Genomic DNA, 55480 nt, shown 5'->3' with positions numbered 1-55480 from the left:
GCGGGGCGCCAGCTCGCGGCCGCGGACCCGCTCGACGACCTTGCGCAGGTGCTCGGGGGTCGTGCCGCAGCAGCCGCCGACGAGGGAGAGCCCGTAGTCGCGGGTGAAGGCGTCGTGCGCGTCGGCCAGCTCGTCCGGCGTCAGCGGGTAGTAGGCGCCCTCGGCGGTCAGCTGCGGCAGGCCGGCGTTCGGCATGCAGGACAGCCCGATGGTCGCGTGCCGGGCGAGGTAGCGCAGGTGCTCGCTCATCTCGGCGGGGCCGGTCGCGCAGTTGAGGCCGATGAGGTCGAGACCGAGGGGCTCCAGGGCGGTCAGCGCGGCGCCGATCTCCGACCCCATCAGCATCGCGCCGTTCTGCTCGATGGTGACCTGGCCGATCAGCACGGTGTCGAGCCCGGCGGCGGCGATGGCGCGCTTCGCCCCGATCACGGCGGCCTTGACCTGGAGGAGGTCCTGGCAGGTCTCGATCAGGACGGCGTGGACCCCGCCGTCCAGCAGGCCCCGCACGTTCACCTCGTAGGCGTCGCGTAGCTCCGCGAACGGCACGTGCCCGAGGGTCGGCAGCTTCGTGCCGGGGCCGACGGACCCGATGACCCAGCGGGGCCGGTCCGGCGTCGAGTAGGCGTCGGCGACCTCGCGGGCGATGCGGGCGCCCGCCTCGGCGAGCTCGTAGATGCGATCCTGGATGCCGTACTCGCCGAGGTTGCCGAGGTTGGCGCCGAAGGTGTTGGTCTCGACGCAGTCGACGCCGGCGTCGAAGTACGCCTCGTGCACCGACCGGACGATGTCGGGCCGGGTGACGTTCAGGACCTCGTTGCAGCCCTCGTGCCCCTGGAAGTCGTCCAGGGTGGGGCCGGCCTCCTGGAGCATCGTCCCCATGCCCCCGTCGGCCACGACGACGCGTTCTCTCAGGGCCTGACGCAGGGAATGCGATGTGGGAGTGCTCATGGCGCCACAGCTTATCCGCGCGGGCGCGCGCCTCCCCCGCGAGGTCCACATGTCGGACGGGCCGTGTCCCCTGATGGACGCCGCAGAACCGGACAAGGTGTGCGAAGAGACAGTGACGGAAGGGTCGCCGGACCGATAGCGTGCCCGGAAAATACCAACCGGTAAGGAGCGGCATGAGCGCATACCGCATCGTTCTCGTCGGCACCGACGGCTCGGACTCCTCGTTCCGCGCGGTCGACAGGGCCGCGCAGGTGGCCGCCGCCACCGGCGCCACCCTGCTGCTCGCGTCCGCCTACAGCCCGATGCCCGAGCGCGAGCGGCTCAGCGCCGCGGACCGCCTCGGGGACCTCGCCTACAAGGTGCAGGGCTCCACCCCCGCGGACGACGCGCTGCGGGCGGCGAGGGAGCGCGCGATCGCGGCCGGCGCCACCGACATCGAGCAGGTCGCGATCGAGGGCGACGCCGTCGACGTGCTGTCGAAGCTGGCCAAGGAGCGGGGCGTGGAGCTGCTGGTGATCGGGAACCGCGGGCTGAACAGCCTGGCGGGCCGCATCCTCGGGTCCGTGCCGCAGAACCTGTCGCACCGGTCCCCGTGCGACGTTCTGATCGTCCACACGACGGACGGCAAGTGACCGGATCGTGACCCGGTTCCGCCGCGGGCGTACGCGGCGGGAGTCTGGCCGCGAGCGGGCGGGGTACGCCGTATTCAGGACGTAGGCTGGCAGCCACCGATCATGATGCCCGGGGACCCCGCCCCGGGAATTCCGGTCCCCCCGGTGGTGCTGTACGCGACGTCGGAAGGAGACAGCGCGTGGTCGAGCTGGAGAGCGTGCCCGAACTCGTGGATCCGGTGCTCGTGGCCGCCTTCGAAGGCTGGAACGACGCCGGTGAGGCCGCCAGCGGCGTGATCCGCCACCTGGAGACCACCTGGGACGCGGTGCCGATCGCCGAGCTCGACCCCGACGACTACTACGACTTCCAGGTGACCCGCCCGCTCGTCGAGATGGTGGACGGGGAGACCCGCGGCGTCACCTGGCCGACGACCCGCGTCTCGTACGCGCGCCTGCCCACCGGCCGCGACGTCGTGCTGATCCACGGCATCGAGCCGAACATGCGCTGGCGGTCGTTCTGCCGCGAGCTGGTCGGGCTGATGATCGAGCTGGAGGTGCGCAACGTCGTCCTGCTGGGCGCGCTGCTCGCGGACTCGCCGCACACCCGCCCGGTGCCGGTGACGGGCGCGGCCTCGCGGCCCACCGTGGTCGGCACCCTGCACCTCGAGCCCGCGACGTACGAGGGCCCGACCGGGATCCTCGGCGTGCTCCAGGACGCGTGCGGCACCGCGGGGCTCGACACGGTGTCGCTGTGGGCGTCCGTCCCGCATTACGTGTCGGCGCCGCCGTCCCCGAAGGCGACCCTCGCGCTCCTGCGCCGGGTGGAGGACGTCCTGGACGTGACCGTCCCGCTGGGCGAGCTGCCCGAGGAGGCGCGGGCCTGGGAGAACGGCGTCAACGAGCTCGCCGAGGAGGACTCGGAGGTCGCCGAGTACGTCCGCACGCTGGAGGAGCAGAAGGACGCCACGGAGCTGCCCGAGGCCAGCGGAGACGCGATCGCGCGGGAGTTCGAGCGGTACCTGCGCCGCCGCGATCCGGACGACTGACCTCCCTCCTTCCCGGCGGCCCCTCTTGTTGACGCGTGGTCAATAGGTAGTCTGGGGGCGGCGCGAAAGCGGCTGCTCACTCCGTGCCCGACGGAAGGGGTCCCCATGACGTCCACCCTCCACGTCCCCGACCGGACCGTCCTGCGGCGGGTCGCCGCCGAGCCCGCGGTCATGCTCGCCGCCGGCCGGGCGCTCATGCTCCAGGTCGCCCACCCGCGCGTGGCGCAGGGCGTCGCCGACCACAGCGACGTGCGGGAACGCCCCCTGGACCGGCTGTTCGGCACCCTCGACTTCCTCATGATCGTCACGTTCGGCACCCCCGAGGAGGCCGAGCGGATGGGCCGCGCGATCCGGAGGGCGCACGAGCGGATCACCGGCCCCGGTTACTCCGGCAACGACCCCGACCTGCAGGTGTGGGTGAACGCGACGCTGATCGACGCGGCCCTGTTCGTCTACGAGGAGGTCCTGCGCCGCCCCAGCGGGGACCTCGCCGCCGCCTACATCGACCAGGCCCGGTTCATCGCGGACGTCCTCGGCTGCCCGCCGGACCTGCAGCCCGCCGACATCGGCGCGTTCCGCGCCTACATGGACGAGATGATCTCCACGCTGGAGGTCGGCGACGCCGGGCGGGAGGTGGCGGCGGCCGTTCTGCGGCCGAGGAGGCTGCGGCTGCTGTGGCCCGCCCTCTGGCTCAACCGCTTCATCACCACGGGCCTGCTCCCGCCCCGCATCCGCGACCAGTACGGCCTGGAGTGGGGCCCGAGGCGCGACCGGGTCCTGTGGTTCCTGCTCCGCACCGGCGCGTTCGGCTACACGCTCGTGCCGGGCGCGCTCCGCCGCGCCGGCATCCCGGCCGGCCTGTGGGTGACACGCCGCCGGGTGGAGCGCCGCGCGCGGGGTTACGCGTCGCAGCGCACCACCACGCCGGCCGCCTGACGCGTCAGAGGGCGACGCCGAGGAGCGCGTCGGCGAGGGCGGCGACCTGCGCCGGGGCCTCGCCGTCCGCGCCCTCGGCGGCGGCCCAGGCGTCGATCGCCGCGAGGGCGGCCGGGGCGTCCAGGTCGGCGGTGAGGGCGTCGCGGACGGCGCCGGCGACCGGGCCCGCGGGCGGCGCGGCGGGGCGGGCGACGGCGGCGCGCCAGCGGGCGAGCCGGGCGGCCGCGGCGTCGAGCTGCGGGTCCGTCCACTCCCAGTCGGCGCGGTAGTGGTGCGCGAGCAGCGCCAGCCGGATCGCCATCGGGTCGGTGCCCGCCTCCCGGAGCCGGGACACGAACACGAGGTTGCCGCGCGACTTCGACATCTTCTCGCCGCCCAGCCCGACCATGCCGGCGTGGACGTAGGCGTGCGCGTGGGGGTGCTCGCCGGTCGCGACCTGGGCATGGGAGGCGCCCATCTCGTGGTGCGGGAAGGCGAGGTCGGAGCCGCCGCCCTCGACGTCGATCTCCATCCCGAGGTACCGGACGGAGATGGCGGAGCATTCGACGTGCCAGCCGGGGCGGCCCTCGCCGAACGGGGAGTCCCAGCCGGGCTCGTCCGGGCGGCGCGCCATCCAGAGCAGGGCGTCGAGCGGGTCGCGCTTCCCGGGCCGGTCCGGGTCGCCGCCGCGCTCGGCGAACAGCGGGGCCATCTCCGCCCGGGTGAGGCGGCTCACCGAGCCGAAGCCCGGGTCGGCGGAGACCGGGAAGTAGAGGTCGCCGTCCACCTCGTAGGTGGCGTCCTTGGCGCGCAGCTTCTCGATCATCTCGACGATCAGCGGGATCGCCTCGACCGCGCCGACGTACTGGTCGGGCGGGAGGACGCGCAGCGCCGCCATGTCCGCGCGGAACAGCTCGATCTCGCGCTCGGCGAGGGCCTGCCAGTCCACGCCGGTCTGCCGGGCGCGCTCCAGCAGCGGGTCGTCGACGTCGGTGGCGTTCTGGACGTAGTGGACGCGGTGGCCGAGGTCTCGCCACACCCGGTTGACCAGGTCGAACGCCAGGTAGGTGTTGGCGTGCCCGAGGTGCGTCGCGTCATAGGGCGTGATGCCGCAGACGTACATGCGGGCCGTCTCCCCGGGACGCGTCGCGCGCAGGGCGCCGGTCCCGGTGTCGTACAGGCGCAGGGCGCGGTCCGCGCCGGCGGGGAGCCCCGCGTCGGGGAGGCTGGGGACTTCGGAGGCGGGCCACGATCGCATACGGAGAGCTTATCCGCGCCCGGCGTCCGGCTTTCATCCGAGACGAGGCCACATGTCCGGAATGTTGGGGCGGGCGGGGCGGTCAGGCCGGCCGGACCCGCGGGTCCAGGGCGGCGTACGCGACGTCCACGAGCAGGTTCGCCACGATCACGGCCAGGGTCGTCAGCAGCGTCACCCCCATGATCACGGGGGTGTCGCCGAGGGTGATCGCATGGTGCACGAGCTGCCCGACGCCCTGCAGGCCGAACACCTTCTCGATGACGACCGTCGACCCGGCGAGCGCGCCGAGGTCGACGCCGAACTGCGTCACGACGGGCGTCAGCGCGGCCCGCAGCCCGTGCCGGTACACGACGCGGCGGCGCGACAGGCCCTTGGCGCGGGCCGTGCGGACGTAGTCCTCGCCGAGGACGTCCAGCATCGCGCTCCGGGTGAGCCGCGCGTAGGTGGCGACCATCAGGACCGCCAGGGCGAGCCACGGCAGCGTCATCCGGCGGAGGAAGTGCTCCTGCATCGGCGGCCCGGCCTCGAAGAGCGCGGCCCCGGTGCCGAGGACCGACAGCAGGACGAGCGCCAGCACGAACGGCGGCGTGGACAGCCCCGCCAGCACGAGCACGGTCGTCACGCGGTCGGCGGCGCCGCGCGCCCGCGTCGCGCCGAGGACGCCGAGCGCGACCCCGCCCGCGAACCAGAGCACGGCGGCGCCGAGGACCAGCCACAGCGTGGTGGGGAGCCGTTCCGCGATCAGCGCCGCGACCGGCTCCCCGCCGGCGTGGGAGTCACCGAGGTCGCCGCTCGCGAGCCGGGCGAGGAAGCGGCCGTACTGGACGGGGACGGGGTCGTCCAGCCCGAGGTCGGCGCGGATCAGCCGCAGCGTGCCGGCGGTGGCGCGCGGGCCGCCGATGACGCGCTCCGCCGGGACCGGCGACAGGTGCAGGAACGCGAACACCAGCGTGGACACGAGCCACAGGACGGCGACCCCGTACAGCAGCCGGTGGACGGCGAGGCGCAGCACGCTCACCGCCCCCGCTCGGGGCCGAGGGCGTCGCGGACGGCGTCGCCGAGCAGGTTGCAGGCGAGGGTGGTGAGCAGCAGCAGCGTGCCGGGCACCGCGAGCAGCCACCACGCGCTGCGGAACGCCGCGCCGCCCTCGCCGAGCATGGCGCCCCAGCTCGGCATCGGCGGCCGCACCCCGACGCCGAGGAACGACAGCGTCGCCTCGAACACGATCGCGGCCGGGACGAGCAGCGACGTCAGCACGGCGACCTGCGCGGCCACGTTCGGCAGGACGTCCACGACCACGATCCGGGCGGCGGGCGCGCCGGTGGCGCGGGCCGCCTCGATGAACGGCCGCTCCTTCACCACCAGCACCTGGCCGCGCACGACCCGGCCGAGCGCCGCGAACGAGAAGAACGCGATGACGAGGACGGTCAGGGCGAGGCTCCCGGCCGCCGACGTGATCTGGAACGTCGTGGCGATGGTGATCGCGACGAGCAGGTGGGGCAGCGCGAGGGCGGTGTCCATGAGCCGCGCGAGGAGGGCGTCGAGGGCGCCGCCCGCGTACCCGGCGACGGTCCCGGCGGCGGTCCCGGCGAGCGCGGCGAGCAGCGCGGCGAGGACGCCGACGGCCAGGGAGATCCGCGCCCCGTAGGCGGCGCGGACCAGCACGTCCCGGCCGAGCGGGTCGGCTCCGAGCCAGAACTCCCGGGACGGGCCGCGCGGCGTCCCGTCCGCGGCCAGCCCGGTGGCGGGGAACGCGGCGTCGCAGGGGTGCCCGGTCCAGCGCGCCCACAGCGGCGCGAGGAGCGCGAACACCGCGATCAGCAGCAGCGTCGCGGCGGCCCCGGCGGCGGCCCGGTCGCGCCGCAGCCGCGCCCAGGCGGAACCGCTCGTCATGCCCCGGCCTCCGCCCGTCATGGTTCGGCCTCCGGCCGCCGTGATCCGGCCTTCGGCCGTCATGACCCGGCCTCCGGCCCGGCGGGGAGGGCGGCGTGTTCCGGCACGTGGTGGCAGGCGGCCAGATGGGCGGGGGCGCCGGGCCGGGAGATGAGCGGGGGCGGCTCGCGGCGGCAGAGAGGCGTGGCGCGGGGGCAGCGGGGGTGGAAGCCGCAGCCGGGGGGCGGCGCGGCGGGTGACGGCGGCTCGCCCTGGAGGAGGGGCAGCCCGCCGCCGGTGGCGATGGGGCCGGTCTCGGCGGGGTCGGTCGCGGCGGCCGCCGCGAGGAGGGCGGCCGTGTAGGGGTGGCGCGGGCGGGCGTGGAGGTCCTCGGCGGCCGCCAGCTCGACGACGCGGCCGAGGTACATGACGGCCACGCGGTCGCTGACGTAGCGGACGGCGGGCAGGTCGTGCGCGATGAACACGATCGTGAGGCCGAGCTCGTCCCGCAGGTCCCTCAGCAGGTTGAGGATCTGCGCCTGAACGGAGGCGTCCAGCGCCGACACCGGCTCGTCGCAGACCAGCAGCCTTGGGCGGAGGGCGATCGCGCGGGCGATCGCCACGCGCTGGCGCTGGCCGCCGGAGAACTCGGCGGGGAACCGGTCCGCGTGGGACGGGTCGAGGCCGACGAGGTCCATGAGGTCCCGGACGCGCCGCCGCAGCGCCTCGCCGGACGCGACCCGGTGGACGGCGAGGGGGTCGGCGATGATGGACCCGACGCGGCGGCGCGGGTTGAGCGACCCGTACGGGTCCTGGAAGACGATCTGGACGTCGCGGCGGAACGCCTTCCGCCCGGTGCGCGACAGCGCGGCGACGTCGGTGCCCTCGAACAGGACGCGGCCGGCGGTCACCGGCTGCAGCGCGGTCACGCAGCGCGCGAGGGTCGACTTGCCGCAGCCGGACTCCCCCACGATCCCGAGCGTCTCGCCGGCCGCCACGTCCAGGGTGACGCCGTCGAGGGCCCGGACGCGGCCGATCTCCCGGCGGAGGACGCCCCGGGTGAGCGGGAAGTGCACGCGGGCGTCCCGGACCGACAGCAGCGCGGTCACGGGCCGTCCCCCTCGGGGCCGCGGACCAGCCAGCAGGCCGCGAGGTGGGCGGGGTCGCCGGCGACCGGGACGAGCGGCGGGTCCTCGCCGCACCGGGCGAGGGCGTGCGGGCAGCGGGGCCGGAACGCGCAGCCGGGTTGCGGGTCGCGGGGGTCGGGCGGCGGCCCGGGGATCGGCCGCAGCCGCGCCCCGCCCCCGCCGGCGAAGAGCGCGGCGGACGGGACCGACGCCAGCAGCCCGCGCGTGTAGGGATGCTGGGGCCGCCGGTAGAGGGGGTGCCGCCCGCCGCGCTCGGCGGCCTTCCCCCCGTACATCACGAGGACCTCGTCGGCGAGGCCGGCGACGACGCCGAGGTCGTGGCTGATGACGATGAGCGCCATGCCGCGCTCGTCGCGCAGCCGCCGGAGCAGGTCGAGGATCTGGGCGCGGACGGTCGCGTCGAGCGCGGCGGTGGGCTCGTCCGCGATGAGGAGCCGGGGGCCGGGCGCGAGCGCCATCGCGATGAGCGCGCGCTGCCGCAGGCCGCCCGACAGCCGGTGCGGGTACGCGGCGGCGCGGCGGGCGGGGTCGGGGACGCCGGCCAGCGCGAGGAGCTCGATCGCGCGCTCGCGGGCCCGCCGGCGCCCGATGCCGGGATCGTGGGCGCGGACGGCCTCGGCGATCTGCCGGCCGACCGGGTACAGGGGGTGCAGGCCGGCGAGGGGGTCCTGGAAGACCATGCCGATCCGGCCGCCCCTGACGCGGCGCAGCTCCTTCTCGCCCGCCGTGAGGAGGTCGCGTCCGGCGAAGAGGGCGCGCCCGCCCGTCCGGGCGCCGGGAAGCAGGCCGAGGAGGGCCTGCACGCCGGCGCTCTTGCCCGCCCCGGACTCGCCGACGATGCCGAGCGTCCGGCCTTCACCCACGCCGAACGACAGGCCGCGGACGGCGTGCACGACCCCTTGAGGGGTGTCGAAGGAGACCCGGAGGTCGGTCACCTCGAGCAGAGCCATCGACGGTCCAGCACCCCCCTACCGCATCGGGTAGTCACGGTAACACCGTGCGTCACTCCGGCGGGGGCGGATCGCGGAGATCGGCTAGAGGACGCGCGTCCAGCCGTCGGGGTCGCCCGGGACGGCGCGGAAGTCGTAGCGGACGCCGCCCGGCCACAGCGCGACGAGGCTCACCGACGTCGTGCCCCACCGCTCCCCCGCGCCGACGTCGAGCAGCGGGAGCAGCGCCCGGTGGTCCGCGCGGGCGATGCCGCCGCCGTTGACGAGCGGAAGCCATTCGCCCCAGCCGCCGCCGTCGCGGCCGGGCTCGGGCCGGGCCGCGGCGGCGAACCGGGGCCGGAAGTGGGCCAGGCGGGCGCCCATGAAGACGTCCTCGGAGGGGTCGCCGGACGGCGTGTCGCGCCGCCCCTCGCCCTCCAGCCCGCTGTTGACGATCATGTGCAGGCCGGCGCCGAGGTCGCGCTCCACCAGCGCGATCCCGTCCCAGCTCCACAGCCGGACCCCGTCCGGCTCGGCGCCGACGAGGTGAAAGGGGTCGTAGGCGCCCGCGTCGAGGCCGCCGAGCCCGCCGTCGGCGGCGATCCGCAGCGGCAGCTCCCCGCGGGACTCGCGGCGGGCCTCGTCCGCCATCACGCCGCGGCCGTTCAGGATCAGGCCGGCGCGGGGCGCGGCGGGGTCGACGGCGAGCCAGGTGCCGCCGGCGCGCAGGTCGCGGCCACCGACCAGGCCCGGACGGCCGGGCCAGTGCCGGCCGGGCGGCACCCAGTCGCGGGCGAGGAACTCGTCGCGGACGCCGACGACGAGGACGGGCACGCGGGAGGACGGATCAACGCTGATGATCGCCGTGCACATGCCCCCCATTGGAGCATTCGGCGCGAATCGCCCCTACAGCGGGGGCCAGGGGATCGCGGGCCAGTCCTCCGGCGGGTACGGATGCACGCGGTGCCGGAGCATCAGCTCGACACGGCGGCGGGTCGCGTCCACCTCGGCGGCCGTCAGCAGCGCCGCCAGCCGGGCCGCGAGCGGGCCGCCGGCCAGCGCGGCGCCGACCCGGCCGAGAGCCTCCAGGGCCTCGGCGGTCAGCGGCTTGCCGCGCCACTGCCACAGCACGGTCCGCAGCTTGTACTCGGCGGAGAAGCTCACGCCGTGGTCGCAGCCGAACACGTGCCCGTCGCCGGGCGGCAGCAGGTGGCCGATCTTGCGGTCGGCGTTGTTGACGACGGCGTCGAACACCGCCATCCGGCGGATCGCCTCGTCGTCGGACCGGGACAGCGCGACCAGGTCGACGTCGGGGTCGGGCTCCACCCACAGCTGCACCATGCCGGGGCCGTACGGGCCGTCGCGGTGGACGGTCGGAGGCACCACCGCCCAGCCCATCGCCTTCGACACCTCGTAGGCGGCGACCTCCCGCTCGGCGAGCGTCCCGTCCGGGAAGTCCCACAGCGGGCGCTCCCCCGCGACCGGCTTGTAGACGCAGTGCGCCGCGACGCCGTCGTGCTCGATCGAGCAGTACAGGGTGGCGTTGGACGCCTGGACGAGCCGGCCCTCCACGGTCAGCCGGCCGGCGGCCAGCAGGAGCTCGGCGGGCTCGGCGTCATGGGGGGACACCGCGCCGTCCGAGGAGACCGGGCCCTGGGAGGACTGCGTCATGGGTTCATTCTCCCGTCCGCCGTCCGCATGATCCAGGCCGCCATGTCAGCCGAGATGCCCGTTCTGGCGGGGGCAGACGTGCCCCTCGGCGTCCAGCGGCAGCCCGCACAGCGGGCACGGCGGCCGGCCCGCCGCGACGACCCGCAGCGCCCGCTCCGCGAACGCGCGGGCCTCCGCCGCGCCGATCCGGACCCGCAGCACCGCGATCGCGGGGTCGTCCACGCCGAGCTCCGCCTCGGCGTCGCCCTCGGTGACCTCCTGCGCCTCGATGACGACCCGCTCGCGCTCGGCGTCCCAGCCGAGCGCCATGGCGCCGACCCGGAACTCCTCCTCCACCGGCTGGTCGAGGGGGGCGTCGTCGCGGAGCCCGGCGGGGGCGACCGCGGGCACCGGGGCCGTGCCGGTGGCGCGCAGCACCTCGTCCAGCAGCTCCTCCAGCCGCTCGGCGAGCAGCGTCACCTGGAACTTCTCCAGCCCGACGCTGGTGACGCGGCGTCCCGCGCGGGCCTGCAGGAAGAAGGCGCGCTCGCCGGGACGCCCGACGGCGCCGGCGACGAAGCGGTCCGGCGGATCGTAGGAGATGACGGGCATGGCACCGACCCTACGCGCCGCCGCCGACGGCCGCGTCACTCGCCCCGGGCCCGTCCCCGGCCGCGGGCTTCGGCAGCAGGCCCGCGACGTCGCCTCCGGTGTCGTTGAGGCGGGCCACGAACGGCCGCAGCTCCGTGTACCGGACGACGGTGAGGGAGGCGGGGTCGGCCTGGATGCGCTGGAACTGGTCCAGGTGGAGGCCGAGGGCGTCGGCGACGATCGCCTTGATGATGTCGCCGTGGCTGCAGACGAGGTAGGCGGCGTCGGGGCCGTGCTCGGCGGCGATCCGCTCGTTCCAGCCGCGCACCGCCCGGACCGCGCGGTGCTGCGCGTCCGCCATGGCCTCCCCCTCCTCGCCGGGGAACCGCGCGGCGCTGGGATGGGCCTGGACGACGCGCCACAGCGGGTCCTCGGCGAGCTCGGCGAGCGGGCGGCCGGTCCAGGCGCCGTAGCGGACCTCGCCGAACCGGCCGTCGGTCTCGACCTTCCCGGCGGCTCCGGGACGCCGCGCCGCGACCGCCTCGGCGGTCTCGACGCACCGGTCGAGCGGGCTGGACACGACCGCGGCGAGCGGGACGGGGGCGAGCCGGGCGGCGAGGGCGGCGGCCTGCGCCCGGCCGCGCTCGTCCAGCCGGACGCCGGGGGTCCACCCCGCGAGGACGGGACCCGTCATCGCGGTCAGGCCGTGCCGTACGAGGAGGAGGGTGGTCACGCCCGGCAGTCTAGGAGATCGCGGGGTCTCCGGCGGGCGCGAGAAGGCCCGCCCACAGCTGCGACTCGGCGCCGCCCGCCTCCAGCCTGCGGCGCATCCGGTCGACCGTGCCGCGCGTCGGGAGGGCGAGCCACAGCAGCAGCGGGTAGCCGGCCGCGAACCCGGCGAGGAAGACGAGCTCGCTGTGCCCGACCATCGCGAGCGGCAGCCCGGCGAGGATGACGCCCTCGGCCAGGGCGAACCGCAGCAGCAGCGCCTGCCGGAACAGCAGCAGCGCCCGCCGCGCCGCGGCGGCGGGCGGGCCGGGCACGGCCGCGGCCATCGGACGCGGCGCGCGCGGCCCGGCGATCAGGGCGATCGCCGCGAACACGGCGATCGGCACGTAGAACCAGGGCGGGGCGCCCTCGTCGTTGTTCTGCACGATCAGCGGCGTGATCGCCAGGATGAGGACGGGGGCGACGACGAGGACGAGCATCATGGCGCGCAGCCGGCCGAGCACGGTGCCGCCGCGCAGCGACCGGATGTAGCCGGGGTCGTCGGCGGGGCCCGCGCCGGGGACGAGCGCCGTGCCCGGCGGCCCGCCGGCGCCGGGCGTCTTCGGCGAGTACATCGAGAACGGAGGTGGCGCCATGGCTGCGAACTCTAACCCGGCCGGGCGCGCCGGCGACAGGGATCGGCGGCCGGAGATCGCCGGGCCGCGCCGGCCACCGGTCCCGGCGCCGGAACGGGGACGACGCCGGTCACGGCGTCCTCCCGATCCGGGCTCCGCCGCGATCACCGATAGATTGGCGGCCCATGAAGGAGCGTCACCTCGGCCGCAGCGGGCTGCCGGTCTCCCGGCTGGGGCTCGGCACCATGACGTGGGGCCAGGACACCGACCCGTCCGAGGCGGCCGCGCAGCTCGTCGCGTTCGTGGAGGCGGGCGGGACGCTGGTCGACACCGCCGACGTCTACGGCGACGGCGACAGCGAGCGGATCCTCGGGCACCTGATGCGCGAGCTGGTCGACCGGGACGGCCTCGTCGTCGCGACCAAGGCGGCGATCCGGCCGAACGGCCGCTACGACGCGTCCCGCCGGCACCTGCTGCGCGCGCTGGACGCGTCGCTCGACCGGCTGGACCTCGACCACGTCGACCTGTGGCAGCTGCACGTGTACGACCCGGCGACGCCGCTGGAGGAGACGCTGTCGGCGCTGGACGAGGCCGTGGCGTCCGGGCGGGCCCGGTACGTCGGCGTCTCGAACTACGCGGGCTGGCAGGTGGCGAAGGCGGCCGCCTGGCAGCGGGCGTGGCCGGGGCGCGCCCCCATCGTGTCGGCGCAGCTGGAGTACTCGCTGCTGCGGCGCGACATCGAGCGGGAGGCCGTCCCGGCGGCGCTGGACGCGGGGGCGGGGCTGCTGCCCTGGTCGCCGCTCGGGCGGGGCGTCCTGACGGGCAAGTACCGGACGGGCATCCCGGCCGGGTCGCGCGCCGCCGCCGACCGCTACGCCGACTTCGTCCGGCCGTACCTGGACGAGGAGTGCGGGCGGATCGTGGAGTCGGTGGTGACGGCCGCCGAGGGCCTCGGCGTGTCCCCGCTCTCCGTGGCGCTGAGCTGGGTGCGGGACCGGCCGGGGGTCGCCGCGCCGATCGTCGGTGCCCGGACGGCGGCGCAGCTGGAGGCGATACTGGGGAGCGAGGACCTCACGCTCCCGCAGGAGATCCGCGCCGCGCTGGACGACGTGTCGGACATGTCGTCCGCGCACGGCTGAGGCCCGGCCCTTTGACCACCCGACCATCCCCGACGGGAATGCCGTGACCGACTCCCACACCGAAGCCGAGACGGGATCCGACACCGGGTCCGAGACACGGGCTCAGCGCGCGGCGCGCGCCGCCGCGGCCCTCCGCGAGGCGGAGGCCGCCGCCCGCGCGAACGCCGCGTCGCGTCCGGCGGACGCCGCCCCTTCCGCCGGGCGTGCGCCAACACCACCCGGAACCGCCGCTCCCCCCGCCACCGGAACCGCCGCTCCTCCCGCCACCGGGGCCGCGGCGCCGCCGGGCGCGCCCTCCGGCGCGGCACCGCGCGTGGAGCCGCCCGCGGCGGGCGCCCCGGCGCCCCGCAGCGGGGGCGGGCTTCCGGCGCTCACCGGGCTGTTCGAATCCGCGGGCGTCCCGGCGGCCCTCGCGGCGCGGACCCTGGCCCGGCTGGGGCCCGACGCGGCCGGGCTGCTGCGCGACGACCCGTGGCGCCTGCTGGGGGTCCCCGGCGTCCTGCCGCCGCAGGCCGACCACTTCGCCCGGCGCGTCCTCGGCGGGGACGCCCGCCCGGACGACCCGCGCCGGGGCCGCGCCCTCGTCGCGCACCTGCTGACGGAGGCGGCGCGGGAGGGGCACACGGTCACGCCGGCGGCCGACGTGCTGCGGGAACTGGAGCGCATCGGGGTCGCCGACGCGGGCGCCGCCGTGGAGGCGGCGCTGGACGGCGGCGAGGTCCTGGCGCTCGCCGACGAGCCCGGGTTCGACGAGGACGCGCCGGACGGCGACGCCGAGCCGGCCGAGCCGGAGGAGGCGCTCGGCCTGGCGCGCTGGGCGCTGGCCGAGGAGGCCGCCGCGGAGGGGTTCCAGCGGCTGGCGGCCACCGCCGGGCCGCTGCTGGACGACGCCGCCGTGCGGGAGCTGCGCGCCGGGCTCCCCGAGGACCGGTCCCTGCTCGGCACGGCCGCGTTCACGATGGGCGTGACCGTCCTGCGGGGCACCCCGGACGCGGTGGAGGGCGCCGCCGTCGAGCTCGTGCGGGCCGCCGCCGCGCGCGGGCTGCGCTCCGCCGCGGCCGCCCCGACCGCGCGCGCCGCCGCCCGCCTCGGTCCCGACGACCCCCTGGTCACGAGCCTGCACCGGCTGCTGGAACCGGCGGCCGGCCCGGCCGGCACGGTCGTGTTCGGGCGCGGCGAGCAGCACCCGCTCGAGCTCGACCTGCTCGTGGTGACCGACGCGTCCGGCCTCGACATCGAGCTGTGCGCCGTGCTGGCGGAGGCGTGCGCCGACGGGACGCACCTGGTGCTGGGCGGGCCGGAGGGCGCGCCGCCGCCCGCCGGCCCCGGCCGGCCCCTCGACGATCTGGAGGCGTCCGAGACCGCCCCGGTCGTGTCGCTCGACACCGGGCCGCCCGGCCCCGGCGACCCCCTCGGCACGCTGCAGGCCGCCGTGCGCGGCGGGGACCTGCCCGCCGTCGAGGCGCCCGGCCGCGAGGTGGTCGTCGTGCCGGCGGCCGATCCGGCCGAGGCCCTGCACCGCGCCGTCCAGCTCGTCGCGGACTCCATCCCCCGGGCGCTCGGCATCCCGCTCGACGACGTCCAGGTCGTCGCGCCCGCGGCGGGCGGCGAGGCGGGGACGGCCGCGCTGAACGCCGCGCTGAAGGCGCGGGTGAACCCCGGCCCCGGCCGGTTCGCGGGGCTGGACCCGGGCGACCGCGTCGTCGTGGCGGCGCCGCTGCCGCAGGCCGCCGCCGGCGAGGTCGGCACCGTGCTCGGCGGCGGCCCGCACGGGCTGGACGTGGAGTTCGCGGACGGCCCGGTCACGATCGCCCCGCCGGACGCGTCCCGGCTGCGCCACGGCTGGGCGGCGACGGCCGCGCTGGCGCGGGGGACGCGCCGCCCGGCCGTGGTCGCGGTGCTGTCCGCGGACGGGCTGTCGCGGCCGGTGGTCGCGACCGCGTTCGGGCTGGCCCTGCGGCACCTGTCGGTGGTGCAGGCGGCCGGGCCGGCGCTGGCGCGCGCCGTCCGGGACGCCGGTGCACCGGTGCGGCGCACCAGGCTCGCGGGGCTGCTGGCGCGCTGAGGGCCGCCGGGGTCCGAGAAACGGCCGTGCCGGGGTTTACGGACGGACCGCGATGAGGCACGATTCCCCTCGTGGGCGGGGTGTCCCGGCGCCGTGTCCGCATTCGGTCGGACGCGGAGCCGATACCGCGTCGTGAGCAGACGAGGAGCGAGATGCCCCAGCAGCACGCGAGCGGTTCGGCGGGCAGGCGGCTGGTGCGCCTCGGCTCGGCCGGCACGGCGGTCTCCGCCGGCGCCCTGGTCCTGCTGATCGCCGGCGCGCCCGCCGCGGACGCGGCGCAGGAGTGCAAGAAGGGCACCGATCCGGCCAGCACGCTGGAGAACTGGAAGTGCCAGCTCGACAACATCCGCAAGGAGCTGGAGCCGAAGCCGGCGCCCACCCCGACGCCGAAGCCGAACCCCGGGCCGACGAAGCCCGCCGACGACGGCGAGAGCCGCACCGACCCGGTGAAGGAGAAGCCCAAGCCGAAGCCGAAGCCGGTCACGGGCGGCGGCTCCGGCGGGGGCGGCGCGCTTCCCCCGGCCTCCGGCCCGTCCGCGATGAGCGGCCCCGAGGGGCTTCGGCCGTACTCGGGCGCCACCCCGTCCACGGCGCCCGGACTGCCCGGCGTCCTGCCGACGCCCGAGGTCGCCGGGCCGAACGCCGCCCCCGCGTCCGGCGGCGGCGCGGTGGTCCCGCAGACGCGCCTCATCGCGCCCGTGGCCGCCACCCGGCACGAGAACGGCGAGATGCTCTGGGTCGCCGCGGCCGCCGCTGCGGCGGGTGCCGTCGGCGCCCTCCACCTGAGCGTCCTCGGCCGCCGCGTCCGCACCGTCCGCCGGCGCTGACACGGCGCCGGCCCAGCGCGCGAGGGCCCCGTCCGGTGTTCCGGACGGGGCCCTCGCGCGACGGCGGGCGGTCAGTCGGTGTGGGCGCCGATGGCGTGCAGCCCGCCGTCCACATGGACGATCTCGCCCGTCGTGGCGGGGAACCAGTCCGACAGGAGCGCCGCGCAGGCGCGCGCGGTGGACTCGCAGTCCTTGATGTCCCAGCCCAGGGGCGCGGCCTTCGGCCACAGCTCCGTCATGCCCTCGAAGCCGGGGATGCTCTTGGCGGCCATCGTGGCGAGCGGGCCGGCGGCGACCAGGTTGACGCGGATGCCCTGCGGCCCGAGGTACTTGGCGAGGTAGCGGCAGCAGGACTCCAGCCCCGCCTTCGCCACGCCCATCCAGTCGTACACCGGCCACGCCTTCGTCGCGTCGAAGTCGAGACCGACGACGGATCCGCCGTCCTTCATCAGCGGCAGGCACGCCATCGTGAGCGACTTCAGCGAGTACGCCGAGGTGTGCACGGCGGTCGCCACGTCCTCCCACGGGGTCTCGAGGAAGTTGCCGCCGAGCGCGGTCTGCGGCGCGAACCCGATGGCGTGGACGACGCCGTCCAGCCGGTCGAAGCCGAGGCCGCGCAGCTCGTCGGCGAGACCGTCGAGGTGGCCGGTGTCCGTCACGTCCAGCTCCACCACCGGCGGCGGGGAGTCGGGACCGGACGGCAGGCGCTTCGCGGTGCGCGCGGTCAGCGTCGGGCGCGGGTAGGCGGTCAGGACGACCTCGGCCCCCTCCTGCTGCGCGATCCGCGCGACATGGAAGCCGATCGAGGCGTCGGTGAGGACGCCCGTGACCAGGATCCGCTTGCCCTCGAGGATTCCCATGACTGTCAGTGCCCCATTCCCAGGCCGCCGTCGACGGGGATCACGGCCCCGGTGATGTAGGCGGCGTCCTCGCTCGCCACGAACCGGACGGCCTTGGCGACCTCCTCGGGCCGCGCGATCCGGCCGAGCGGGATCGCCCCCGTGATGGCCTTCTGCTGGTCCTCGCTGAGCACGGCCGTCATGTCGGTGTCGACGAAGCCGGGCGCGACGACGTTCACGGTGATGTTGCGGGAGCCGAGCTCCCGGGCGAGCGACCGGGCGAACCCGACCATGCCCGCCTTGGACGCGGCGTAGTTCGCCTGGCCCGGCGAGCCGAGCAGCCCGACGACCGACGAGACCAGCACGATGCGGCCGGTGCGCTTGCGCATCATGCCCTTCACGCCGCGCTTGGCGACGCGGAACGCGCCCGTCAGGTTCGTGTCGAGGACGGACGTGAAGGAGTCCTCGCTCATGATGGCGAGGAGCGTGTCCTTGGTGATGCCGGCGTTGGCGACCAGCACCTCGACCGGCCCCTGCTCGGCCTCCACCTTCGCGAACGCGGCGTCCACGTCCTCGCTGCTCGTGACGTCGCAGCGGACGCCGAACAGGCCCTCGGGCGGCTCGCCGGACCGGTAGGTGACGGCGACCGCGTCGCCGGCGGCGGCCAGCTCCCGGGCGATGGCGAGGCCGATCCCCCGGTTTCCCCCGGTCACGAGGACTGAGCGACTCATCACGACCCTCTCGTCGAGTACGAACAGCGCCTGACATTAGCGGCCCGCAGACGCGAAGAAGATGTGCCGAACCGACAAGATCCCCTCCCCCGGCTTTGTTCGGGGCGGGCGCCGCCCCCGCCGGGTAGGTTGCGGAGGGTGCATGACATCGATCCCGCATTCACCGCGCTTCCCCTGCGCGCGCTGGCCGACGCGGCCTTGAGCCGGGCGAAGGAGCTCGGCGCGGCGCACGCCGACTTCCGCCTGGAGCGGATCCGCAGCCAGACGCTCCGGCTGCACGACGCCGCTCTGGAGACCGCGCTCGACGCCGACGACGTCGGGCTGTCCGTCCGGGTCGTCAAGGACGGCACCTGGGGCTTCGCCGCCGGCATCGACCTGACTGCGCGGGGCGCCGCGCGCGTCGCCGAGCGGGCCGTCGAGGTCGCGGCCGTCGCCCGCCCCGTCAACACCGAGCCGATCGAGCTGGCGCCCGAACCCGTCCACGGGGAGCGGACGTGGGTCTCCTCGTACGAGACCGACCCGTTCACCGTGCCGACCGGCGAGAAGACCGCGCTGCTGGCCGACTGGAGCCGCCGCCTCCTGTCCGACGACCGCGTCGACCACGTCGACGCGTCCCTGCTGCAGGTCAAGGAGAACAAGTTCTTCGCCGACCTCGCCGGGACGGTCACCACGCAGCAGCGGGTCCGGCTGCATCCGGTGCTGGACGCCGTCGGGATCTCCGACGGCCGGTTCGACACGATGCGGACGCTCGCGCCGCCCGCCGGGTACGGGTGGGAATGGCTCACCGGCACGCACTGGGACTGGGACGGCGAGCTCGCCGCCATCCCGGGGCTGCTCGCCGAGAAGCTCGCCGCGCCGACCGTCGAGCCGGGCGGCTACGACGTCGTCATCGACCCGTCCAACCTGTGGCTGACGATCCACGAGTCGATCGGGCACGCCACCGAGCTCGACCGGGCGCTCGGCTACGAGGCCGCCTACGCGGGCACGTCGTTCGCCACGCCCGACCGGCTGGGCTCCCTGCAGTACGGCTCGAAGGTCATGAACGTGACCGGGGACCGCACCGCCGAGCACGGCCTCGCCACCATCGGCTTCGACGACGAGGGCGTCGAGACGCAGACGTTCGACATCGTCTCGGAGGGCCTGTTCACCGGCTACCAGACCGACCGGCGCATCGCCCGCCTCACCGGCGCCCGGCGGTCCAACGGATGCGCGTTCGCGGACGCCGCGTCCAGCATGCCGATCCAGCGGATGGCGAACGTGTCGCTGGCGCCCGCGCCCGGCGGCCCGTCCACCGACGAGCTGATCGCGGGCGTCGACCGGGGCCTGTACATCGTCGGCGACAAGAGCTGGTCGATCGACATGCAGCGGTACAACTTCCAGTTCACCGGGCAGCGCTTCTTCCGGATCGAGAACGGCCGGCTCGCCGGGCAGGTCCGGGACGTCGCCTACCAGGCGACCACGACCGACTTCTGGAACTCGATGGAGGCGGTGGGCGGCCCGCAGACGTACGTTCTGGGCGGGGCGTTCAACTGCGGCAAGGGCCAGCCTGGCCAGGTCGCGCCGGTCAGCCACGGCTGCCCGTCGGCGCTGTTCCGGGGCGTCAACATCCTCAACGCGCTGAAGGAGGCGGGCCAGTGACGATCAGGCCGCAGGAGGCCGTCGAGCGGGCGCTGTCGCTGTCACGCTCCGACGACTGCATCGTCATCGCGGACGAGTCGAGCACCGCGAACCTGCGGTGGGCGGGCAACACGCTCACCACCAACGGCGTCACGCGCTCCAGCCGCCTCACCGTCATCGCGCTGCGGAACACCGGCGACGGCGTCGCCACCGGCGTCGTGTCCCGGTCGGCGGTCGGCGCCGACGCCATCGAGGACCTGGTCCGCGCCGCGGAGGCCGACGCCGCCGCGGCCGAGCCGGCCGAGGACGCCGCGCCGCTGATCGCGGAGCCGGCGGGCGGCGGCGGGTGGGACGACGAGGCGGCCGAGACGGGCATCGGCGTCTACGAGGGCTTCGCGCCCGCGCTCGGCGAGGCGTTCGCCGCCGCCGGGTCCGCCGGGCACCGGCTGTACGGGTTCGCGAACCACATGCTGACGTCGACGTTCGTGGGCGGGTCGACGGGGCTGCGGCTGCGGCACGACCAGCCGACCGGGCTGCTGGAGCTGAACGCCAAGGGCACCGGCGGCTCGGCCTGGGCGGGCGTCCCCACCCGCGACTTCACCGACGTGGACGTCGCGGCGCTGACGGAGGGCCTCGCCACGAGGCTCGCGTGGGGCGAGCGGCGCGTCGACCTGCCCGCGGGCCGGTACGAGACGATCCTGCCGCCGAGCGCCGTCGCCGACCTGATGATCTACCTGTACTGGTCGGCGGGCGCCCAGGACGCGCAGGACGGCCGGACGGTGTTCAGCGCGCCCGGCGGCGGCACCCGGGTAGGGGAGCGGCTCGCGAGCCTGCCCGTGACGCTGTCCAGCGACCCGTCCGCCGCCGGGATGGAGTGCGCCCCATTCGTGATCGCGCACGCGTCGGGCCGCGAGTCGTCGGTGTTCGACAACGGGCTCCCGCTCGCGGCCACCGACTGGATCGCCGACGGCAGCCTCGGCGCGCTCACCCAGACCCGGCACTCGGCGGCGCGCACGGGGCTGCCGTGCACCCCGGCCATCGACAACCTCGCGATGACCGCGCCCGGCGCCGGCGCGACCCTCGACGAGATGGTCGCCCGGACCGAGCGCGGCCTGCTGCTGACCTGCCTGTGGTACATCCGGGAGGTGGATCCGCAGCGGCTGCTGCTCACCGGCCTCACCCGCGACGGCGTCTACCTCGTCGAGAACGGCGAGGTCGTCGGCGCGGTGAACAACTTCCGCTTCAACGAGAGCCCGGTGGACCTCCTCGGCCGGCTGGCCGAGGTCGGCCGCACCGAGCCCACGCTGCCGCGCGAATGGTCCGACTACTTCACCCGGACCGCGATGCCGGCGATCAGGATCGGCGACTTCAACATGTCGACGGTGAGCCGGGCGTCCTGACGGGTCAGTCGTCCTCCAGGCGGAAGCCGATCTTCATGCCCACCTGGAAATGGGCGATCTCACCGTCCTCGATCTGGCCGCGGACCTCCGTCACCTCGAACCAGTCGAGGTGACGGAGTGTCTGCGCGGCGCGGCGGACCCCGTTGCGGACGGCGGCCTCGACGGACTCCGGCGAGGTGCCGACGATCTCCGTCACCCGGTACGTGCGGTCGCTCATGGCGTGCTCCCTTCTCGTGCGGCCCCGGGAGGGCGCAACCTGCTGTCGCGTGCCGGACTCCTTGGGCTTACCGTGGAAACGTGAAGGTCAATCCCCGCCGCGGTCCGGAGGTCCACACGGTCACGGACGCGCCCCTGCCGATGTCGGAGGACATCGGGCACCGGCAGCGCCGCTACCTGGTGTCCATGGGCATCCGGACGGTGTGCTTCGTCGCGGCGGTCCTGACGGCCGCCGCGGGCGCCCCGACGTGGTGCGTGGGCCTGCTGGTCGTCGGGGCGCTCTTCCTGCCCTACATCAGCGTGGTCGTCGCGAACGGCGGGCGGGAGCCGACCGCGTCCGCGAGCTTCACCCCGGCGGCCGAAGACCGGGAACAGAAGCCGATTTCCGGACAGCGACCGGAAATCGGGTCGTGACATTCTCTTGACTTACCGCAGGGGGTTTCGGTGTACGATTTGTACCGGCGCTCTGGTCCCCCGTCGGGGCGCCCGTGCCGGTGTTCCGGGCCCCCGTCGGAACACCGATGACGCGGCGCCGGGTGGATTGCCCCCGTATCCACCCGGCGCCGCTTTTTACTTCCCCGCTGCCTTCCGATGACCTCCGCCCGGACTCCTTTTCAGGTTCTCGCGGCACCGAGCACGGTCAGTGAGAAGCGCAAGACCCATTCGGTGGCCGGGTCCGGCCATGATCCAGGCGGGGCCGAGGCGGCGCTTCTCCGCCGGCTTCCGGACGCGATCCGGCATTCCCTCCCCTGCGGCGCCCTCCGCCGGCCCCCCACGTCTTGACTCTTGACGGAACGTTAGATTCCGTCCCGCCCCGTACGCCCTGCTCGGCACCGACCTGCGCTTGCGGGCCGAATCAGGTTCGGGCTAGGTTAGCGTTCCGCTAGTTGGACGGCGAAAGGGGCAGACGTGCGCCGCACGATCTTCAATGAGGACCATGAGGCGTTCCGGGAGACCATCCGGGACTTCATCGAGGCCGAGGTCGCGCCGGTCTACGACGACTGGGAGCACGCCGGGCACCCGCCGCGCGACTTCTACCACAAGCTGGGCGAGCTCGGCGTCTTCGGCATCCAGGTGCCCGAGGAGTACGGCGGCGCCGGCGAGACCAGCTTCAAGTACCAGGCGGTGATCTCCGAGGAGTGCGCCCGCGCCGCGGTGAGCTTCGGCGGTTACGGCGTCCACGTCAACCTCGTCCTGCCGTACCTGCTCAAGTACGCGAACGAGGAGCAGAAGAAGCGCTGGCTCCCGCCGTTCGTGTCCGGCGAGATGATGACCGCGATCGCGATGACCGAGCCCGGCACCGGCTCCGACCTCGCCGGGATGCAGACCACGGCGAAGCGCGACGGCGACCACTACATCCTGAACGGCGCCAAGACGTTCATCACCGGCGGCGTCCTCGCCGACCGGATGCTCGTCTGCGCCCGCACCTCGCCCGCCACGGCGGAGAACCGGCGCGCCGGCCTGTCGATCTTCGTGGTGGACACCCGGAGCGAGGGCTACACCGTCGGCCGCAAGCTGGAGAAGATCGGGCTGCGCAGCTCCGACACCGCCGAGCTGTCGTTCACCGACGTCCGCGTCCCCGCCGAGGACCTCCTCGGCGAGGAGGGCCGCGGGTTCGAGTACCTCATGCACAACCTCGCGGAGGAGCGGCTCGGCATCGCGACCACCTCCTACGCGTCCGCGGCGGCGGCCGTCGACTTCGCCCGCGCCTACGTTCAGGAGCGGACGGTCTTCGGCAAGACGGTGTCGTCGTTCCAGAACACCAAGTTCGTGCTCGCCGAGTGCGCCACCGAGGTCGAGGCGGCCCGCTCGCTCGTCGACCGCTGCATCGAGGCCCTGGACGCCGGGGAGCTGACGCCCGCCGACGCCGCCGTCGCCAAGCTGTTCTGCACCGAGGTGCAGGGCCGCGTCGTCGACAAGTGCCTGCAGCTGCACGGCGGCTACGGCTACATCCTGGAGTACCCGATCGCCCGCCTCTACACCGACGCCCGCGTGGCCCGGATCTACGGCGGCACCAGCGAGGTCCTGAAGACGATCATCGCCAAGGACATCCGGGTCTGAGGAAGGGCGGAACCGACATGACCGGGAACAGGGTCGCCATCGTCACCGGCGGGGCGCGGGGCATCGGCGCCGCGACCGCCGTCCGGCTCGCCCGCGAGGGGTTCGCCGTCGCGGTCCTCGACCTCGACGAGGCCGCGTGCGCGGGCACCGTCCGGGCGATCGCGGAGGCCGGCGGCACGGCGCTCGCCGCCGGTGTGGACGTCGCGGACGCGGGCCGCGTCACCGCCGCCGTCGAGCGCGTGGCGGCGGAACTCGGCCCGCCGGTGGTGCTGGTGAACAACGCCGGCATCACCCGGGACAACCTGCTGTTCAAGATGTCCGAGGACGACTGGGACTCGGTCATGTCGGTGCACCTGCGGGGCGCGTTCCTCATGACGCGGGCCGTCCAGGCGCACATGACGAAGGCCGGCTGGGGGCGCGTCGTCAACCTGTCGTCGGTGTCGGCGCTCGGCAACCGCGGCCAGGCCAACTACTCCGCCGCGAAGGCGGGCCTGCAGGGGTTCACCAAGACCCTCGCGATCGAGCTCGGGAAGTTCGGCGTGACCGCCAACGCGATCGCGCCCGGTTTCATCGCGACGGAGATGACCGCCGCGACCGCCGCCCGCGTCGGCGCCGACTTCGAGGTGTTCAAGGCGGCGGCGGCCGAGCAGATCCCGGTCCGCCGCGTCGGGGAGCCCGAGGACATCGCGGGCGTCGTCGCGTTCCTGGTGAGCGACGACGCGTCCTTCGTGTCGGGGCAGGTCCTCTACGTGGCGGGCGGTCCGCGCGACTGATGGGCCGTTTCTGATGGGCGGGGAGACACCGGCCGGTCCCACGCGGGACCGGGACGCCACCGAGGAGGCGCTGCGCGCCGCCGCGATCACGCTGCTGCGCCGGGGCGGCGTCCTCGCGGGGCTGAACCTGCGGGAGGTCGCGGACGCGGCGGGCGTCAACCGCGGGCTGGTCTACCAGTACTTCGGGTCGCGGCGCGGGCTGCTGCGCTCGGCGCTGTTCCACCGGTCCCGGCCGAACTCCCTCGACGCGGCCGAGTCGGCGGGGCTGCCGCTGCGCAAGCGGCTGTCCCGGCTGTTCTGGACGAGCCTGCGCAACCCCGAGCCGGTCGTCCTCGCGACGCTGCTCGTCCTCGACGGCGACGACCGGCCCCGCGTGCTCCTCAACCGGGGCGACGGGCGCAAGGCCCTCGCCGAGGACGCGGCGCGCGGCGAGCTGCCCGTCGACGACGTCGAGGCCGTGCAGGCGGCGCTCGCGTCCACCATCTACGGGTACACGCTGCTGCGCGAGCACCTTGCGCGGGAGATCGACGTCCCGGCGGAGGAACTGGACGGCCGGGTCGCGCGCTGCTTCGAGGCGATGTTCACCAGGCCGCCCGCGTCCTAGACGTTCACCAGGCCGCCCGCGTCCTAGATCACCTCGGCCAGCTGACGGGCGAGCACGGCCGGCGCCTCGGCGAGCGAGGGGCCGTACCAGGTGAGGTACCGGCCGTTCACCAGCGCCGCCGCCAGGCCCGGGAACGCCTCCGGGCCGTCCGCCGCGGTGAACCGGTACGGCTCGTCGGGCAGGACGACCAGATCCGCGCCGGCCGCGTTCAGCTCGTCCAGCGGGATCCTCGGGTAGCGCTCGGCGTGATCCGCGTAGACGTTCACCACGCCGAGGCGGCCGAGGACGTCACCGGTGAACGTGCCGCTCCCGACGACCATCCACGGCCGCCGCCACACCGGGACGACCGCGCGGCGCGGCGGGCCGGGCGTGACCGCGGCCCACGCGGCCTCCGCCTCGTCCAGCCAGCCGGGCGCCTCGACGCGGCACGCCTCCGTGAGCATCCGGCGCAGCGAGGCGAAGGCCCCCTGGACGGTGCGGATCTCGGTCATCCAGACGGCGACGCCCGCCGCGCGGAGGGCCTCGACGTCGGCGGGCCGGTTCTCCTCGGTGTTGCCGACGACGACGTCCGGCCGCAGCGCGACGATCTGCTCAACGTCGGGGTTCTTGGTGCCCCGGATGCGCGGGACGTCCAGATCCTCCGGGTGGGTGCACCAGTCGGTGGCGCCCGCCGGCAGTCCCGGCGCCGACACCGCGACCGTCTCCGTCAGGGACGGGACGAGCGACACCACCCGGCGCACCCGCTCCGGGACCGGAACGGGCGCACCGGTGTCGTCCCGCGGGTCCGTCATACGTTGCGGCGGTACTGGCCGCCGACCTCGAAGAACGCGCCGGTGATCTGCTGCAGGCTGCACACCCGCGCCGCGTCCATCAGCACGCCGAACACGTTCTCCCCCGAGCGGGCCGCGTCCTGGAGGCGGGCGAGCGCCGCCTCGGCCTCCCCGCGGTGCGCGTCCTGGAACGCGCGGACGCGCTCCAGCTGCGACCGCTTCTCGTCCTCGGTCGCGCGGGCCAGCTCGATCGTGTCCGGGGTCCCGTCGGCGGCGTCCGGGGCGCGGAACGTGTTCACGCCGATGATCGGCAGGGTTCCGTCGTGCTTGCGCTGCTCGTACAGCATCGACTCGTCCTGGATGCGGCCGCGCTGATAGCCGGTCTCCATCGCGCCGAGGACGCCGCCGCGCTCGCTGATCCGGTCGAACTCGCGCAGCACGGCCTCCTCGACGAGGTCGGTGAGCTCGTCGATGACGAACGACCCCTGGAGCGGGTTCTCGTTCATCGCGAGGCCCCACTCCCGGTTGATGATCATCTGAATCGCCAGGGCGCGCCGCACCGACTCCGCCGTGGGCGTCGTGACGGCCTCGTCGTAGGCGTTGGTGTGGAGGCTGTTGCAGTTGTCGTAGACGGCGATGAGGGCCTGGAGCGTCGTCCGGATGTCGTTGAAGTTCATCTCCTGCGCGTGCAGGGAGCGCCCCGACGTCTGGACGTGGTACTTCAGCTTCTGGCTGCGCTCGTTGGCGCCGAACCGGTCCCGCATGGCGACGGCCCAGATGCGGCGGGCGACGCGTCCGAGGACGCTGTACTCGGGGTCCATGCCGTTGGAGAAGAAGAACGACAGGTTGGGCGCGAAGTCGTCGACGTCCATGCCGCGCGCCAGGTACGACTCCACGTAGGTGAACCCGTTGGCGAGGGTGAACGCGAGCTGGCTGATGGGGTTCGCCCCCGCCTCGGCGATGTGGTAGCCCGAGATGGACACCGAGTAGAAGTTGCGGACGCCGTTGGCGATGAACCACTCCTGGATGTCGCCCATCATCCGCAGCGAGAACTCGGTGGAGAAGATGCAGGTGTTCTGGCCCTGGTCCTCCTTGAGGATGTCGGCCTGCACGGTGCCCCGCACGGTCGACAGGACGCGCGCGCGGACCTCCCGCGCCTCGTCCGGGGACGGTTCCCGTCCGTTCTCCTCCCGGAACGCGTCGAGCCCCTGGTCGATGGCGGTGTTCAGGAAGAACGCCAGGATCGTCGGCGCCGGGCCGTTGATGGTCATCGACACCGACGTCGTCGGGGACGCCAGGTCGAACCCGTCGTAGAGGGCCTTCATGTCGTCCAGCGTCGCGACGGACACGCCGGACGTGCCGACCTTGCCGTACACGTCGGGCCGCTCGTCGGGGTCTCGGCCGTACAGCGTGACGGAGTCGAACGCGGTCGACAGCCGCGTGGCGGGCTGGCCCTCCGACAGGAGCTTGAACCGCCGGTTGGTGCGGAACGGGTCGCCCTCCCCGGCGAACATGCGCGCCGGATCCTCGTTGTCGCGCTTGAACGGGAACACGCCCGCCGTGAACGGGAAACGGCCGGGCAGGTTCTCCGCGCGCAGGAACCGCAGCAGCTCGCCGTGGTCGGTATAGCGCGGCAGGGCGACGCGCGGGATGCGGCTGCCCGACAGCGACTCGCGGGTCAGGGCCGTCCGCAGCTCCCGGTCGCGGATACGCACGACCTGCTCGTCGCCGGAGTACGACTCCACGACGGAGGGCCACTCCTCGATGAGCGCGGCGTTGCGGGGCTCGACCTCGCTTCGCGCCCGCTCCAGCAGCGCCTCCACCTCGCCGGCGTCCCGCAGCTCGGCCCGCACCTCGTCCAGCCGCTGGACCCGCCGCACCGCCGCGGCCTGCGCCGCCGTGGCGGCGTGGTACCCGCGGACCGTCTCGGCGATGTCCGACAGGTACCGGACGCGGCCGGGCGGGATGATCGTCGCGGCGCCGGTCGACGCCTTGGTGTCCACGGCCGGGAGCGCGCCGGGCCGGATGCCCAGCAGCTCCCGGAGGTGCTGATAGAGCGCGGTGACGCCGTCGTCGTCGAAGGTGGCGGCGCTCGTCCCGAACACCGGCATCTCCTCGGGCCGCTTCCCGAACGCCTCCCGGTTGCGGACGAGCTGGCGCGCGACGTCCCGCAGCGCGTCGGCGGCGCCGCGCCGCTCGAACTTGTTGATCGCGACCACGTCGGCGAAGTCGAGCATGTCGATCTTCTCGAGCTGGGACGCGGCGCCGAACTCGGGCGTCATCACGTACAGCGAGACGTCCACGAGCGGGACGATCCCGGCGTCGCCCTGCCCGATGCCGGGCGTCTCCAGGATCACGAGGTCGAACCCCGCGGCCTTGCAGGCGCCGACGATGTCCTCGATGCCGCGGGGCAGCTCGTGCGCGCCGCGCGTGGCGAGTGAGCGGAAGAAGACCCTGTCGCCGTCCAGGGCGTTCATCCGGATGCGGTCGCCGAGCAGCGCGCCGCCGCCGCGCCGCCGGGTCGGGTCGACGGCGAGGACCGCGACGCGCGGCCCGTCCCGCTGGTCGGTGCGCAGCCGCCGGACGAGCTCGTCGGTGAGCGACGACTTGCCGGAGCCGCCGGTGCCGGTGATGCCGAGCACCGGCACCGTCCGCGCGGCGGCCGCGTCGGCGAGCGCGGCGCGGTCCGCCTCGGCGAGCCTCCCGGCCTGCAGGCAGGTGATCGCGCGGGCCAGGGCGCGCCGCTCCCCCGCCAGGACGGCCCGGACGTCGGCGGGCTCGTCGGCGAGGTCCACGTCGCACTCGCGCACCAGCTCGTTGATCATGCCGGGCAGGCCGAGCCGCTGGCCGTCCTCCGGGGAGAAGATCCGCACGCCCTCGCCCGCCAGGCGGGCGATCTCCTCGTGCACGATGACGCCGCCGCCTCCGCCGAACACCCTGACGTGCTCGGCGCCGGCCTCCTTGAGGCTGCGCGCCAGGTACTCGAAGTACTCGACGTGCCCGCCCTGGTAGGAGCTGATCGCGACGCCCTGCGCGTCCTCCTCCAGGACGGCGTCCACGACCTCCCGGACGGAGCGGTCGTGACCCAGGTGCACCACCTCGGCGCCCTGCGACTGCAGGATCCGGCGCATGATGTTGATCGCCGCGTCGTGCCCGTCGAAGAGCGCCGCCGCGGTCACGAACCGCACCGGATGCACCGGCGTGTGGAGCTGCCCGGTCACGTCCTCATCTCCAGCCCTTGGACATCCAATATTTGGAAGTTAAAGTAGTTGGCGTGCACGACCCGGTCAAGACCACCTACGGTGGGGCAATGCCCGAAGCCCTCGATCCCATCGCCGAGGCCCACCGCCAGTGGAGCGCGCGCTGGCCCGAGCACGCCGACCACATGGCCGCCGTCACCTCGGTGATGCGCGCCCAGCAGCTGCTGCTGAGCCGCATCGAGGCCGTCCTCAAACCCTACGGGCTGACCTTCGCGGCCTACGAGGCCCTGCGCCTGCTCGCCTTCACCCGCACCGGGACGCTCCCGATGGGCAAGATGGGCACCCGCCTGATGGTCCACCCCGCCTCCGTCACCAACGTGATCGGACGCCTGGAGAGCCGCGGCCTCGTCGGCCGCCGCCCCTCGCCCGACGACCGCCGCGTCGTCCTCGCCACCATCACGCCGGCGGGCCGCGAGCTCGCCGAGGAGGCCACCGCCGCGCTCAACGAGTCCGCCTTCGGCATCGCCGGCCTCGCCGCCGCCCAGGCCGCCGAGATCACCCGCAGCCTCCACGCCGTCCGCGTCACCGCCGGCGAGGTCAGCTGAGGCCGGGACGCGGCGCGGCCCTCGGATGTGAGCGATCCCCTATGCTGTGGATCACATCCGTTATGCCCGCGAGGAGGCTGCTATGACGGATTCGCCGACAATGACGTACGGCGGATACCTGCGGCTGGACGACCTGCTCGACTGCCAGGAGACCCGGACCGCCGCCCACGACGAGCTGCTGTTCGTGATCATCCATCAGGTGTACGAGCTGTGGTTCAAGCAGATCCTGCACGAGGCCGAGCTGCTGCAGCGGCGGCTCGAGGCCGGCAACAGCGGCGGCTCGCTGCACACCGCGCGGCGGATCGCGAAGATCCTCAAGACGGTGGTCGGGCAGCTCGACGTGCTGGAGACGATGACGCCCCGGCAGTTCGCGGCCTTCCGGGGCGCGCTCGGGACCTCCAGCGGGTTCCAGAGCGCCCAGTTCCGCGAGATCGAGGCGGTCTTCGGGCGGCGCGGGTTCCCCGCGTCCGACCTGCGCGACGACCCCCGGCTGCGGGCGGCGATCGCGCGGCCCTCGGTGTTCGACTCGCTGCTGCGGTACCTGGCCGGGCGCGGCTGCCCCGTCCCGGCGGAGGCCCTCGAACGCGACCCGTCGCGGCCGTGGGAGGCGAGCGCCGAGGTCCAGAAGGCCCTGCTGCACGTCTACGCCGACGAGTCCGGGCCCGGGGCCGAGGTCTGCGAGGCGCTCGTCGACATGGACGAGGGCATCCAGGAGTGGCGGTACCGGCACCTCAAGATGGTGGAGCGGACGATCGGCGCCAAGATCGGCACGGGCGGCTCGGCGGGCGCGGACTACCTGCGCGACACGCTGTTCCGGCCCGCGTTCCCCGACCTGTGGGAGGTCCGATCGCAGGTCGAGGAGGCGCCCCTCCATGGCTGAGGAACGGGTCGCGATCGTCGGGGCCGGGCTCGCCGGATGCCTGCTGGCCGTGCTGCTCGGGCGGCGCGGCGTCCCCGTGACCGTCTACGAGCGGCGGCCCGACCCCCGGGTCGCGGGCGCGGAGCGCGGCCGGTCGATCAACCTGGCGATCTCCGCGCGAGGGCTGGCGGCGCTGGAGCAGGTCGGCCTGCGGGACGAGGCGCTCAAGCGGGCGCTGCCGATGCACGGGCGGATGGTGCACCCTCTCGGCGGCGCCGTGAACTTCCAGCCCTACAGCGCGGACGGGACGCGCGCCATCAACTCGATCGGCCGCGCGGAGCTGAACGCCGCGCTGCTGGACACCGCCGAGGCCACCCCGGGCGTCGCGCTGCGGTTCGCGGCGCGGATCACCGGCGCCGACCTGGAGGCGGGGCTCCTGCGGACGGAGGGCGGGGGCACCGAGCCCGCCGAGGTGATCCTGGCGGGCGACGGCGCGTACAGCGCGGTCCGCGCGTCCCTGGACCTGGACGCCGGTACCGACTTCCTCGACCACAGGTACAAGGAGCTGACCGTCCCGCCGAGGGACGGGGACTTCGCGCTCGACCCGGACGCGCTGCACATCTGGCCGCGCGGCACCGCCATGATGATCGCGCTGCCGAACCTCGACCGGTCGTTCACCTGCACGCTGTTCTGGCCGCAGGACGACTTCGATGCGCTCGGCACGGACGCGGAGATCGCCGCCCACTTCGCCGAGCGCTATCCGGACGTCGCCGGCCTCATGCCCGACCTGGCGGACGACTACCGGCGCAACCCCGTCGGGTCGCTGGTCACCGTCCGGTGCCGGCCGTGGGTCCGGCGCGGCGACGGCGCGATCGCGGCGCTGCTCGGGGACGCGGCGCACGCGATCGTCCCGTTCTTCGGGCAGGGCGCGAACTGCGCGTTCGAGGACTGCATCGAGATCGACCGGTGCCTGGCCGAGACGGGCGGCGACTGGGCGCGGGCCCTCGCCGCGTACGAGGAGCGCCGCAAGCCCAACACCGACGCCATCGCCGAGATGGCCCTCGACAACTTCATCGAGATGCGCGACCGGGTATCGTCGCCGGTGTACCGGGCGCGGCAGGCCGTGCGGCACGCACTGGAGCGGCGGCTCGCTGGCCGGTACGTGTCCCGGTACGAGCTGGTGTCGTTCTCCACGCTGCCTTACGCGGAGATCCCGGCGCGGATCCGGCGGCAGAACGCCGCGCTGGGCGCGGCCGCGCTCGGCGGCGCCGCCCTGCTGGCCCTGGGCGCGCGGGCGGTACGGCGCCGCCGGTGACGGACGGGCGGTATGCCACAGTTGGGGGTGTGACCGACGCGCCTCCCGACACCGCCCCCGACGACCTGCTGTGCTCGGCGAAGGGCTGCCGCGCCGACGCCGTGTGGGCGCTGCGCTGGAACAACCCCAAGATCCACACGCCGGAGCGGCGGAAGATCTGGCTCGCCTGCGACGGCCACCGGGAGAGCCTGTCGGCGTTCCTGGACCGCCGCGGCTTCCTGCGCGACGTCGTCCCGGTCGCCGGCCGGGACGGCTGACGGGCTAGGCGGACGCCTCGGGGAGGGCGGGCGCCCACTCCTCGGCCAGCTCGGTGAGCCGGGCCGCGGCGTCCCGGGCGGGGGCGCCCCGGCCGACGGCGAGGCCGAGGAGGTAGGCGGTGAGCGGCGCGCCGGGCCGGGCGACGCCGTGCGCGACGTCCCGGGCGAGGTCCAGCACGAGGTCGCGGTCGATCTCCGCGCGGTCGACGCCGAGCTCGCCGCAGACGGCTTCCATCCAGTTCTCAAGTACCGACATGGCTCTCACTCTCGCACGTCCTGAGCAGGCGGTCCGCGTCCGCCAGCCGTTCGGGGGTGTCGCAGTCGTACCAGGGCGGGCGCGCGCCGGCGGGCACCGCGACCGGCACGGGTTCCAGGGGGCCGAGCAGCCCGCGCAGCGACGCCCCGGAGTATCCGGCGAGGGCGTCCCGCAGGACGGCGGTGCGCCAGCATCCGGCGAGCCACTGCGGATGTCCGGTGTCGTCCGCGAGGACGGCGCCGGCGCCGTCGCCCACGGCCGCCAGCAGCGAGGACACGTGCGCGGCGCGAAGGAACGGCAGGTCGGCGGCGAGCAGCGCCAGCAGCGGCGCGCGGACCTCGGCGAGCCCGGCGCGGAGCGCGGGCACCGGACCGCCGCCGGGCGGATCCTCCCGGACGACGATCGCGCCGGGCAGCACGGCGCGGGCGGGCCCGACCACGATCAGCCGGGACGCGCCCTCCGCCGCCCCGGCCGCCCATTCGAGCAGGGTGCGCCCCCCGGCGGACGCGGCGGGCTTGTCGGCGCCGCCGAACCGCCGCGCCCGCCCGCCGGCCGGCAGGACGGCGTCGAACCGCATCCCGGCCGCCTCAGCCGCCGATGGCCGACATGGGCCGGGCGGGCTGCAGGAAGGACGGGTCGTCGATGCCGTGGCCGGCGCGCTTGGTCCACACGGCCTTGCGCCAGCGCTCGGCGATCTCGTCGTCGGTGGCGCCGCCGCGCAGCGCGTCCCGGAGGTTGGACTCGTCGGTCGCGAACAGGCAGTTGCGGATCTGCCCGTCGGCGGTGAGCCGGACCCGGTCGCAGGCGCCGCAGAACGGCCGGGTGACCGAGCCGATCACGCCGACGGTCGCGGGGCCGCCGTCGACCAGGAACGTCTCGGCGGGGGCGCTGCCGCGGTCCTCGCGGTCGTCGGGGGCGAGGGAGAACTCCTCGCCGAGCCGGGCGAGGATCTCGTCCGCCGTGATCATGCCGTCACGGGACCAGCCGTGCTGGGCGTCCAGCGGCATCTGCTCGATGAACCGGAGCCGGTAGCCGTTCTCGAGGCAGAAGCGCAGCAGCGGGACGGCCTCGTGGTCGTTGATCCCCCGCATCAGCACCGCGTTGATCTTGACGGGGGCCAGCCCGGCGTCGCGCGCCGCGCTCAGCCCGGCGAGCACGTCGGCGTGCCGGTCGCGGTGGGCGAGCCGCTTGAAGACGGCGGGGTCGAGGGTGTCAAGGGACACGTTGACCCGGTCGAGCCCGGCGCCGGCGAGCGCCCCCGCCAGCCGCGCCAGGCCGATGCCGTTGGTGGTGAGGGAGATCTGCGGGCGTGGCGCCAGCGCGGCCGTCCGGCGGACGATCTCCGGCAGGCCGCGCCGCAGCAGCGGCTCGCCGCCGGTGTAGCGGACCTCGGTGATCCCGAGGTCGCGGACCCCGACGGTGACGAGCCGCACCACCTCGTCGTCGGTGAGCACCTCCGGTTTGGGCAGCCAGTCCAGGCCCTCCGGCGGCATGCAGTACGAGCACCGCAGGTTGCATCGGTCGGTCAGGGAGACCCGGAGATCGGTCGCGGTACGCCCGAAGGTGTCGACCAGCACGGGCACCCCTTCCTGCTGGGGACGGCCCGCACCCGCGGGCCGTCCGGCCGTTGACCACTCCACACTATTCGGACGGCCGGGGTCTCACACATCGCGATCCGGCCGTCAGCCCTTCACGCAGATGAGCTGGCGCAGGTGCGCCACCACCTCGACGAGATCGGACTGGGCCGCCATCACCGACTCCAGGTCCTTGTAGGCACCGGGGATCTCGTCGATGACGCCGCCGTCCTTGCGGCACTCGACGCCCTTCGTCTGCTCGATCAGGTCGTCCACCGTGAAGCTCTTGCGGGCCTTGTTGCGGCTCATGAGCCGGCCCGCGCCGTGCGACGCGGAGTTGTACGCGGTCGGGTTGCCGAGGCCGCGGACGATGTAGGTGCCCGTCGCCATCGAGCCCGGGATGATGCCGAGGTCGCCGGCGCCCGCGCGGATCGCGCCCTTGCGGGTGACGAGCAGCTCGACGCCGTCGTACTCCTCCTCCGCCACGTAGTTGTGGTGGCAGGAGATCTGCTGCTCCCAGCGGCACCGGTGCGGCCCGAAGCGCTGCGTCACGACGTTCTGCGCGAGCGCCATCATGACGGCGCGGTTGCGGCGCGCGTACTCCTGCGCCCAGAAGAGGTCGTGGCGGTAGGCGTCCATCTTCGGGGTGCCGGAGATGAACACGGCGAGGTCGGGGTCCGGCAGGTCCTGGTTGTGCGGCAGGGCGCGGGCGGCCTCGATGTGCTGCTCGGCGAGCGCGTTGCCGATGTTGCGCGACCCGGAGTGCAGGACGAGCCAGATGGCGCCGTCGTCGTCCGCGCACAGCTCCAGGAAGTGGTTCCCGCCGCCGAGCGTCCCCATCTGGCTGCGGGCGCGGCCGAGGCGGGACCGGACGCCGCGGTGCAGGTTCTCCGCGTCCTTCCAGAACTCGTACCAGCCGCGCTCCCTCAGGCCGGGCAGGGCGGACGGGTCGACCTCGTGCTTGTGGGCGCCGCGGCCGACCGGGATCGCCTTCTCCAGGCGGCCTCGCAGGCCGGACAGGTCGTCCGGCATGTCCTCGACGGTGAGCGTCGACCTGGCGGCGGTCATCCCGCAGCCGATGTCGACGCCGACCGCGGCCGGGGACACCGCGTCGCGCATGGCGATCACGGACCCGACCGTGGCGCCCTTGCCGAAGTGGACGTCCGGCATGACGGCGAGGCCCTCCACCCACGGCAGGGCGGAGACGTTGCGGAGCTGGTCGAGCGCGACGTGCTCGACGGTGGCGGGGTCGGTCCACATCCGGATGGGAACGCGGCCGCCCTTGAGCGTCTGGTACGGCATGCCTTCTCCTTAGAACGGGGAACCGGACCGCGATCTATGAGGCCAGAAGAGACCGGGCCGTATCAACGGGTTTTTCCCGCTCCGGGGCGGTTCATGAAGCGTGCACGCGGCCGCGTTCGATCCGCAGGGGCGGCTCGGCCAGGACGGGCACCAGCCGCCGGGACGGCAGGCCGAGCCGCAGCCGGAGGGTCTCCATCGGAAGGCCGGGCGCCGCCGGGTGGGCGGCGGCGTGCCGGGCCACCTCGGCGGCGAGGCGGCCGCGCAGGGCCGCCCAGTGGGCCGGGTCGGCGAGCCAGCCGTCCGGCAGGTCGATCGCGTCCGGCGGGGGCGCGCAGCCCATCGGCGGGAGGTCGGCGCGGCGCAGGAGCCCGTGCCGGCGCAGGACGGTCCGGCCGTCCGGGCGGTCCGGCCAGGACGCCAGCTCGCGGGCGCGGGCGGCCCCGGCGCCGGGCCGCACCAGCGGGGGCGGGCGGAGGTCCAGGACGCTCACGCCCGCGACCGTCCCCTGCTCGGGGGCGCGCAGGACGCCGGTGTCGCCGGCGTGCAGGGGGAGCCGGGCGTTGAGCGTCAGCCGGGCGGTGTCGGGGCCGAGCGGGCGGAGCCGGACGGGGACGGCCGCCGCGCCCACGTGCAGGGTCGCCCGGCGGGCGAGGCGCCCCGCCGCGGCGCCGAACCGGGTGCGGACGTCGACGCAGGAGGTGGGCGTCCAGCGGCCGGGGGTGACCAGGGCGCCGCCGCCGGGCGGCCGGGACGCGGGGAACTCCGCGGTCACCCGCGCGGGGGCCCGCACCGACGTGCGGGACTCCCCCGCCGTCTCGATCGCGGTGAGGACGACCCGCCGCTCCGCCGGCATGAGCAGCAGCTCGTCCCCGACGTGGAGCGTCCCGGCGGAGAGGGTGCCCGTGATGGCGGCCGTCCCGGCGGCGTGGTGCGCGCCGTCCGCCCACAGCCGGACGGGCGCGTCCGGGTCGGGGACGGGCAGCCGCCCGGCCAGCCGGTCCAGGGCGGCGGCGAGCGCGGCCAGCCCGGCGCCGGTAGCGGTGCTGACCGGGACGGCCTCGGCGCCGCGCAGCACCGTCCCGGCGAGCCGGTCGCGGGCCTGCCGGAGGGCGTGCCGGGGGTCGGCGGCGTCCGCGAACGTGATCGCGAGGACGCCGTGCCGGACGCCGAGCGCGGCCAGGGCGTCCAGGTGCTCCTGGGACTGCTCGCGCCAGCCCCGGTCGGCGGCGACGGCGAAGAGCACGGCGGACGCCGGGCCGGCGGCGGCGAGCCAGGCGGGCAGCGCGGCGGGAAGGTCCGCGAACGCGACGCCCGGCGCGGCGCCGAGGCCGGCGAGGGCGCGGACGAGGGACGACTTGCCGTGCCCAGCGTGCCCGGCGGTGACGACGACGGGCATCACTCCTCGTTCCTCGCCGGGGAAGGCGGGAACGGCGCGGCGGGGAGGGGAGGGCGGGCGTGACGCAGACGAAGGTCCACGGATGGCAACCCTAACGTTCCGCCCCCGCGCGGGGCGGCGCACTCCGCGGACGCGGGGCCTGGAGCGCTCCGACGGGGCGGTACCGATGGCGCGCCGACGGCGCGGGGCCTTGACGAACGGTGTCCGCGCCGTGCCCTATAGGGGTGGCCCCCGTCCTCGCGGGCGGGGCCGGGGGGCATGGAGTTCGAGGCGGGGACCGACCGTACCGGGAGGACGACATGGGCGCCTACGCGGCGGCGTACGAACGCAGCATCGCCGACCCGACCCGGTTCTGGGGGCTGGCGGCGCGCGACATCCGCTGGCTCGTGCCGCCGGACCGCGTCCTGGACGACGGGGCTCCGCCGTTCTACCGCTGGTTCACCGGCGGTGAGCTGAACACCTGCGACAACGCCCTCGACCGGCATGTCGAGGAGGGCCGGGGCGAGCAGGCGGCGCTGATCTACGACAGCCCGGTCACCGGCACGGTCCGGACGTTCTCCTACCGGGAGCTGACGGACCTGGTGGCCCGGTTCGCGGGGGCGCTGCGCGCGCAGGGCGTCGACCGCGGCGACCGCGTCGTGATCTACCTGCCGATGATCCCCGAGGCGGTCGTCGCGATGCTGGCGTGCGCGCGGCTGGGCGCCGTCCACTCGGTGGTGTTCGGCGGGTTCGCCGCGCAGGAGCTGGCCGTGCGGATCGACCACGCCCGGCCCAAGGCGGTCGTGTCGGCGTCCTGCGGGATCGAGGGCGGCCGGATCGTCCCGTACAAGCCGCTGCTGGACAAGGCGCTGGACCTGGCGCGGCACAAGGTGGAGCGGTGCGTGATCCGGCAGCGTCCGCAGCTGCACGCCGACCTGGTGCGGCCCCGGGACGTGGAGTGGGACGAGGCGGTGGAGTCCGCCGAGCCCGCCGAGTGCGTGGCGGTCGCCGCGACGGACCCGCTGTACATCCTCTACACGTCGGGGACGACGGGCCGGCCGAAGGGCGTCGTCCGCGACAACGGCGGGCACGCCGTCGCGCTGCGCTGGTCGATGGAGAACGTGTTCGGGGTCGGTCCGGGCGACGTGTTCTGGGCCGCGTCCGACGTCGGGTGGGTCGTCGGGCACTCCTACATCGTGTACGCGCCGCTGCTGACCGGCTGCACGACCGTCCTGTACGAGGGCAAGCCGGTGGGGACGCCCGACGCGGGCGCGTTCTGGCGGGTCGCGGCGGAGCACCGGGTGAAGACGCTGTTCACGGCGCCGACCGCGATCCGCGCGATCAAGAAGGAGGACCCGGACGGGGCGCTGCTCGCCGGGCACGACCTGTCCGCGCTGGACACGCTGTTCCTGGCCGGGGAGCGCCTCGATCCGGACACCTACCGGTGGGCGTCGCGGATGCTGGACCGGCCGGTCGTCGACCACTGGTGGCAGACGGAGACGGGCTGGCCGATCGTGGCGAACCCGCGCGGGCTGGAGCCGCTCCCGGTGAAGCCCGGCTCGCCGTCGGTGCCGGTCCCGGGGTACGACGTGCGGGTCCTCGGGCCGGACGGGGAGCCGCTGCCGCCCGGCGAGGACGGCGAGATCGCGATCCGGCTGCCGCTGCCGCCGGGCACGCTGCCGACGCTGTGGCAGGACGACGAGCGGTTCGTCGAGTCGTACCTGACCCGGTATCCGGGGCACTACCTGACCGGCGACGGCGGCCACATCGACGAGGACGGCTACGTCTGGGTGATGGGCCGCACCGACGACGTCGTCAACGTGGCCGGGCACCGCCTGTCGACGGGGACGATGGAGGAGGTCATCGCGGCGCATCCGGCGGTCGCCGAGTGCGCGGTGATCGGCGTCCGGGACGCGCTCAAGGGCCAGGTCCCGCGCGGCCTGGTGGTGCTGAAGAGCGGCGTGCTCGCCGAGGAGGGCGAGCTGGCCGCCGAGCTCGTCGGGATGGTCCGCGACCAGGTCGGGCCGGTCGCGGCGCTGAAGGAGATCACGGTGGTCGCCGCGCTGCCGAAGACGCGGTCGGGCAAGATCCTGCGCGGGGTGATGCGGGGCATCGCCGACGGGCGGGAGGTGCCCGTGCCGTCCACCATCGAGGACCCGGAGGTGCTGGAGTCCCTGCGGCCCGTCCTGCGGCGGGAGGGCTAGCGGACCACGAGGGTCCGCTCGCCGCGCGGGACCAGCTCCCCGATGACGGGCGCGCCCGGGATCTCCCCGGCGACGAGCAGCCCGCCGGAGGTCTGCGCGTCGGCGAGCAGCAGCCGCTCCTCCTCGGCGATACGGCCGAAGTCGGTGTGGGGGGCGACCCAGGCGAGGTTGCGGCGGGTGCCGACCGGCACGAACCCGTCCCGGACGGCTTCGGCCGCGCCGTCCAGGCGGCCGACGGCGGACGCGTCGACGACCGCGGTGACGCCGCTGGCCCGCGCCAGCTTGTAGAGGTGGCCGAGCAGGCCGAACCCGTTCACGTCGGTGGCGCAGCGGGCGCCGGCGGCGAGCGCGGCGGCGGACGCCGCGGCGTTCAGCGCCGTCATCGTCTCGACGGCGTGCGGGAACACCTCGCCGGTCGCCTTGTGCCGGGCGTTGAGGACGCCGAGGCCGAGCGGCTTGGTCAGCGACAGCGGCAGGCCGGGGCGGCCGCCGTCCAGCCGGAGCAGGTGCTCGGGGTCGGCGACGCCCGTCACGGCGAGGCCGTACTTGGGCTCGGGGTCGTCGATGCTGTGGCCGCCCGCGATGGCGCAGCCGGCGCGGGCGGCGGCGTCCCGGCCGCCGCGCAGGACCTCCCGGGCGAGTTCGGCGGGCAGCGCGTCGCGGGGCCAGCCGAGCAGGTTGAGCGCCATCAGCGGGACGCCGCCGACGGCGTAGATGTCGGACAGCGCGTTGGCGGCGGCGATGCGGCCCCAGTCGTAGGCGTCGTCGACGACGGGGGTGAAGAAGTCGGCGGTGGCCACCACGGCACGGCCGCCGGCGATCCGCAGCACGGCCGCGTCGTCGCCGTCCCCGCCGCCGACGAGGAGGGCGTCCCCGGCGGGCGCGGTGAGGCCGGCGACGACCCGTTCCAGCTCGCCCGGGGGGATCTTCGAGGCGCTGCCGCCCCCATGGGCGAACTGCGTAAGACGGGCGGTCCGGGCGAGGCGGGTCATCCCGAAGATTCAACACTTAACCCCCCAAATGATCAACAAACGGACTGTACGGAACCGATCACCCAGGGGCGCCGCGCCCGGGGACTTGCCCGAACGACGTTCGGCATGGTGCGATGACCCTTCTGCAAGTCATCACTTACTCGAACTTCGGGAGGGCGCGAGCATGGGCATCCAGGAGCAGCGGGCCGATCTGGACCGCGCCGTCGAGGGCCGGACGATCTGCACCACGCTGGCCGACACCGCGGAGCGGCACGGGGACCTGCCCGCCTACTCCGACCGGGTCGGCGACGAATGGCGGACCCTCACCTGGGCCGGCACCCGGACGCGCGCGCTGGAGAGCGCCGCCGCGTTCGCCGCGCTGGGCCTGGAGCCGGGCGAGGTCGTCGCGCTGATGATGCCCAACCGGTCCGAGCACGTCCTCGCCGACCTCGGCGCCGTCCACGCGGGCGGCACCCCCACCACCGTGTACGCCACCCTCGCGCCCGACCAGGTCGCCTACGTCGCCGGCCACTGCTCCGCGAAGTACGCGGTGCTGGACGGCGCCGACCAGGTCGGCCGCTGGCTGCCCGTCCTGGACCGCCTCCCCGAGCTCCGCAGGATCGTCGTGGTGGACGCGGCCGCCTGTCCCGCCGACGACGACCGCTTCCTCACCTGGGACGCCTTCACCGCACTCGGCCGCGAGCGGCTCGCCGCCGACGCCGGCGAGATCGACCGCCGCTGGAGGGCGGTGCGGCCGTCGGACACGGTGACGCTGCTCTACACCTCCGGCACGACCGGCGACCCCAAGGGCGTGCGCATCACCCACTCGATGGTGCTGCACGAGTCGGAGATGGTGCGGCGCACCTCCGTCCTGCCCGAGCACCCGCACGGCGTCTCCTACCTGCCGTTCGCGCACATCGCCGACCGGGTGCTCAGCTACTACCTGCCGATCAACCTGGCGTCCCATATCCACTTCTGCCCGGACCCGGCGCAGCTCACGTCCGTCCTGGCGCAGGTGCGGCCGCACTCGTTCTTCGGCGTCCCGCGCGTCTGGGAGAAGATCATGGCGGGCATCCAGGCGGTGCTGTCGGCCGAGCAGGACGAGGCGAAGAAGGCCGCCGTCGCCGCCGCCCTCGACGCGGGCCGCGCCTACGTCACGGCGCAGGAGTACGGCAACACCCTCACCCCCGAGGTCGAGGCCGCCTTCGAGAAGGCGAACGCCGCCGTCCTCACCCCGATGCGCGCGCTCCTCGGGCTCGACCGGGTCGCCCAGGCGTCCAGCGCCGCCGCGCCGCTGCCGGTGGAGGTCGCCCGCTTCTTCGCCGGCCTCGGGCTGAAGATCTTCGACGCCTACGGCATGACCGAGACGACCGGCGCCATCACCGCGAACCTCGCCGACTGCTTCAAGCTCGGCACCGTCGGCCGCCCGTTCATGGGCGTGGAGCTGAAGCTCGGCGACGACGGCGAGATCCTGGTGCGCGGCGCCACCTGCACCCCCGGCTACCTGAACCGCCCGGACGCGACCGCCGAGCTCATCGACGGCGACGGCTGGGTCCACACCGGCGACATCGGCAAGCTGGACGAGGACGGCTTCCTCCGGATCGTCGACCGCAAGAAGGAGCTCATCATCACGGCGGGCGGCGAGAACATCGCGCCCTCCATGATCGAGAACATGCTCAAGGAGCACCCGCTCGTCGGACAGGCCCTCGCGTTCGGCGACCGCCGCCCCTACGTCGTCGCGCTCATTACCCTGGACGGCGAGGTCGCGCCCGTCTGGGCCGCCGCCCACGGCATCGAGAACGCCGACCTGGCGGAGCTCGCCCAGCACCCCCTCGTCCTGGCGGAGGTCGGCAAGGCCGTCGCGGACGCCAACACGCGGCTCGCCCGCGTCCAGCAGGTCAAGAAGTGGAGCCTGCTGCCCGCCGAGTGGACCGCCGAGAGCGAGGAGCTCACCCCGACCCTGAAGCTGAAGCGCCGCGTCGTGCACGGCAAGTACGACGATGTGATCAACGGCCTCTACGAGGGTTAGGCTGCGGCCCGGAGGCGTGCGAGCGCCTGGTGGCCTCCCCGGCCTTCAAAGCCGGCGGTCCCGAGCATCTCGGGACGGCGGGTTCGATTCCCGTACGCCTCCGCCGCCTGCGTTCCGGTGCCCGGCCGCCCGCGAGGACGGCCGGGCCGGAGCGTAGCGTGGACCCGTCGGGGCGGGCGCGAACGAGGGGGGCCGGTGACGGGTCCGGGCGTGACGGCGCTGCTGGACCTGGCGGGGATCTTCGTGTTCGCCGTGTCCGGCGCGCTCACCGCCGTGCGCCGGCGGATGGACGTCGTCGGGATGGTCATGCTCGCCGAGGCCACCGCGCTCGGCGGCGGCGTCGTGCGGGACGTGCTGATCGGCGCGGTGCCGCCCGCCGCGTTCACCAGCACCGGGTACGTGCTCGTTCCGCTGGCCGCGTCCGCCCTCGTGTTCTTCTGGCATCCGCAGGTGGCGCGGTTGCTGCCCGCGGTCCTGCTGTTCGACGCGGCGGGGCTCGGGCTGTTCTGCGCGACCGGGACGCTGAAGGCGCTGCACCACGGGCTGTCGCCGCTGCACGCGGTGCTGCTCGGGGTGCTGACGGCGGTCGGCGGCGGCATCCTGCGGGACGTCCTGGCCGGGCAGATCCCCGTCGTCCTGTACGACCGGCAGCTGTACGCGCTGCCCGCGATGATGGGGGCGGCCGTCACCGCGGGCGGGGCCGGGGCGGGGCTGCGGGAGGGCGCCGTCACCGCGGGAGCCGCCGCGCTGGCGTTCTCGCTGCGGGTCCTCGCGATGCGGTTCTCCTGGCGGACGCCGCGCCCCCGCGGGGTGCCCGAATGACAGGTGCGCCGGGTACCGTCCAGGCATGGGGCGGATCACCGTGCGCAGGCCCGTGCTGCGCCTGAGCACCACCGGGGCGCGGGGGCGGCGCCCCGACACGCTCGCCGTGGAGGAGCCCCTGGAGATCCGGGTCGCGGGCGCGCCGCTCACGATCACGATGCGCACCCCCGGCCACGACTTCGACCTCGCCGCCGGGTTCCTCGCCGCCGAGGGGATCATCGGCGGCGCGGGCGACCTCGCGTCCATGCGGTTCTGCGCCGGCACCGAGGAGCAGAACACCCTGGACGTGGCGCTCGCGCCCGGCGTGCCGCTCCCGGACGCGTCGCTGACCCGCGCGTTCACCACGACGAGCGCGTGCGGGGTGTGCGGCAAGTCGAGCATCGAGGCGCTGCGGGTGACGCGGCCCCACGACATCGCGGCGGACCGCGTCCGGCTCACCCCGGCGACGCTCGCCGCCCTGCCCGACCGGCTGCGGGCGGCGCAGCGGGCCTTCGACCGGACCGGCGGCCTGCACGCGGCGGGCCTGTTCGACGCGGGCGGCGCGCTGCGCGCGCTCCGCGAGGACGTGGGGCGGCACAACGCCGTCGACAAGGTGATCGGATGGGCGCTGCGGCGCGGGCCGCTGCCGCTGGCCGGGCACGTCCTGATGGTGAGCGGCCGCGCGTCGTTCGAGCTGACGCAGAAGGCGGCGCGGGCCGGGATCCCGGTGCTCGCCGCGGTGTCGGCCCCCTCGTCGCTGGCGGTCGAGCTGGCCGAGGACGCCGGCATGACCCTGGTCGGGTTCCTGCGCGGGGCGTCGATGAACGTCTACACGGGGGCCGAGCGCATCACCGGCTGATCCTGCCAGCGATCACTGTCACTTATCATCCGGCGATGGTTTGCGGGCGGCGACTTGTTGTTCCCGCACCAAGAAACCCCCCGTTCACAGGAGTTGACTGTCGACCTTGGTGCGGACTGCGGCGCCCGGAGCCGGGCGCGCGGGCGCGGCGCGCTCCCCCGCGACCTTGTTACCCCCGCGAAGCGAGGAGAGGGAATGACGAAGCCCCTGCCCACCGGCGGACCGGCGTCCGGGATCGACGAGCGCCATCCCCCGATCAAGGCACGGAGGGTCAGCTTCGACTGGTCGGCCACGCCGATGCACTGGATCCCCGGCGACCCGGTCGCCACCCACATCATCAACTCGTTCCACATCGTCCTGCCCGAGGGCGAGAAGTGGTTCATCCAGTGCGTCAAGGACGCGCGGCCGCACATCAAGGACGAGCGGCTGCTGGAGGAGATCCGCGGCTTCATCGGCCAGGAGATGGTGCACGCCCGCTCGCACCAGGGCGTCCTCGACCAGATCCTCGAGCGCAACGGCATCGACGTCTCCCGCATCACCGGCCCGGCCGCCCGGGGCAACGCCGACCGGCCGAGGCAGATGGAGGAGCTGAAGGCGAAGAACCCGCGGGCGTGGCGGCGCCGGCTGCGGTTCGAGCTGGCCGCGGTCGCCTCGATCGAGCACTACACCGCCGTCCTCGGCCAGTGGATCATGGACAACGAGCGGCTCGACAAGGCGGGCGTGGACCCGACCATGCTCGACCTGCTCCGCTGGCACGGCGCCGAGGAGGTCGAGCACCGGTCGGTCGTGTTCGACGTCTACAAGGCGATGGGCGGCGGCTACGCGACCCGGGTCGCCGCGTGGCTGGTGTCGCTGTTCTTCCTGTACTGGGCGCTGATCGGCGGCTCGCTGTACCTGCTCAGGCACGACCCGACGATCAAGAAGCGGGTCACGTTCCCGCGGGTGTACCGCGCGTACCGGCGCTCGGTGCGGCTCGGCCACGTCCCCGGCATCTTCAAGCTGCTGCTCGGCGAGGCCCCCGTCTACCTGAAGCCCGGCCACCACCCCTCGCAGATCTGCTCGACGCCGCGCGCGCTGGAGTACCTGCTGAAGTCACCGGCCGCGCAGGCCGGGGGTTACGACCCGTACTGAGCACCCCGCTCCCCCTCCCGCGAGGCCCGTACCGGACGCCGGTGCGGGCCTCCCGCGTCGTCGCGCGGGTGGCGAGGGTCACCGGACGCGCGGGCTTGACCGGGCGCCCCCGGAGACGATTGGTTAACACCGTGTCCAATAGAGCCCGGGAGGCATCCGCATGACGACCCCGACCCACCCGAAGCGGCGGCGGCGCGTCCGGGGCGACGGCGTCGACCTCGCCGTCTTCGAGCAGGGCGACCCCGCGCGGCCGACCGTCCTGCTGGTGCACGGCTACCCCGACACGCACGCCGTGTGGGACGAGGTGGCCGACGGGCTCGCCGGCCGGTACCACGTGGTCCGGTACGACGTGCGGGGCGCGGGCGCGTCGTCCCGGCCGTACGGGCGGCGCCGCTACACGTTCGCGTACCTGATGGCCGACATGGCGGCCGTCCTCGACGCGACCACGCGGGACCGCGAGAAGGTCCACCTCGTCGGGCACGACTGGGGCTCCATCCAGTCGTGGGAGGCGGTCTGCACGATGCCGGAGCGCTTCGCGTCCTTCACGTCGATCTCCGGCCCGTGCCTCGACCACGCCGCGCACTGGACGCGGCGGCTCCTCGCCCGCCCCACCCCGGGCAACCTGGCGCGCGCCCTCGGCCAGGGGCTGCGGTCCTGGTACATCTACTTCTTCCAGACGCCGGTGCTGCCCGAGGCGCTGTGGCGCGCCGGCCTCGCCACCCCGTTCACCCGGGCGCTCGAGCTCGGCGAGGGCGTCCCCGCCAGGCCCGGCCACCCCGCGCGGACGCTCCCGCGCGACGGCGCCGCGGGCGTCGGGCTGTACCGGGCGAACATGGCGGAGCGGCTGCGGCGGCCCCGCGACCGGCGCACCGAGATCCCCACCCAGGTGATCGTCCCCACGCGGGACCTGTTCGTGTCGCCGCACCTCGTCGGGGGCCTCGCGGAGCGCGTCCCGAACCTGACGCTGCGGACGATCGACGCCGGGCACTGGGTGACGCGCAGCCACCCCGAGGCCGTCGCCCGCTGGGCCGGCGAGCACATCGCCCGCGTCATCGGCGGCCTGCCCGCCGCCGACCCGGAGCGCGCGCCCCACGGCGTCCGGAAGGCGCCGCGGCGCCGGTCGCCCGCCGCCGCGGCGCGCGCCGCCCGCGCGGCGGCCCGCCGATGATCCAATAACCCGGATCCCTTTACCGCCAGGGGGTTTCCAGGCCCGGCCGAACATGCGACCTTGAGGACATGCGGATTCGCGACATCCTTCGCCGGAAGGGAGAAGCGGTGGCCACGGTCTCCCCCGAGGCCACCGTCCGGCAACTGCTCGCCGTCCTGGCCGAGCACAACATCGGGGCGGCGGTCGTGTCGCCCGACGGCACGTCGATCGCGGGCATCGCGTCCGAGCGCGACGTCGTCCGGCGGCTGCACGAGCAGGGCGCGGCCCTGCTCGACCGGCCGGTCGCCGACATCATGACGGCGGAGGTCCGCACCTGCGGACCGGACGAGCACGTCGACGACCTGCGCCGGGTGATGACCGAGCACCGGTTCCGGCACCTGCCGGTCGTGCAGGACGAGCGGCTCGTCGGCATCGTCAGCATCGGCGACGTCGTCAAGAGCGCCATCGACGAGCTGGAGAACGAGCGCGAGCACCTCGTCGGCTACATCCAGCGCGCCGCGACCTGACCCCCGCCCGCCTCAGACGTAGGCGGGCAGGGGGCGCGCGGCCGGCGCCGCCTCGACCTCGCGGAAGGCGGCGGCGAGCCGCTCCACCGCCGTGCGCAGCGCGTCCGGCGGCAGGACGTACGGCAGGCGCACGTAGTCCTCCAGCACGCCGTCGGCGGCGAACACCGGGCCCGGGACCACGCGGACGCCGTGCCGCTCGGCCGCCTCGGCGAGCCGCGTCGCCACCGGGGCGCCGATCCGCGCCCACAGCGACATGCCGCCGTCCGGCAGCCGGAAGGCCCAGCCGGGCAGCCGCTCCCGCAGCGCCGCGGCGAGCGCGTCCCGGCTCGCGAGCAGCGCCGCCGCCCGCTCCTCCCGCACCTCCGCCACCCGCCGCAGCAGCTCCGCCACGATCAGCTGGTCCAGGACGGGACTCGCCATGTCGAACGGCTCCCGGGCGAGGACGAGCCGCCGCGCGAGCGGCGCGGTCGTGCGGATCCAGCCGATCCGCAGCCCGCCCCAGAACAGCTTGGACGCCGACCCGACCGAGATGACCCGGCCGCCGGTGTCGTAGGACGCGAGGAGCGGCTCGGCGGGCGCGTCCGGGTCGTGGGCCAGTTCGGCGAACGTCTCGTCGGTCACGGCGAACGCGTCCGCGCCGCGCGCCGCGTCGACCAGCGCGGCCCGGTCGGCGCCGGACATGAGGAATCCGGTCGGGTTCTGGAAGTCGGGGATGGTGTACGCCATCCGGACGGCGGCCTGCCGCATCGTCCCGGCGATCAGCTCCAGGTCCCACCCCTCGTTCACCCCGGCGGTGACGAGCCGGGCGCCGCGGCGGCGCAGCGCGCCGAGCGCGTGCGGATAGGTGGGCCGCTCCACCAGGACGGCGTCGCCGGGCTCCACGAGCGTGTGGACGAGCAGCGTGAACGCGTGCTGCGCGCCGGTCGTCACGACGATCTGGTCGGGCCGGGTCGGGATGCCGCGGGCCGCGTACCCGGCGGCGATCTCCTCCCGCAGGCACGCCAGTCCGGCCGGTTCGTAGCCGGGGCCGGTGCTGTAGCGGGGCAGCTCCGCGACGGCCGCCGCGACCGCCTCCCCGAAGGCGGCGGGCGCGCCCGGGGTGGCGCAGCCGAGGTCGATGAACTCCGGGTCGTCCGGCGCCGGGTAGGCGCGCCCGAACCGGCCGCCGGTCGGCGGGCCGCCGCGCGGCTCGGTCATCGACATCCGGACCGGCGGCAGGGCCGTCCAGGTCCCCGCGCCCTGCCGGCTCTCGACGTACCCCTCCTCGCGGAGCAGGTCGTAGGCGGCGGTGACGGTGGTGCGGCTGACGCCGAGCGCTGACGCGAGGTCCCGCTCGGCGGGCAGCCGGGTGCGCAGCGCGAGCCGCCCGTCCAGGACGAGCGCGCGCACCGACCGGGCCAGCGCGCCGTAGACGGGACGCTCGCGCGGGACGTCGCCGAGCAGCCGCGCCAGCTGGGGGCCGCTCACATACCGGGTCACCATGAGGGCCACTTTCCCATGATTGGCCCTATATAACCAGTCCATTCACGGTCAGGATGGAGCGATGACCGTGAAGGAGTGGCAAATGGCCCTGATACGACCCCGGATGGCACGGCGCCTCGTCCAGCTGTACATCGGATTGGCCCTGTACGGGCTGGGAATCGCGCTGCAGGTCGCGTCCGGGCTCGGCAACGACCCGTGGGACGTGTTCCACCAAGGCCTGTCCCGCCGCTTCGGGCTGTCGATCGGCGCGTGGATCGTCATCGTCGGCGCCCTCGTCATGCTGCTGTGGATCCCGCTGCGGCAGCGGCCCGGGATCGGCACGCTCAGCAACGTCGTCTTCATCGGCGTGTTCGCCGACCTGTTCCTGTGGCTGCTGCCCGCCCCGGGCGCCACCGGCATCGCCTGGGGGTACCTGGGCGGGGGCATCCTCATGGGCGCTTTCGGCGGCGGATGCTACATCGGCGCCGGGCTCGGCCCCGGCCCCCGCGACGGGCTGATGACCGGGTTCGCCGCCCGTGGCCACTCGCTGCGCGCGGCCCGCACCGCGATCGAGGTGACCGTCCTCGCGGTGGGGTGGCTGCTGGGCGGGACGGTCGGCGCCGGCACCGTCCTGTACGCCCTCGCGATCGGGCCGCTCACCCAGCTGTTCCTGCCGCGCCTCACGATAGCGCCGCGACCCGGCCGCGACCCGGAGGGCCCCGCCGGCCACGGCGACCGCGAGGCGCCCCGTCAGCGCTCCGCCGCGAACGTCGCCAGCACGGACGCGAACTCCCGGGGCAGGATCAGCGCGCCGTCCTCGTAGCGGGTCTCCAGCACCGTCAGCTCGCCGGCCCGCCACCAGTACAGGTGCGGGCTGAGCGAGCCCGGCCCCTCCTCGTACCCGCGGTGGGCCTGCGCCTGCAGCTCGTGCGCCGCCGCGACGGCGGCGCGGTACCGGGCGCGCGGGTCGACCATGGGGTAGCGCAGCGGATGCGCGACGATCATGCTGCGGCTCGGCGCGATGACGAGCGCGCCGTACGGGCCGAGCGGCAGGTACTCCTCCAGCCACGCCAGGTGGGTCGCGGCATAGAACGTCCAGCCGTGCAGGATCGAGACCCGGACGCCGCCGAGATCCTGCTCGTCGGCCTGCAGCGGGCCGTCGGCCCGCACGTTGGAGCGGCCGATCATGAACAGCGCGTCGCCGCTCACCGGCCAGCCGCGCATCTCGGCGGTCGTGACGGTCCGGACGGTGGTGGGCGTGTCGACGACCACCGCCTCGATCAGCCCCGGCGCGAACGGCCGGGCCGCGAGCGCCCCGTTGTCGGCCTCCGCCGGGTAGATGCGGGTCCGCAGCAGGTGCTGGGCGAGGTCGAAGTCGCTGAGGTCGAGGGGCTCCTCGATCGCCGTGACGACGGTCGTGACATGGTCGGAGACCAGCGCGGGCCAGTCGTCGCGGGGGACCAGCCGGGCCAGCTGCCGCAGGTTGCGCATGCTGATGTGCAGCCGGTTGGCGCCCTCCAGCAGCACGACGTCCCCCGGCACCGGGCGGCACGCGTAGCCGAGGCTCTCGGCCACCAGGACGAGCAGCGAGTCCAGGGCCCCGTCGTCCCAGGGGCCGGGACGGGCATGACGGCCTCTCATCGCATACCTCCCGGCGCGTCCAGGGTGAGGGCTCCCGCGTCCAGGAGTACGGGCGCGCCGAGCTCCAGGGTCAGCTGCCGCGGGCCGTGTCCGGCCGCGACCCCGGCGAGCACGGGGACGCCGAGCGGGCCGAGCCGCGCCGCGAGCACGTCGGCGAGCTCGGCCGGGTCGCCGCAGCCCTCCCACGAGCCGAGCACGATCCCCGCGCAGCCCCCGAACCAGCCGGACTGGAGGAGCTGGACGAGCATCCGGTCGACCCGGTAGGGGGCCTCCGCGACGTCCTCCAGGAAGACGACGCGGCCCGCGGCGGGCGGCGGCGCGTACGGCGTGCCCAGAAGGGCGGTGAGGAGCGTGAGGGTGCCGCCCGTCAGCGGCCCCTCGGCCCGGCCCGGCACGAGCGCGTGCGTGCCGCTCAGGGGCGCGGGGACGTCCCCGAACAGGGCGGCGCGGAGACCGCCGAGGGTGGCGCCGTCGCCCGGCTCCGCGGCGAGGGTGCCCGCGGGCATCGGGCCGAACGACGTCGTGATCCCGAGCCGCGCGCCGAACGCGGCGTGCAGCGCGGTGATGTCGCTGGACCCGTGCAGCATCTTCGGGCCGGCGGCGGCGAGCGCCGCCCAGTCGAGGTGGTCGAGGACGCGGGTGGCGCCGTAGCCGCCCCGCGCGCAGACCACCGCGCGGACGCGGGGGTCGCACCAGGCGTCCATGAGATCGGCGGCGCGGTCGGCGTCCGGCCCGGCGAGCCGCCCGGGACCGTTCCGCTCCGGATCGCCGAGACCGGCCCGGTCGAGCACGTGCGCGCCGGTGACGACCTTGAGGCCCAGGGACCGCAGCAGCGCGCGGCCCGCCTCCAGCCGCGCCGGATCGGCGGGGCCGCTGGGCGCGACGACGGCGACCCGGTCTCCCGGGCGCAACCGCGGGTACGGCCGCCCGTACCGGCGCATGCCGGCGGGCGCGCCGGCGTCCCCCTCGATCGCCGCCGCGCGGGAACCCCCGCTCCTCAACCCGATCCCCCTCCTCGCACCGCGCCGGTCAAAGCTTGTCAGGATCCGCGCGCCCGCGGAAGGGGTGCCGGGTCACGACCCGCCAACAGATCATCGTCCCGTGCCGAGCACCAGCCCGGCAAGCCTCGGCAGCGTCTCGCCGACGGGCCGGCGCAGCACCGCGTCGGCGACCTCGTCGTACGGCGTCTCCTGCGCGTTGACGATCACCAGTTTCGCGCCGTGCTCGACGGCCTCCAGGCACAGGCCCGCCGCGGGCTGGACGGTCAGCGACGTCCCCACCGCGAGGAACAGGTCGCAGGACCGCGCCGCCCGGATCGCCGCGTCCAGGACGTCCCCCTCCAGCGACTGGCCGAAGGAGATCGTCGCGGACTTCTGGATGCCGCCGCACTCGGTGCACAGCGGGTCGTCCTCCCCGGCGTCCACGCGGGCCAGGACCTCCGGCATCGGGACGCGCCGCCCGCACGCGAGGCACACCGCGTCCCGCATGGTGCCGTGGATCTCGATCACCGCGCCGGACCCCGCCCGCTGGTGCAGTCCGTCGATGTTCTGCGTGACGATGGCGCGCAGCCGCCCCGCCCGCTCCAGCTCGACCAGCGCCTCGTGCGCGACGTTCGGCTCGGCGTGCCACCCGGGATGGTCGCGGCGGGACCGCCAGGCGCGGCGGCGGACCTCCGGGTCGGCGAGGTAGGCGCCGATGGTGGAGAGCCGCTGGGCCTGCGGATCCCGCGTCCACACGCCCTCGGGGCCGCGGAAGTCGGGGATGCCGCTGTCGGTCGATATCCCGGCGCCGGTCAGCACGGTGATCGCCCGGACGGACGGCAGGAACGCGGCGAGGCTGCGGGGAGCGTCCATGGCTCCAGGCTAGGGCCGGGACGGACCCGGCACGACCCGATCACGGCGCGCCCGGTGGGTCACGGGGCTCCCGGCGGGCACGGGGTGCCAGACTGGGCCCCGGTATGAGGTCCACCCCGCACATCCTGGTGATCAACGGCACCAAGGTCCGCCGGCCGGTGTTCGTCCTGGGCGCCCCGCACTCCGGCACGGACCGGCTGGCGCGCGCGGTGAAGCACGCGCCCGGATTCCACCTGACCATGGGCCGCCCCGCCGTGCTGCGGACGGCCTACGCGTTCGCGCGGCAGCCGGGGATCGCGGAGCGGCGCGGCCGGGGCGCGGCGCGGGTGCTGCGGGACGCGTTCGCCGAGGCGTGGCAGATCTCCGCGCGGGCGTGCTCGGAGTGCCCCGCCGAGTGCCGGGCGCTGTCCGGGCTGCCGCCGCCCGAGACCGCCCCCGAGCTCCCCGATCCGTGCACGGACCCGCACGGCGTCGTCCGCTACGCCGACGCCTCCCCCGACCTGATCTACAGCGCGGACGTCCTGCTGGACGCGTTCCCCGACGCCCAGTTCCTCCAGATCATCCGGGACGGCCGCGACGCGGTCGCCGGAATGCTGGACGACGAGCGCTGCCTCGCCTGGTTCAAGCCCGGCCTGGACAACCTCGACACCGTCTTCCCGAACGCCTTCTACGGCGTCGAGGACCACACCGACCGCAACCGGTGGCCGCGCGCCGCCACCGCCGTGAAGTGCGCGCTGCGCTGGCGCGGCTCGATCCGGCTGAGCGCCCGCCTGCGGCGCCAGGTGCCGGAGGAGCAGCTGTACACGGTCCGCTACGAGGAGCTCGTCGCGCGGCCCCGCCGCGTCACCGCCGGCATCGGGGACTTCCTCGGCGCGGACCTGCCCGCACCGGCGGGGCTCGTGCGGGCCCGGTCGCGAGACGCCGAGGACCCCGGCGTCGGGTCCTGGCGGGAGCGCCTCACCGCCCGCCAGACCGCCCAGGTGGAGAAGGTCGCCGGGGACGAGCTCCGCCGCCTCGGCTACGACTTGAGCAGCGAGGTCTGAGCCTCCGCCCCGTCCGGGCCGTCGTCCCACCGGGCGAACTGGGTGCGGTACAGCTCCGCGTACAGGCCGCCCTGGAGCAGCAGCTCCTCGTGCCGGCCGCGCTCGGCGACGCGCCCGTCCTCGATCACGAGGATCTGGTCCGCCTCCCGGATCGTGGACAGGCGGTGCGCGATGACGAGGGACGTGCGGCCCGCGAGGGCGGTGCGCAGCGCCCGCTGGACGGCCGCCTCGGACTCCGAGTCGAGGTGCGCGGTCGCCTCGTCCAGGACGACCACCGACGGGGACTTCAGCAGCAGGCGGGCGAGCGCGAGGCGCTGCTTCTCGCCGCCGGACAGCCGGTAGCCGCGGTCGCCCACGACCGTGTCGAGGCCGTCGGGCATCGCGTCGACGAGACCGCCGATCTGGGCCGCGTCGAGGGCGGCCCGGATCTCGTCGTCCTCGGCGTCCGGCCGGGCGTACCGGAGGTTCTCGCGGATCGTGTCGTGGAAGAGGTGCGCGTCCTGGCTGACGACGCCGACGGTGGCGCGCAGCGAGTCGAGGGTGACGTCGCGGACGTCCACGCCGCCGACGCGGACCGCGCCGGCGGAGACGTCGTACAGCCGCGACACCAGGTGGGTGATCGTCGACTTGCCGGCGCCGGACGGGCCGACCAGCGCGACGAGCTCGCCGGGCCGCGCGGTGAAGTCGATGTCGTGCAGCACCTCCCGCGCGGGGGCCGTGTCGGGCCGGGCGATCGACTCCAGCGAGGCCAGCGACACCTCCTCCGCCGACGGGTAGGCGAACCGGACGTGGTCGAACCGGATCTCGGGCGCGTCGCGCTGCCCGCCGCCGACCTGATCCGCCGCGTCCACGGCGTCCACCGGGTCCATGGCGTCCACCGCCTCGCCGAGCGGGCGGGCGCCCTCGCGGTCGCGGATCAGCGGCTTCAGGTCGAGGACCTCGAAGACGCGGTCGAAGCTCACGAGCGCGGTCATCACGTCCACGTGCACGTTCGACAGCGCGGTGAGCGGCCCGTACATGCGGGTGAGGAGCGTGGCGAGGGCGACGAGCGTGCCCAGCTGGAACCCGTTGTCCACGACCAGGACGCCGCCGACGCCGTAGACCATCGCGGTCGCGAGCGCGGCGACGAGGGTCAGCGCGGTGAAGAACACCCGCCCGTACATCGCCGCGACGATCCCGATGTCGCGGACGCGGGCGGCCCGGTGCGCGAAGTTGACCTCCTCCTCGAACGGACGGCCGTAGAGCTTGGCGAGCATCGCGCCCGCGACGTTGAACCGCTCGGTCATGAGCGAGCTCATCTCGGCGTCCAGCTGCATCTGCTCGCGGCTGATCCGCTGCAGCCGCTTGCCGACCCACTTGGCCGGCAGGATGAAGACGGGGAGCAGCAGCAGCGCGATCAGCGTCACCTGCCAGGACAGGATCAGCATCGTGACCAGCACCAGCACCAGGCTGATCACGTTCGACACCACCGACGACAGCGTGGTGGTGAGGGCGCGCTGCGCGCCGATGACGTCGTTGTTGAGGCGGCTGACGAGCGAGCCGGTCTGCGCCCGCATGAAGAACGCGACCGGCTGCCGCTGGACGTGCCCGAACACCTGCGTGCGCAGGTCGTAGATGAGCCCCTCGCCGATCCGCGCGGAGTACCAGCGCTGGGCGAGACTCAGGACGGCCTCGGCCAGGGCGAGCCCGGCGACGGCGAGCGCGAGCCAGACCACCACGGCGCGGTCGCCGGGCACGATGCCCCGGTCGATGATCGCCTTGAGCAGCAGCGGGTTGGCGACGACGGTGACCGCGGCGATCGTGTTCAGCGCGAGGAACAGGACCAGCTCGCGGACGTAGGGCCGGGCGTAGCCGGCGATGCGCCGGACCGTGCCGGGCTTGAGCTTCTGCCGCGTGACGGACCCGTCCCGGCGGAACGAGGCCATCACCTGCCAGCCGTTGCCCGGCATTCCCGGCATGCCCACAGCGCCTCCGAGCGGTTCGCGAATTACGTAATCACGTAAGCATCTCAGCCGCCGGGGATTCTTCCCCGCTCCGCTCACGGCGAAATCCCGGCCCGGCCGCGACCCCGGGCCGGGACGCTCGCGCATCGGCGCGGCGTACCGCCGGGCGGCGACGCGGCGCCGCCCGCGTCAGGAGGAGCCGCCGCCGCCGAACATGGCGCGGAGCCGCCCGATCTGCTCGCGGCGCTCGGCGGCGCACTGCTGCTCCAGGGTGTTCTCCGGAGCCTCCAGCAGCAGACGCTTCGTCGCCACGGCGGCTCCGGGGTTGACCGCCAGCAGCGCCGCGACGAGCTCGTCGACGGCGGCGCCGAGGCCGTCGCGCGGGACGACCGTCTCGGCCAGCCCGAGGCGGGACGCCTCCTCGGCGAGGACCGTGCGGGCCGTCAGGCACAGCTCCAGGGCGCGGGACAGCCCGACGGCCTCCACCAGCGGCTTGGTGCCGGTCAGGTCCGGGACGAGCCCGAGCGCGGGCTCCTTCATGCAGAACTTGACGTCGTCGGCGACGACGCGGATGTCGCAGGCGAGGGCGAGCTGGAAACCGCCGCCGATCGCGTGCCCGTGCACGGCCGCGACCGAGACGATCCGGGGGTCGCGCAGCCAGCGGTAGCCCTGCTGCAGCTCGGCGATGAACGCGTCGGTGGCCTGCGCGTCCCGGCCGTCGGTGAAGCCCTCGCCGCCGCCGGAGAACATGCTGAGGTCGATGCCCGCCGAGAAGCACGGGCCCTCGCCGCGCAGCACGACGACGCGCACGTCGGAGGGCAGCGCCCGGCCGATCGCGGCGAGTCCCCGCCAGGTGGCGAACGTCATCGCGTTGCGCCGCTCCGGGCGGTTCAGCGTGACGGTCGCGACCGCGCCGTCGATCTCCAGCCGCAGCCCCGCCTCGGCGAGCTCGGCCTCAGCCGGAATGGTGGCCGGATCCGGCCGTTCCGCCGTCGCGTCCGTCATGACGTCCCCTCTTCGCTGTGCTGTGTCCGTCGAACCGGCCGGGGGCCGGTCGGCGCGGCGGGAGGGGATCCGTCACGCCCCCGAGGGACGGGCAGCCGTCCCGGTGGGCGCACCGAGCCCGCCCCGTCGCCGGTGGCGTGGGGCGGGCGCCGTCCCGCCGCCGCGACCGAACCCTACTCGGTCGGTCGCGGCGGACGGTCGGGCGGTGCGCTCGTTCCGGGGGTCGCGTCCGGTCAGGACTTCTTTCCCCGGGTCGCGCCACCGCGACCGCGCAGGTTGACGCCGGACTCGGTCAGAATCCGGTGGATGAAGCCGTACGAGCGGCCGGTGGCGGCTGCCAGGGCGCGGATGCTCTCACCGGAGTCGTACCTCTTCTTGAGGTCCGCCGCCAGCTTGTCGCGCTCGGCACCGGTCACGCGGGTGCCCTTCTTCAGGGTCTCGGCCACGAGTACCTCCCGTAGTGATGTGGTGACCGCTGCGTTATCCCCCGCCATGATCAGTCATTCCCGCGCGTTCGGCTACCCACTCGGCCAGAAAAGATCTGCGGAAGGCTCCGCGCAGGTCACGCGAGCGCCACCAGATCGGAAAATTCGTCACTCCAGATGTCCTCGACACCATCCGGCAGCAAAATCACTCTTTCCGGCTGGAGCGCGTCCACCGCACCCTCATCGTGGGTCACCAGGACGATGGCCCCCGCGAAGGTGCGCAGGGCCGCGAGGATCTCCGCGCGGCTGGCCGGATCGAGGTTGTTGGTGGGCTCGTCCAGGAG

At 74.8% G+C, this 55480-nt stretch carries 55 protein-coding genes and 1 tRNA gene (2 of these 56 running past the window's edge); 26 read left to right on the top strand and 30 right to left on the bottom strand.

The genetic code is table 11. From position 1 onward, the window contains the following. On the bottom strand, positions 1–948 hold the 5' end (the start) of the coding sequence (gene metH / locus IE99_RS0111050) for a methionine synthase (protein WP_030167788.1). The gene continues 2529 nt to the left of window position 1, outside the view; 948 of the gene's 3477 nt are visible here — the first part of the coding sequence; its start codon is at positions 946–948; its stop codon lies beyond the left edge, outside the window. Positions 949–1121: 173 nt separating this feature from the next. Between metH and IE99_RS0111045 the strand changes: the two genes are divergently transcribed. From IE99_RS0111045 to IE99_RS0111035, 3 genes are all read left to right on the top strand, one after another. Next, positions 1122–1580: a universal stress protein gene (locus IE99_RS0111045; RefSeq protein ID WP_030167787.1), complete on the top strand. Its 459-nt coding sequence runs from the start codon at positions 1122–1124 to the stop codon at positions 1578–1580. Positions 1581–1759: 179 nt separating this feature from the next. Next, positions 1760–2605, top strand: coding sequence for a PAC2 family protein (locus IE99_RS0111040; protein WP_030167784.1), 846 nt, complete (start codon positions 1760–1762; stop codon positions 2603–2605). A 105-nt stretch (positions 2606–2710) separates the two neighbouring features. Beyond that, positions 2711–3541 (top strand): oxygenase MpaB family protein, encoded by an 831-nt coding sequence (locus IE99_RS0111035; RefSeq protein ID WP_030167782.1) that lies wholly within the window; start codon positions 2711–2713, stop codon positions 3539–3541. A 4-nt stretch (positions 3542–3545) separates the two neighbouring features. On the opposite strand, the gene mshC is transcribed toward IE99_RS0111035, so the two are convergent. From mshC to IE99_RS0110985, 10 genes are all read right to left on the bottom strand, one after another. Next, positions 3546–4778 carry a cysteine--1-D-myo-inosityl 2-amino-2-deoxy-alpha-D-glucopyranoside ligase gene (gene mshC / locus IE99_RS0111030; protein ID WP_030167780.1) on the bottom strand — a complete coding sequence of 411 codons (1233 nt, stop codon included), beginning with the start codon at positions 4776–4778 and terminating at the stop codon, positions 3546–3548. A gap of 82 nt (positions 4779–4860) precedes the next feature. Next, entirely contained in the window at positions 4861–5796 is a 936-nt protein-coding gene (locus IE99_RS0111025) for an ABC transporter permease (RefSeq protein WP_245623157.1), read from the bottom strand. Next, the gene (locus IE99_RS0111020) at positions 5793–6671 is read right to left on the bottom strand and encodes an ABC transporter permease (protein ID WP_245623156.1); all 879 of its coding nucleotides are present in this window, start codon (positions 6669–6671) and stop codon (positions 5793–5795) included. Before IE99_RS0111020 ends, IE99_RS0111025 begins: the two co-directional genes overlap by 4 nt. A gap of 59 nt (positions 6672–6730) precedes the next feature. Continuing rightward, entirely contained in the window at positions 6731–7759 is a 1029-nt protein-coding gene (locus IE99_RS0111015; RefSeq protein WP_037559107.1) for an ABC transporter ATP-binding protein, read from the bottom strand. Next, entirely contained in the window at positions 7756–8748 is a 993-nt protein-coding gene (locus IE99_RS0111010) for an ABC transporter ATP-binding protein (RefSeq protein WP_037559106.1), read from the bottom strand. Before IE99_RS0111010 ends, IE99_RS0111015 begins: the two co-directional genes overlap by 4 nt. An 84-nt stretch (positions 8749–8832) precedes the next feature. Continuing rightward, positions 8833–9600, bottom strand: coding sequence for an NRDE family protein (locus IE99_RS0111005; RefSeq protein WP_030167767.1), 768 nt, complete (start codon positions 9598–9600; stop codon positions 8833–8835). A 33-nt stretch (positions 9601–9633) separates the two neighbouring features. Further along, the gene (locus tag IE99_RS0111000) at positions 9634–10398 is read right to left on the bottom strand and encodes an SCO1664 family protein (RefSeq protein WP_030167765.1); all 765 of its coding nucleotides are present in this window, start codon (positions 10396–10398) and stop codon (positions 9634–9636) included. Positions 10399–10443: 45 nt separating this feature from the next. Beyond that, positions 10444–10989 (bottom strand): DUF3090 domain-containing protein, encoded by a 546-nt coding sequence (locus IE99_RS0110995; protein WP_030167762.1) that lies wholly within the window; start codon positions 10987–10989, stop codon positions 10444–10446. A gap of 10 nt (positions 10990–10999) precedes the next feature. Next, positions 11000–11701 (bottom strand): MSMEG_4193 family putative phosphomutase, encoded by a 702-nt coding sequence (locus tag IE99_RS0110990; protein WP_030167760.1) that lies wholly within the window; start codon positions 11699–11701, stop codon positions 11000–11002. A gap of 10 nt (positions 11702–11711) precedes the next feature. Further along, a complete protein-coding gene (locus IE99_RS0110985) occupies positions 11712–12332 on the bottom strand; it encodes a hypothetical protein (protein WP_030167756.1) in 621 nt (206 codons plus the stop codon). Positions 12333–12496: 164 nt separating this feature from the next. Between IE99_RS0110985 and IE99_RS0110980 the strand changes: the two genes are divergently transcribed. The 3 genes from IE99_RS0110980 (at position 12497) to IE99_RS0110970 (ending at position 16342) form a co-directional block, all read left to right on the top strand. Beyond that, on the top strand, positions 12497–13450 hold the full coding sequence (locus tag IE99_RS0110980; protein WP_030167753.1) for an aldo/keto reductase: 954 nt from the start codon (positions 12497–12499) through the stop codon (positions 13448–13450). Positions 13451–13493: 43 nt separating this feature from the next. Then, positions 13494–15515: a helix-hairpin-helix domain-containing protein gene (locus IE99_RS0110975; RefSeq protein ID WP_245623155.1), complete on the top strand. Its 2022-nt coding sequence runs from the start codon at positions 13494–13496 to the stop codon at positions 15513–15515. 152 nt (positions 15516–15667) lie between these two features. Next, positions 15668–16342: a hypothetical protein gene (locus IE99_RS0110970; protein ID WP_030167747.1), complete on the top strand. Its 675-nt coding sequence runs from the start codon at positions 15668–15670 to the stop codon at positions 16340–16342. A gap of 71 nt (positions 16343–16413) precedes the next feature. Here IE99_RS0110970 and fabI read toward each other — a convergent pair whose 3' ends face one another. After that, a complete protein-coding gene (fabI, locus tag IE99_RS0110965; protein ID WP_030167745.1) occupies positions 16414–17202 on the bottom strand; it encodes an enoyl-ACP reductase FabI in 789 nt (262 codons plus the stop codon). 5 nt (positions 17203–17207) lie between these two features. Then, positions 17208–17912: a beta-ketoacyl-ACP reductase gene (locus IE99_RS0110960; RefSeq protein WP_030167743.1), complete on the bottom strand. Its 705-nt coding sequence runs from the start codon at positions 17910–17912 to the stop codon at positions 17208–17210. Positions 17913–18050: 138 nt separating this feature from the next. Between IE99_RS0110960 and IE99_RS0110955 the strand changes: the two genes are divergently transcribed. Together IE99_RS0110955 and IE99_RS0110950 are read left to right on the top strand one after the other, a co-directional pair. Beyond that, positions 18051–19550 (top strand): TldD/PmbA family protein, encoded by a 1500-nt coding sequence (locus IE99_RS0110955; protein WP_030167741.1) that lies wholly within the window; start codon positions 18051–18053, stop codon positions 19548–19550. 2 nt (positions 19551–19552) lie between these two features. Beyond that, positions 19553–20929, top strand: coding sequence for a metallopeptidase TldD-related protein (locus IE99_RS0110950; protein WP_051712395.1), 1377 nt, complete (start codon positions 19553–19555; stop codon positions 20927–20929). Between the two features lie 4 nt (positions 20930–20933). On the opposite strand, the gene IE99_RS0110945 is transcribed toward IE99_RS0110950, so the two are convergent. Then, positions 20934–21146, bottom strand: a complete 213-nt coding sequence (locus IE99_RS0110945; RefSeq protein ID WP_030167736.1) for a dodecin — start codon at positions 21144–21146, stop codon at positions 20934–20936. A gap of 80 nt (positions 21147–21226) precedes the next feature. Between IE99_RS0110945 and IE99_RS0110940 the strand changes: the two genes are divergently transcribed. From IE99_RS0110940 to IE99_RS31800, 4 genes are all read left to right on the top strand, one after another. Next, positions 21227–21559: a DUF3099 domain-containing protein gene (locus tag IE99_RS0110940; RefSeq protein ID WP_030167733.1), complete on the top strand. Its 333-nt coding sequence runs from the start codon at positions 21227–21229 to the stop codon at positions 21557–21559. A gap of 495 nt (positions 21560–22054) precedes the next feature. Further along, on the top strand, positions 22055–23206 hold the full coding sequence (locus IE99_RS0110935; RefSeq protein ID WP_030167730.1) for an acyl-CoA dehydrogenase family protein: 1152 nt from the start codon (positions 22055–22057) through the stop codon (positions 23204–23206). A gap of 17 nt (positions 23207–23223) precedes the next feature. After that, the gene (fabG, locus tag IE99_RS0110930) at positions 23224–23979 is read left to right on the top strand and encodes a 3-oxoacyl-ACP reductase FabG (RefSeq protein WP_030167728.1); all 756 of its coding nucleotides are present in this window, start codon (positions 23224–23226) and stop codon (positions 23977–23979) included. Positions 23980–23992: 13 nt separating this feature from the next. Next, positions 23993–24583, top strand: coding sequence for a TetR/AcrR family transcriptional regulator (locus IE99_RS31800; protein ID WP_030167724.1), 591 nt, complete (start codon positions 23993–23995; stop codon positions 24581–24583). 23 nt (positions 24584–24606) lie between these two features. On the opposite strand, the gene IE99_RS0110920 is transcribed toward IE99_RS31800, so the two are convergent. After that, on the bottom strand, positions 24607–25374 hold the full coding sequence (locus tag IE99_RS0110920; protein ID WP_051712378.1) for a helical backbone metal receptor: 768 nt from the start codon (positions 25372–25374) through the stop codon (positions 24607–24609). Continuing rightward, positions 25371–28574: a fused isobutyryl-CoA mutase/GTPase IcmF gene (gene icmF / locus IE99_RS0110915; protein ID WP_030167720.1), complete on the bottom strand. Its 3204-nt coding sequence runs from the start codon at positions 28572–28574 to the stop codon at positions 25371–25373. Before icmF ends, IE99_RS0110920 begins: the two co-directional genes overlap by 4 nt. Before the next feature lie 89 nt (positions 28575–28663). Here icmF and IE99_RS0110910 point away from each other — a divergent pair, with 89 nt between their 5' ends. The 4 genes from IE99_RS0110910 (at position 28664) to IE99_RS0110895 (ending at position 31589) form a co-directional block, all read left to right on the top strand. Beyond that, positions 28664–29158: a MarR family transcriptional regulator gene (locus tag IE99_RS0110910; RefSeq protein ID WP_030167717.1), complete on the top strand. Its 495-nt coding sequence runs from the start codon at positions 28664–28666 to the stop codon at positions 29156–29158. Positions 29159–29240: 82 nt separating this feature from the next. Then, positions 29241–30038 carry a tryptophan 2,3-dioxygenase gene (locus IE99_RS0110905; protein WP_030167707.1) on the top strand — a complete coding sequence of 266 codons (798 nt, stop codon included), beginning with the start codon at positions 29241–29243 and terminating at the stop codon, positions 30036–30038. Further along, complete coding sequence (locus tag IE99_RS0110900) at positions 30031–31332, top strand: FAD-dependent oxidoreductase (RefSeq protein WP_030167705.1); 1302 nt, start codon at positions 30031–30033, stop codon at positions 31330–31332. The genes IE99_RS0110905 and IE99_RS0110900 overlap by 8 nt, the downstream gene beginning before the upstream one ends. A gap of 29 nt (positions 31333–31361) precedes the next feature. Then, the gene (locus tag IE99_RS0110895) at positions 31362–31589 is read left to right on the top strand and encodes a hypothetical protein (RefSeq protein ID WP_030167703.1); all 228 of its coding nucleotides are present in this window, start codon (positions 31362–31364) and stop codon (positions 31587–31589) included. Positions 31590–31593: 4 nt separating this feature from the next. Here IE99_RS0110895 and IE99_RS33015 read toward each other — a convergent pair whose 3' ends face one another. The 5 genes from IE99_RS33015 to IE99_RS0110870 form a co-directional block, all read right to left on the bottom strand. Then, positions 31594–31845 carry a DUF6457 domain-containing protein gene (locus tag IE99_RS33015; RefSeq protein ID WP_030167699.1) on the bottom strand — a complete coding sequence of 84 codons (252 nt, stop codon included), beginning with the start codon at positions 31843–31845 and terminating at the stop codon, positions 31594–31596. Continuing rightward, positions 31832–32422, bottom strand: coding sequence for a molybdenum cofactor guanylyltransferase (gene mobA / locus IE99_RS0110885; protein ID WP_037559105.1), 591 nt, complete (start codon positions 32420–32422; stop codon positions 31832–31834). Before mobA ends, IE99_RS33015 begins: the two co-directional genes overlap by 14 nt. A gap of 10 nt (positions 32423–32432) precedes the next feature. Next, positions 32433–33422 (bottom strand): GTP 3',8-cyclase MoaA, encoded by a 990-nt coding sequence (gene moaA, locus IE99_RS0110880; RefSeq protein ID WP_030167694.1) that lies wholly within the window; start codon positions 33420–33422, stop codon positions 32433–32435. Positions 33423–33527: 105 nt separating this feature from the next. Beyond that, positions 33528–34721, bottom strand: coding sequence for an RtcB family protein (locus IE99_RS0110875; RefSeq protein WP_030167690.1), 1194 nt, complete (start codon positions 34719–34721; stop codon positions 33528–33530). Positions 34722–34812: 91 nt separating this feature from the next. Then, on the bottom strand, positions 34813–36117 hold the full coding sequence (locus tag IE99_RS0110870) for a hypothetical protein (protein WP_030167687.1): 1305 nt from the start codon (positions 36115–36117) through the stop codon (positions 34813–34815). A gap of 299 nt (positions 36118–36416) precedes the next feature. Between IE99_RS0110870 and IE99_RS0110865 the strand changes: the two genes are divergently transcribed. Then, complete coding sequence (locus tag IE99_RS0110865) at positions 36417–38300, top strand: propionyl-CoA synthetase (protein WP_030167681.1); 1884 nt, start codon at positions 36417–36419, stop codon at positions 38298–38300. Here IE99_RS0110865 and selD read toward each other — a convergent pair. Next, positions 38297–39292 carry a selenide, water dikinase SelD gene (gene selD, locus IE99_RS0110860; protein WP_030167679.1) on the bottom strand — a complete coding sequence of 332 codons (996 nt, stop codon included), beginning with the start codon at positions 39290–39292 and terminating at the stop codon, positions 38297–38299. The two genes, IE99_RS0110865 and selD, sit on opposite strands and share 4 nt — an antisense overlap. A 163-nt stretch (positions 39293–39455) precedes the next feature. Here selD and IE99_RS0110855 point away from each other — a divergent pair, with 163 nt between their 5' ends. The 7 genes from IE99_RS0110855 (at position 39456) to IE99_RS0110825 (ending at position 45765) form a co-directional block, all read left to right on the top strand. Continuing rightward, positions 39456–41300, top strand: coding sequence for an AMP-dependent synthetase/ligase (locus tag IE99_RS0110855; protein WP_030167676.1), 1845 nt, complete (start codon positions 39456–39458; stop codon positions 41298–41300). A gap of 10 nt (positions 41301–41310) precedes the next feature. Beyond that, positions 41311–41403: transfer RNA gene (locus tag IE99_RS0110850), tRNA-Sec, on the top strand. Positions 41404–41495: 92 nt separating this feature from the next. Next, a complete protein-coding gene (locus IE99_RS0110845; RefSeq protein WP_030167673.1) occupies positions 41496–42122 on the top strand; it encodes a trimeric intracellular cation channel family protein in 627 nt (208 codons plus the stop codon). A gap of 25 nt (positions 42123–42147) precedes the next feature. After that, positions 42148–42960 carry a formate dehydrogenase accessory sulfurtransferase FdhD gene (gene fdhD / locus IE99_RS0110840; protein WP_030167670.1) on the top strand — a complete coding sequence of 271 codons (813 nt, stop codon included), beginning with the start codon at positions 42148–42150 and terminating at the stop codon, positions 42958–42960. Between the two features lie 195 nt (positions 42961–43155). After that, positions 43156–44091, top strand: a complete 936-nt coding sequence (locus IE99_RS0110835) for a metal-dependent hydrolase (protein WP_030167667.1) — start codon at positions 43156–43158, stop codon at positions 44089–44091. A 160-nt stretch (positions 44092–44251) separates the two neighbouring features. Continuing rightward, positions 44252–45259: an alpha/beta fold hydrolase gene (locus IE99_RS0110830; RefSeq protein WP_211258777.1), complete on the top strand. Its 1008-nt coding sequence runs from the start codon at positions 44252–44254 to the stop codon at positions 45257–45259. A 68-nt stretch (positions 45260–45327) separates the two neighbouring features. Further along, a complete protein-coding gene (locus IE99_RS0110825; RefSeq protein WP_030167661.1) occupies positions 45328–45765 on the top strand; it encodes a CBS domain-containing protein in 438 nt (145 codons plus the stop codon). 12 nt (positions 45766–45777) lie between these two features. Here IE99_RS0110825 and yczR read toward each other — a convergent pair whose 3' ends face one another. Then, entirely contained in the window at positions 45778–47247 is a 1470-nt protein-coding gene (gene yczR, locus IE99_RS0110820; RefSeq protein ID WP_051712376.1) for a MocR-like transcription factor YczR, read from the bottom strand. Positions 47248–47329: 82 nt separating this feature from the next. Between yczR and yczE the strand changes: the two genes are divergently transcribed. Then, positions 47330–48049 (top strand): membrane protein YczE, encoded by a 720-nt coding sequence (gene yczE, locus IE99_RS0110815; protein WP_030167655.1) that lies wholly within the window; start codon positions 47330–47332, stop codon positions 48047–48049. Here the strand turns inward: yczE and IE99_RS0110810 are convergent. From IE99_RS0110810 to IE99_RS0110800, 3 genes are all read right to left on the bottom strand, one after another. Further along, a complete protein-coding gene (locus tag IE99_RS0110810; protein WP_030167652.1) occupies positions 47977–48867 on the bottom strand; it encodes a hypothetical protein in 891 nt (296 codons plus the stop codon). The genes yczE and IE99_RS0110810 overlap by 73 nt on opposite strands. Further along, complete coding sequence (locus IE99_RS0110805) at positions 48864–49868, bottom strand: S66 peptidase family protein (RefSeq protein WP_342666206.1); 1005 nt, start codon at positions 49866–49868, stop codon at positions 48864–48866. The genes IE99_RS0110810 and IE99_RS0110805 overlap by 4 nt, the downstream gene beginning before the upstream one ends. 90 nt (positions 49869–49958) lie before the next feature. Further along, positions 49959–50720 carry an SIR2 family NAD-dependent protein deacylase gene (locus IE99_RS0110800; protein WP_030167646.1) on the bottom strand — a complete coding sequence of 254 codons (762 nt, stop codon included), beginning with the start codon at positions 50718–50720 and terminating at the stop codon, positions 49959–49961. 104 nt (positions 50721–50824) lie between these two features. Here IE99_RS0110800 and IE99_RS0110795 point away from each other — a divergent pair, with 104 nt between their 5' ends. After that, the gene (locus IE99_RS0110795) at positions 50825–51763 is read left to right on the top strand and encodes a sulfotransferase (RefSeq protein ID WP_030167643.1); all 939 of its coding nucleotides are present in this window, start codon (positions 50825–50827) and stop codon (positions 51761–51763) included. On the opposite strand, the gene IE99_RS0110790 is transcribed toward IE99_RS0110795, so the two are convergent. The 4 genes from IE99_RS0110790 to IE99_RS0110775 form a co-directional block, all read right to left on the bottom strand. Beyond that, positions 51739–53721: an ABC transporter ATP-binding protein gene (locus tag IE99_RS0110790; protein ID WP_425423814.1), complete on the bottom strand. Its 1983-nt coding sequence runs from the start codon at positions 53719–53721 to the stop codon at positions 51739–51741. The genes IE99_RS0110795 and IE99_RS0110790 overlap by 25 nt on opposite strands. Before the next feature lie 174 nt (positions 53722–53895). Further along, positions 53896–54711 carry an enoyl-CoA hydratase/isomerase family protein gene (locus IE99_RS0110785; RefSeq protein ID WP_030167637.1) on the bottom strand — a complete coding sequence of 272 codons (816 nt, stop codon included), beginning with the start codon at positions 54709–54711 and terminating at the stop codon, positions 53896–53898. 233 nt (positions 54712–54944) lie between these two features. Further along, positions 54945–55157, bottom strand: coding sequence for a helix-turn-helix domain-containing protein (locus tag IE99_RS0110780; RefSeq protein ID WP_021596738.1), 213 nt, complete (start codon positions 55155–55157; stop codon positions 54945–54947). Positions 55158–55273: 116 nt separating this feature from the next. Continuing rightward, positions 55274–55480: the final stretch of an ABC-F family ATP-binding cassette domain-containing protein gene (locus IE99_RS0110775; RefSeq protein ID WP_030167631.1), read on the bottom strand. The gene runs 1392 nt beyond the window's last position; the window shows 207 of its 1599 coding nt (coding positions 1393–1599); its start codon lies beyond the right edge, outside the window; it ends in the stop codon at positions 55274–55276.

It is taken from the genome of Spirillospora albida (assembly GCF_000718255.1).
Taxonomy (GTDB): domain Bacteria; phylum Actinomycetota; class Actinomycetes; order Streptosporangiales; family Streptosporangiaceae; genus Spirillospora; species Spirillospora albida.
Note: the sequence above shows the minus strand (reverse complement) of the source record. Positions and strands in the feature narration are given on the sequence as shown.

Bases quoted from the DNA above. Each gene is read 5' to 3' on its own strand.
- IE99_RS0110870 (WP_030167687.1), bottom strand. From the start codon at position 36,117: ATGCCCGTCGTCGTCACCGCCGGGCACGCTGGGCACGGCAAGTCGTCC.
- IE99_RS0110905 (WP_030167707.1), top strand. From the start codon at position 29,241: ATGACGGATTCGCCGACAATGACGTACGGCGGATACCTGCGGCTGGAC.
- IE99_RS0110855 (WP_030167676.1), top strand. From the start codon at position 39,456: ATGGGCATCCAGGAGCAGCGGGCCGATCTGGACCGCGCCGTCGAGGGC.
- IE99_RS0110825 (WP_030167661.1), top strand. From the start codon at position 45,328: ATGCGGATTCGCGACATCCTTCGCCGGAAGGGAGAAGCGGTGGCCACG.
- IE99_RS0110835 (WP_030167667.1), top strand. From the start codon at position 43,156: ATGACGAAGCCCCTGCCCACCGGCGGACCGGCGTCCGGGATCGACGAG.
- IE99_RS0110945 (WP_030167736.1), bottom strand. From the start codon at position 21,146: ATGAGCGACCGCACGTACCGGGTGACGGAGATCGTCGGCACCTCGCCG.
- IE99_RS0110910 (WP_030167717.1), top strand. From the start codon at position 28,664: ATGCCCGAAGCCCTCGATCCCATCGCCGAGGCCCACCGCCAGTGGAGC.
- IE99_RS0110800 (WP_030167646.1), bottom strand. From the start codon at position 50,720: ATGGACGCTCCCCGCAGCCTCGCCGCGTTCCTGCCGTCCGTCCGGGCG.
- IE99_RS0110970 (WP_030167747.1), top strand. From the start codon at position 15,668: ATGCCCCAGCAGCACGCGAGCGGTTCGGCGGGCAGGCGGCTGGTGCGC.
- IE99_RS0110795 (WP_030167643.1), top strand. From the start codon at position 50,825: ATGAGGTCCACCCCGCACATCCTGGTGATCAACGGCACCAAGGTCCGC.
- IE99_RS0111010 (WP_037559106.1), bottom strand. From the start codon at position 8,748: ATGGCTCTGCTCGAGGTGACCGACCTCCGGGTCTCCTTCGACACCCCT.
- IE99_RS33015 (WP_030167699.1), bottom strand. From the start codon at position 31,845: ATGTCGGTACTTGAGAACTGGATGGAAGCCGTCTGCGGCGAGCTCGGC.
- IE99_RS0110985 (WP_030167756.1), bottom strand. From the start codon at position 12,332: ATGGCGCCACCTCCGTTCTCGATGTACTCGCCGAAGACGCCCGGCGCC.
- IE99_RS0111035 (WP_030167782.1), top strand. From the start codon at position 2,711: ATGACGTCCACCCTCCACGTCCCCGACCGGACCGTCCTGCGGCGGGTC.
- IE99_RS0110865 (WP_030167681.1), top strand. From the start codon at position 36,417: ATGGGCGCCTACGCGGCGGCGTACGAACGCAGCATCGCCGACCCGACC.
- IE99_RS0110920 (WP_051712378.1), bottom strand. From the start codon at position 25,374: ATGACGGACCCGCGGGACGACACCGGTGCGCCCGTTCCGGTCCCGGAG.
- IE99_RS0111020 (WP_245623156.1), bottom strand. From the start codon at position 6,671: ATGACGAGCGGTTCCGCCTGGGCGCGGCTGCGGCGCGACCGGGCCGCC.
- mobA (WP_037559105.1), bottom strand. From the start codon at position 32,422: ATGCGGTTCGACGCCGTCCTGCCGGCCGGCGGGCGGGCGCGGCGGTTC.
- fabI (WP_030167745.1), bottom strand. From the start codon at position 17,202: ATGGGAATCCTCGAGGGCAAGCGGATCCTGGTCACGGGCGTCCTCACC.
- IE99_RS0110830 (WP_211258777.1), top strand. From the start codon at position 44,252: ATGACGACCCCGACCCACCCGAAGCGGCGGCGGCGCGTCCGGGGCGAC.
- IE99_RS0110790 (WP_425423814.1), bottom strand. From the start codon at position 53,721: ATGCCGGGAATGCCGGGCAACGGCTGGCAGGTGATGGCCTCGTTCCGC.
- IE99_RS0110785 (WP_030167637.1), bottom strand. From the start codon at position 54,711: ATGACGGACGCGACGGCGGAACGGCCGGATCCGGCCACCATTCCGGCT.
- selD (WP_030167679.1), bottom strand. From the start codon at position 39,292: ATGACCCGCCTCGCCCGGACCGCCCGTCTTACGCAGTTCGCCCATGGG.
- IE99_RS0110900 (WP_030167705.1), top strand. From the start codon at position 30,031: ATGGCTGAGGAACGGGTCGCGATCGTCGGGGCCGGGCTCGCCGGATGC.
- yczR (WP_051712376.1), bottom strand. From the start codon at position 47,247: ATGGTGACCCGGTATGTGAGCGGCCCCCAGCTGGCGCGGCTGCTCGGC.
- fdhD (WP_030167670.1), top strand. From the start codon at position 42,148: ATGGGGCGGATCACCGTGCGCAGGCCCGTGCTGCGCCTGAGCACCACC.
- yczE (WP_030167655.1), top strand. From the start codon at position 47,330: ATGGCCCTGATACGACCCCGGATGGCACGGCGCCTCGTCCAGCTGTAC.
- IE99_RS0110995 (WP_030167762.1), bottom strand. From the start codon at position 10,989: ATGCCCGTCATCTCCTACGATCCGCCGGACCGCTTCGTCGCCGGCGCC.
- IE99_RS0110960 (WP_030167743.1), bottom strand. From the start codon at position 17,912: ATGAGTCGCTCAGTCCTCGTGACCGGGGGAAACCGGGGGATCGGCCTC.
- IE99_RS0111005 (WP_030167767.1), bottom strand. From the start codon at position 9,600: ATGTGCACGGCGATCATCAGCGTTGATCCGTCCTCCCGCGTGCCCGTC.
- mshC (WP_030167780.1), bottom strand. From the start codon at position 4,778: ATGCGATCGTGGCCCGCCTCCGAAGTCCCCAGCCTCCCCGACGCGGGG.
- fabG (WP_030167728.1), top strand. From the start codon at position 23,224: ATGACCGGGAACAGGGTCGCCATCGTCACCGGCGGGGCGCGGGGCATC.
- IE99_RS0110875 (WP_030167690.1), bottom strand. From the start codon at position 34,721: ATGCCGTACCAGACGCTCAAGGGCGGCCGCGTTCCCATCCGGATGTGG.
- IE99_RS0110980 (WP_030167753.1), top strand. From the start codon at position 12,497: ATGAAGGAGCGTCACCTCGGCCGCAGCGGGCTGCCGGTCTCCCGGCTG.
- IE99_RS0111045 (WP_030167787.1), top strand. From the start codon at position 1,122: ATGAGCGCATACCGCATCGTTCTCGTCGGCACCGACGGCTCGGACTCC.
- IE99_RS0110810 (WP_030167652.1), bottom strand. From the start codon at position 48,867: ATGAGAGGCCGTCATGCCCGTCCCGGCCCCTGGGACGACGGGGCCCTG.
- IE99_RS31800 (WP_030167724.1), top strand. From the start codon at position 23,993: ATGGGCGGGGAGACACCGGCCGGTCCCACGCGGGACCGGGACGCCACC.
- IE99_RS0111000 (WP_030167765.1), bottom strand. From the start codon at position 10,398: ATGACGCAGTCCTCCCAGGGCCCGGTCTCCTCGGACGGCGCGGTGTCC.